This window comes from Plantibacter cousiniae (nom. nud.) (assembly GCF_977070315.1).
The window spans coordinates 230,687-286,838 of the sequence record NZ_CDRVEU010000008.1; the positions used below are offsets into that span (position 1 = coordinate 230,687).

Consider the following 56,152-nt stretch of genomic DNA (forward strand, 5'->3'; position numbering starts at 1 on the left):
GTGAAATCGAGCCTGCTGCGCAGCCCATTGAGCCAGTTATCCTGCCGAAAGCCGTGACTACAGACCCCGTAAAGCCGATAAAGAAAAAAACCGTCGCCAAGGCATTCACACCAAGGTTGCGAGTCACCATGCGTGTAGGTAATGAGTTTGAAGGCAAAATGCACGAGCTGATTTATGAGGCTGATACGATGAGCTCACTCCTTGCTGAGCAAGAAGCTACCAAGGCAGCCAGGAAGAAATTCCGGTATGTGGAAGTGCTGTCTGTAATGTCGATGTAGCGGGCTGTTTCGATACGGTACATGCCGAGCCTGGAGAGCATACGCGGGCGTAAATCACACCTCGTATTGATGAGCCCTTTATACAGACCAGCGACGGTTGAGAGCGTTGGCGCCACGAAAACGCATTTTTAGAGGCAAAAGAGCATTTTGCAAGGATTATCTATGGCATCGGAATTGGAAACAGTCTCTCTTTTTTGTCATAAGCTTGCTTATGAGATTGAAGATGGAAGTCCAATTTTGCGCGATGATCTACTCATGGGTGACTACAATCGCGACGTCTTCAAACTGTTGATAGCCAGGAGTGATGTGGATGCGATTCAGCAGAAGATCAATGAGTGCCTGCTCGTTGCGCTTGAAGCGATGGGCGGCCCTGACAAGCCGCTCGGGCGCGAGCTTCAACATCTTTCCGCCGGTTTCTACGCCGCTCGAACAATGGACTCGATGGACGCCCCCTTGCGAGTGATCAAGGGCTATTTACGAGAGGTGCTGTAGTAATAGATGGCGTGGACGAGCACCTGCCAGTTGGAGTGAAAGTCTTTCAGTTTCCTATTTCATATTTCATAGCCAAGCACCTGCTAATCCTGCTCGTGATGAGACGGATAGAATACAGGCCAATCAAGCGAGCTGATGGACGTCGCCGACTCAAATAAATTGAGGGCCTGGCATCAAGTGTATTGGTACTGTGGGACAAGTAATGCGATCGTTAGGCGCTGCTCAAGTCAATGGTTGAGGGGGCTGCTAGGGTGATCGACGAGCGTGCTGCTGCAATGTCTGCTGATTACAAACCTCCTCATTGGCCACACGAGTGTTGACCGCACAGGGCTGCCGCGTTGAGCGACCAACGAGATAATCTCTGGCAGATGTACTGCAGTGTGAATAGCCTGCATTCGATACCGAAGGAAGCCCAATCTTTTTTTGCACGAGATCGCCAGCGATTCCCTCGTAGCTATTTGCTTTGCTGCCAGTTCTACAGACATACGCGTCAGTGCTTGCCCATATTGCTCGCTGTGATCTGTAAAGCGGAGCCGCTACGAATGAATCGCCGCGCTAACCAAATAAAAGTCTCGACATTATGGTGTCAGCATTTGGATGTCGTCACCGTAAGGAGAGGTATTTTTTTACTGAGTCTATAGCATGCTCCACCTTGTAGTAATCATTGTGATCATCATCTAACAGTTTTAGCATAGGTTGAAGAATCGCTCGCTCATCAAGATTTAATTGAGGATGCCATACGTCAACCAGTAGTATAACCCTTGATTGATCGCTATTATTCCACACTTCATGCTCAAAGCTATCATCGAATACCAACGCTAAGCCAGGCGCCCACGTTCTTATTTCATCGCCCACACGAATCTGACACTCTTGCGGAATGGATAGGCCTAAATGTACAGTTAGCCTGGTATTCCAAGGGCCACAGTGCGGCAGGATTTTTCCGCCTGCTTTAACCACTGAAAACATGGCTGTTTCTGCAGAGTCTGGATCACTTAATAAAGCAGAAGTCTCAGGATAAATTTGACATTGTTCCGGTTTGAACGTCCAGCTCTTTAGCAAAGCGGCGCGCCATTCAGTCCCAGTGATGAAGTTCACTCCGTTCTGAGTATAGGGAGAAGAAGGATCTGAATTGGTAACTCCGAAATACTCTGAAGCAATTTTTTGTGCGTTGTTTTCAAGTTTTTCGCAAAATGGAACTGATTTTGGATCATGCCACGCGCTATCAGGTAACCCTGGGAAATAATGCCGGGGACGCTGATAGGGGTGTGTGGACTTAAGTTGGTTGTCGTGGATTAGCATGTTCAGCCATTCAATAGGACGATCTATATCAAGTTCACTTGCTGAGTGGTCAAGGAGTTTTTTAAATGTGATCAGATTTTGGATTACCGTCTGCTTAACTTGAGTCATTGTAAAACCTCAATTGACGAAGGTATGGCTATGGAAGGTGATGTAAGTATGCTTTTAGTTAGACCGAAACCTTGGTTTAATCGCAATAGTTCGATTTTGAATCTTCTCAAGAATGTCTGATGCGCATACTGCAACTGTCACTCCTGGCGTATAAATTCCTCCTACACCCATGCTAAGTAATTCATTATGATCTGCATCGGGAATTATTCCGCCTAAAAAAACTATAGGTTGTGTTTTAAAAGAGTTTAGATTTTCAAAAAGATCTTTGATCAGATGTTTATGCCCCCCAGCAAGCGACGAGACACCAATGGCATCAACCTTTTCGACTTTTGAAATGCGAGCTACCTCTTCAGGTGTCTTGAATAATGGTGTTACTGTTACGCTGAAACCCAAATCCCTAAAAGCAGCCGAAAGTACTCTCATACCACGATCATGACCATCTTGGCCCAGTTTTGTCATCAGGATATGTGGTGGGCGATTATATTGCGATTTGAAAAATATAATTTTCTTTTTGATGTTCTGCCAATTCTTATCTTGAGCATAAGATAAGTTATAAATTCCTTCTGCTAATGTGGTGCTTGCTTCATGGCGCCCAAATATAGATACAAGCGTCTCGGATACCTCGCCAACAGTAGCACGAGCACGTATTGCATCTATAGTTAATGAAAGAATATTTGCATCTGACGTCTGAGCTGCATATTTCAAGCTTAGTAGTGCCTGTTTAACGGCGGATGTATTTCGACGTAACTTTACGCGCGCAAGAGAGTCGATTTGAGTTGCTAGCACAAGTCCAGAGCTAACTTCTCGATAAGGTATTTGGCTGTCTGATTTCGTTTGGTATTTATTAACGCCTACAATGGTTATCTTGCCGGCATCGATGTCTGCCTGTTTTTGAGCTGCACATTTGTCAATCTCAGCCCTTGCCCAGCCATTAGCAACTGCAGCAGTCATACCTCCTTGACTCTTTACTTCTGAAATAATTATTTTTGCTTTGTTTATTAATTCCTGGGTAAGGGTTTCAATCAAGTAGGAGCCGGCCCAGGGATCGATGACGTCGGATATTCCAGTTTCCTCTTGTATAATGAGCTGTGTGTTACGCGCAATTCTCGAAGATTCATCTGTTGGCAGCCCTATGGCTTCGTCAAATGAGTTGGTGTGTAACGATTGAGTCCCACCAAAGACTGCCGACATCGCTTCTATTGTAGTTCTGACTATGTTGTTTAAAGGATCTTGGACAGTGAGCGATACGCCTGATGTTTGTGTATGCACTCGCATTGCTCTGGCTTTGTCCGTACGCGCTCCAAACTCCCCCATTATTTCATACCACAAAACACGAGCAGCTCTTAATTTCGCTATTTCTAAATAAAAATTCATACCTGCCGCAAAAAAGAATGAAATGCGGCATCCAAGGAGATCTATATCGATATTTTGATTTTTACATAACTCTAAGTACTCAATACCGTCAGCCATTGTCAGTGCTAACTCCATTGCTACCGATGCACCGGCTTCGTGCATATGGTAGCCAGAAATTGAAATGGAGTTAAATTTGGGCATATGAGTTGATGTATAGGATAAAATGTCGCGTACAATTCTCATAGAGTGTTCTGGTGGGTAGATATAGGTATTTCGTACCAAAAACTCTTTTAGGATGTCGTTTTGAATTGTTCCGCTAATCTCAGAAAGGCTTAAGCCTTGCTCTTGAGCCGCCACAATAAATGATGCAAGAATTGGTAGCACAGCACCATTCATGGTCATTGAAACTGAAATACTTTTTAGGTCAATTCCGTTGAAGAGTGCTTTCATATCTTCAACGGTGTCAATTGCTACTCCAGCTTTGCCAACGTCGCCAGCGACTCTAGGATTATCCGAGTCGTAACCTCGATGAGTAGCCAGGTCGAATGCGACAGAAATTCCTTGTTGGCCACCTTTTAATGCCGCCTTGAAAAATTCATTAGATTCACTCGCAGTTGAGAAACCTGCATATTGACGAATAGTCCAGGGCTTTGAGGCATACATTGTTGGAGTTACACCGCGTAAAAAAGGAGCAAATCCAGGAAAACTTTTTAGATGAGGTATTTCCGTAACGTCTAGATAAGTATAGAGCGGCTTTACCTTAAGGCCATCGTACCTTTCCTTAACGCTACCTGCTAATTCCTGCTCCGATATGTATTTTCTGGCTGCGGCTGACCATTGTTCAAAAAAATTCGAATCAGAAGCTTTGGAGTCATTGCTCATGAGATTTACCTTTTTATCTATGAGAAGAACTAGTTCCTTATCTAACGCTTTTGAACACTACGCCCAAGTCATTATCACCGCAGCTGCAATCATGCCAGCTCCAGCAGATACAAAAAGAACCGTGTCACCGGTATTGATTTTTTCTTTCTCTACAGCGTCACAGAGGGCAATGGGTATAGTTCCTGATACAGTATTCGCCACGGAATCCATATTCGTATGGAATTTGCCAAAAGGTATTTCTGCACTTGTTGCTATCGATTGTAAAAGCTTTATTGAAGGCTGATGAGGTATTACAATATCTATGTCTGAAGGATTTAGGCCAGTGGTTTTTAAAACATTACTGATTGCGGACGGAACTAAGGATGAGGCTGATTTAAATACTTCTTTGCCATCCATTTCAAAGAAAGACGAATCCTTAGGTATTTCAAAATTTGCCACACCTGTTATGTCTGATAGGATGCTAGACTCGAATACACAGGAATCATCCCAGCTTGCCTCCAGAAGAACAGCTCCCGCACCATCACCAAAAAAGACACTATCTTTTCGGTTCCAATCTGTAGATTTACTGAAGCAATCCGTACCAACCACCAGCACACGATCATACATCCCTGCTTTAATATATTGGGCCCCTGTTATCAAGGCCAACAGAAAGCCTGAGCATACTGCAGCAATATCAAATGATGGTATTCCATTAGCCTCAAGTTTGTTGAGTGTTATTGTAGCTGTAGACGGTGCTTGTTGATCTGGTGAAGATGTTGCCAGAATCAACATATCTATGTCTGACAGCATTGGCGCAGCGTTTTTCTTGAACATATTCTGGATGCACGCTACAGCCATGTCAGACGCGAGCTCACCAGGCGCACAAACGTGTCTGTTTTTTATCCCAAGGTTATCGAATGCCCATTCCGGAGGCTGTAGATTTTTTTGAGATAATTCGTAATTCGATACTACGCGCGAAGGTAGGTAAGAGCTATATTTCGTTATTTTTACACTTCGGATCGAATTTTTCATCAGTGTCTCACTTGGTTTATTGAGAAAAATTAAAACTAGCGAATCATGGTTGAAAAGTTCTAAAATCGCGCATCATTGGTAAGATGGCTTTCAAATTCGGTTTCAAGCTTTTCTGCAGAAATACGGTCGTTCGAAATGCATAAAAACTCGATAACTCCCGACCGCTCGGTGTCGTCAACGGTAATGATAATGCCTGATTTAGTTGATGTATTGTATGCAAGTCCATGCTTTTTGGATGTTTCCAGAGCATGCCTAAGACTGTCTGACCGGATTTTATTATGTGCCATGATTACGTGGTGGTCACCGTAGCGTATCCCTAACAAATGCTCACAGATTACATGCAAATGAGAGCATCCACCTACACGAGCATTAATTTCATTGAATATAACTTCGCCGTCTTTAGTGACAATACCATCAATGTCTAGCAGACCCTGGAAACCCATATCTAAACACATTCTAGCCAGATCAGTTGCTCCGCTAGCGAACGTTGCAGCCTGATATCCAGGTAGTTCAGGCGGTATAACAAAGCCTCTGAACAACGGCTCCATCCGTTGTTCACCCCAATTTAAAAATACAGGCTTTCTAAGTTTTTGATCTGCATAAAACTCCATGTAAAGTATTTTTTCCACATCATAGTAAACTTCTACGATGAGCGTGGCCGATGCAGCATATGATAGTTGTTCCCAGACTTTTTTAGCACTTTCTTCAATTTCGGATATTTCGATTTTTTCGCATATTGATGATCCTTGCGCCGACTGTAACAATTTAGTGCTGATAATTATATTTCCATCAGCGCTAGAGTTTTTGTCCTGTTTAATTATTACAGCGCCAGTTACTCCAATCAATTGGCTGAACGCTGCTGTTAGCTGAGCTTGGCTACTGCATCGCTGGCCGAGTGCCAGGTTTGTACCCTTGTTTGCTGCCATGGCTCGGAATACTGCCTTGTCATTTAAGATTTCACCCCCGCCCTCGACTAGATATCCTATGTTTGAGTCTCCGTCCACTATAGATAACTCGCGAGCGAGATTTGTAATGGTTTTATCAAACATATATGGCAGCAATGTCCAGTTTGCACTTTTTTTCATTGCTTTTTTGATTTCAACAATCATTGTTTTAGATAGCAAGATGTCTTCGGTTAATGGTGAGAACTCGTTGCCTCCCCACTGCGGCTGTATGAATGTTATCGAATTTGGGGTGCGCCCCTTGATAAAATCCATATATTCCTGCATTTCTATATTTGGAGTAAGAGGAAGGATTATAATATCGCCTTCCTCAGCAATCCATGCCAGGCGTGCTGCCGCCATCGCAGTGCCGCATTTAAATTCGTAAGAAAGAAATGTCCGGTCGCCGAGCATACTTTCGTTATCAACATTTCCAATAATGATTTTTGGCATTATATGAGCTCGTATAGTGATTTAAACTGATGTCTCATATATTGCGGATTCTTTCCGCAAATAACTCTCGCTGTACAATGGCCCTGCTGTGAGAGCCTTTAAATATTACGCTGTCAGTATGAGTGTCTTTAACTTCGACTGTAAAAGTCAGTATTTTTTTATCCAGCTCTGTGAGCTTTGCAGTTATTTCAACGGCACGACCGATTGGTGTAGGTGCGGTGTGCAAAAAATCGAACTTAACACCCACGCTGGTTTGCGATGTTTCAAGCTTATCATTTAATAATTCTGCACACAGCATTTCAACGTTGCCAATTAATGCAGGGCTTGATAGCACAAAAAAGTTTCCGCCCCACGCATTATCGGATTGCTCAATGGTGACTGTAATTTTTTTCTTTTGCTCTATCCCTATTAATAGACTCATCATATGTCCTCAAAGAGCTTTATGAAGAGAGAGCAACTGATTGAATATATTCACTTTCTGTATTTCGCTCGTGCCGCCAGCGATCCTTGTTGCAATGGTGTCTTTAATTACGTTGGTGATCTCCTCAGTTACATAGCCGTAGTGTCCATGAAGCTGAAGAAATTCATGTGCCGAAGTCCATAGACTCTCACAACCTACGTATTTTGCAGCTGAGGCCATAAGGTTGGCTTCTGTATCTTCTTTAAGCATCCTATCAAGAGCTGCATAGGCAAGAAGGCGAGATGTTTCCATCGCCAGCTTGATGTTGACAATTTTTTCTTGGACGTATTGATGTTCTTGCATTGGTTTCTTGAACGATTGGCGTCCAGTTATTCTAGTAATTGCCGAAGATAGAATCGGTTCAAGGTAGCCTGCGCTGACCAATGCATAAAGCAGGCGATCTAGCGTAAGCATGCTATACAGTTGTTGTAGGCCTTCTCCGGCAGGAGTAATAATGTTATTAGAGCTCAGTGCTACATTTTTTATGAAGATGTCACCTGTAGGGCTAGTTTCGTTTCCGAACATGACTTCTGCTGGCGCGGTAGTAAGCCCTAAATTATTTCTGTCCAAAATAAACAAGGTCATATCGCGTTTTTCAGGCAATACGGAAAGTCTGCCTACGATTACAAATATTTCCGCTATAGGAGCATTTGTGATGTGTTTCTTCACGCCTTGAAGCGTAAATCCATCGTTTTCTCCAGTTGCTCTGGTTTGAATTCGTGAGACATCTGATCCTCCGCTCTCCTCTGTGGCAGCTGTAGCTGCAATGACCCCCGATGCTAGACGCGGCAAGTAAAGCTGTTTTTGTTCCTCCGAGCCTTTCTCGGTTATGATTCTTATTGCTCCCATGTGAGCAATAATGCTGAGCAAAAAACCTAAATCTCTTGCTGTAGTAGATAACCCTTCAAACGCAGCGGCAAAATCCCACCATCCGTTGCCAATACCCCCATACTGTTTTGGTACTGCCAGCTTAAAGAAGCTTGACGAGGCTAACTCATCCCATGAAATACGATCAAACTGTCGCTCTTTTCTCGAATTCGAAGCGCGGTCTGCTACACGATGACCGAACTCTGCAAAATCACTGCGAATAGCAGCTTGACTTTCATTCCAAGTAGTATTCATTGCGACGTCCTTTTAAGTGAGTTTTACATCAGCTACCTGTGATAGTGTTTCGTATAGTCGTGATACTAAGCTATCAAGCTCCGCATCAGTACTATTTAGCGGAGGAGCTACTATGATTGCATCACCAAAAGTAGAATTTATTAGACCTCGGCATGGGTAAACGATTAGTCCATTCTTTTGTGCGGTTTTTATAACTAGGTCAGTCATGCTAAATTCTTTGGGATAGGGTGTGAGTTGAGAATCTGGTTGATTAAACTCAATGCCCCACAACATTCCTATGCCACGAACATCGCCGATCATATCGAACTGATTGCCGATTCCCGTTAACGTTTTACCAAGCTCGGCGCCCTTGATTCGTGATCGCTCAACAAGATTGCTTCTCTCAATTTCTTCTACTACCGCCAAAGCGATCGCAGTGGATAGTGGATTTCCACTGTGAGTATGCCCGAAGGAGACCTGCCTTGTTCCGGTTCTAATAGCTTCATCTACTCGCTCATTTAGCAGAATAGCTGAGAGGGGGGTAAATCCTGCGTTCAAACCCTTTCCCAAAATGGTTATGTCAGAGCTCTCCTTCCAGTGATGCATCGCAAACCATTCGCCTGTACGTCCTAAACCTGTAATCACTTCATCAACAATAAGTAATATGTTATATTTGTCACAGATGTTTCTGATTCTTTTCATATACTGCTGGTGAGGGACTATAGCTCCGCCGCTCGCACCTATTATCGGTTCAGTGATAAAAGCCGCTACATTTTCGGGCCCTGTTTGCAATATGGAGTTTTCTAGAAGGTCGGCGCATTCTATGTTGCAAGTGCCAGGTACTAACCCTTTGGGGCAACGATAGCAATAACATGGCGGTACGGTAGGCTCAAACGCGGTGATATCAGAAATAGAGTGCCTGCGCGCATCGGCAGATAGCGATAATGCACCTAGAGTGTTGCCATGATAACTGATCTTTCTGGAAAGTATTTTCCGCTTTGTAGGAAGGCCGATCTCGCGCCAGTATTGGAGAGTCAATCTGACTGCCGCCTCAGTGGCCTCTGAACCCGAACTCAGAAAGAAAACCTTAGACTTGTCTTTTGCCAGTGTAATTAACTTATTTGCTAAAGCTTCTGCTGGAGAATTGGAAAACTGAGTTCGATATGTATAGGCGATTTTTTTGATCTGGTCACTTGCCGCTTCGGCGATAGTGTTATTACCATGTCCTAAATTAGCTACCATAGCTCCAGAGCTGCCATCAATGTAGTTTTTGCCTTGTTCGTCGAATAGCGTTGCACCTTGACCGTGTGAAATTGTAGGTGGCGTGAAATTATAATTTGAGCGCAGCAGTGATCCGTTCATGATTTATCCTCTAAGCTGGAGTTAAGCGAGAGATTCGTAGCCTTGCCAATTGCAGGCTCAAGCTTCTAACAAATCACGCAAATTGAGTATTCGGCTGCAGTGCACGTTTGAAGTAAGTTGAAAATGCGAATCCTAGGCAGGATATCGCGCTTAATATTAACCATGTGAGTAGGGCTGAGCTATTCATCACTAACCAGCTGCCTATGTAGTAACCTCCTGCGCCAACTATAGCGGATGCAGCACTAACTATTCCGAAGTAGGTGCTCTGGCTTTGAATTGGAGCAATTTCAGCAACAAGAGTTTCATTCATAGGCAGCATTAGCGTCTCAATGCCAGTGTAGAGGACTACGAAAACCAGGAACCATATTGGCATTTGGGTCACAGGCACAAGCGCATATATAGCTGCTGCGACCACATACAAAATGGGCAAGGTGGTTGCAGGGCGCAATTTGTGTATGAACGCCATTGATGCAAACATGAATACTATGCCTGCAATACCGTTAGCCAAAAAAATTATAGGCGCAGAATTTGGCCCAGCAATTCCAGTGTAATAAAGGGGGAACGACACATAAAGCTGCGCAAAGAGAAAGTACCAGGGTGAGCAGCAAATTATTAGTTTTATTAACCGAGGGTCACGTAACGCGTTTTTCAAATCCCTTAAGATATTCCCTCCGGTTGCTAACGCTTTGCTCTCGACTTTAATCGCAAATCCGCCTAAGGCGAGAACTGCGAATAAAGCTGCACTGCAAACGAAGGACAATCGTATATCAATGTGAGACACAATAGCGGCTAATAGCGGCCCAACTATTACACCGGCGTTTAACATCTGATTGTTTACCAGGAAAATCTGCGTACGCGACTTTTGATCTTGGCGACCGAAAATTGCGTAAAGCCCCGAGTCGTACAAGGCCACTCCAGTCCCCATGATGGTCGCCGCAAGCATTAGCATTCTCCAATCGGTCACATATGCGAACACAATCAGACCGATACTCCGCATAGCCAGCCCGCCGATGAGAAAACGCTTGGCATTGAAGCGATCGGCGAGCGACCCCGTGATTACAGGTAGCACTTGTGCTGACAGCAGATTTGCCGCCATCACGGTACCGACTTCTAAAGAGGTCAATCCCATAGTGCTCGCCAAGTAGACAGCCAGTAGCGGAACAACCATGAAATGCGACGCATTCATGACGAACTGTATCGCAAGGATGGGCCACATTTTGCTTGGCACCTTCCGGTAGTTCGAGGAGAGGCTTGCTATCATGTCGGTGGAACACTCCGCTTAGACGCCAAATTTGGCGGGTGGGGCGCCTGTCATCGCTGCGTAACCGGCTAAGATGCTTAGGAGGTTAGCTTGATCTCGTTTCTTTGCAAAAATATTTCATTCGCAAGCTATCGGAAAAAAAATGAAAATTGAGCTCGAAACCCTCAGGGCGGTCGCTAATACGTTCTCGATCTCGCATGAGACGCGAGAATTCTATGACGAGCTTCCGGAGCTTCTGCTGTCTGAGAAATCATGGTTTGATCGCTTCGGGCAGTTTCCTAACCTGAAGCGCGACGCTTCAAGGGGGAACGAGCTGGCGCGCGTGCGAGACTCACTGCGTCGCTTTATTTTGCGAGAAGAGGGCGCTGACGCTCGGTTGAGCGAGCTATTTGTCGAGAAAGGGCTTCATATCGGCGTGGTGACTGACGACTCTTCGGTAACGGCAACGGTCATCGCTTCAGCTGATGGTGACGCTTCCAGTTATCTACTCAGTGTCGCAGCGAACCTCATCATTAGAGGTGAAATCGTTAAGCTGAAGATATGCCCGGATTGTCGTTGCGTCTTCATCGACAACACTCGCAACTCAAGCAAGCGCTGGTGTGGGATGACGAAGGGCGGGGTCAATGGTCGAGCTTGCGGAACGATTGCTAAGGTCAAGGCTTTCCGCAGCAGAAAAGCAGCAGCTAAATAGAGGAATGCTCCTGTTGTCCATCCTGGGAAGGCGGTGGATTTGGCCTAACGTGTCTCCTCAACTACTAAGAATGGCTGCCAGGGATGCGGCAGATCCGGTTACAGACGATCACCAGTATTGGCTAGGTCTTTTAAATATTTTCCCCAGATGCGGCGCGCACCATCTCAAACCCAGCCACCCGGCCATCAGCTAGCGGTCGTTGATTTTGCGCTCAAAGCTATAGAGCACGTCGTCTGGCCGGGCACTGAACGTCTTGTCATTTTTCGGCATGAGAAATCCATTCGCAATCAAGGGCGTTCACTTTGTAATGATCATCAAGCAGGTTTGCGGAACTCGTCTATGCTCCAGCTTTCACTCAGGGATGATTCAAGGATGGTCAATGAGACGTAATTTTGAAGTCGCCAGATGCATCCTTTTTTCTGTCCAGGAATCCCCCGACATTACTGGAATTACCTATCTGGACTTGGACAAGTTCGCTGCAGCTGCCGGACTCTCGGGGTACGACTGGTCTTACGGAATGAGGTTGATGGTGGATGGTGGTTTTTTGGGCTGTGACAACGGGAGGTATCAGCTTACCTGGGCAGGGCACGACTTGCTGGATCAACTGAGTAAATAAGCTGATTTTGTTCCCATAGCGATCAACCTCTGCAAAGGCGATATGGGATCAGACCCAGCTCTCAAGGCTGGGTTTTTTTATTGTCGTGTACTCATGCGGCTCGCGTTTTGGCGCAAGCAACAATACCTAAAATTTTCATTGGCAGTACACATTCCGGAAAGACGCCGTCCTACCAGGCATCCAAGTACCTGGCTTAACATGCGCTCAGCGTGCGCTACCAGTGACGGGTTCGTAGCTGATGAAGATGGCCATTTTTAGGTCGATGAGCTGCACTGGGAATCGCGCTGCGCAGCGGATCGTCACCTCACAAAACTGAGTGATTGAGCTGCATCTTTTCAAATCAATGCCGGAACCTCATTTGCAATTTCCTGCCTTCCGATAGCCCGCCGCCGCTGCCTCGGACTCTGATCCAAAAGCAACCTGATTCTTCGCAGACACTTTGTCGTAACTCGGACAGCCTACTGGCAGGTGATAAATGTGGCTGTTTTTGTTGCCAACGATTGTTTTGGTCGAAGCTGAACCGGCGGCTTGCGGCACGCCGGATGAGGACGTGGTAATTCGCGGAGGCAGGGTGCTCACGACACCGTCGCCAACGGGCTTATACCCTGTTATCCAAGCACGTTGGCCGGTTACGAACGGGTTCGAGTGATCCATAATCGCCGCGATGCGCTTGTTTCGTTCTAGCTCCCAGGAAGTGACGGGGAATTGTTTGTCCCACGCCATGAGTAGCTGTTGCTGCTGACGCGACATGTTCAGGTTGTAGCGATCAAACATGTAAAAGGTCGTCCTGGCCACCAGACCTTTGACCTCATCGCGAGGCTCTGCGGCGCGTTGATCGAAGTCAACCTTGGTCTTGCACTGCCCATACTGTGGTGCGACCCCTGAAGCCATTCCGTAATTGAAATTGCTCCGATCGCCATTCACTTCACCCACTGATGGGTAGAGGTTGAAAAGATCGGCCTCCATCGCTTGGAACGCAGGGTCATCCTTCACGCAATGCTCACGACCGCCTTCCTGCCAGCATTGCCGTTGATGCCCGAATGTCCAGGCTGGGACGATGTGTTCCCACTCAGTTCGCTCTGCCCGGTTCGCTTGTTTTCTGGCTTGAAGGCCACAGGAACTTGCGTCGATTCGCCCCCCTGATTTTCCTACCCATGTCCACTTGCAACCGCAATAAAGCTCGCCCATTGAGCTACTGGCTTGATCGAGATAGACCTGTTGCTTCGCGACGACTTTAGCTTCGGTGAAGGTAGCAGGTGGTGCAGCAAAAGCAGAGAGGATCGGTGGCATGGACAACGCGACAGCAAGCAGTATTCTTTTCATGAGAACGGCAGTGGCAAATTCAGCGGGGCAGTATATGAGCAATTCGGACAAAGTCGAAGCGCTGCCGGCAGCCGCAGTATCCTGTCGATACTGACCTGGTGCCGAAGAGTCGGGACAAAGCTTCTTGATGACATCATCCGTTTGGAAGACATCAGTGCAAACGTAATGGTGCTCTAGGAAATCGACGTGCTCCCTAGCGAAAAGCTTGTGCTGGCGCTGGAGTGGCCAGCCGAACTGGTGGGGTTACCGGAGGAGCGCGTTGTGCTCAATACACAGTCCTGCGCTGCCCCTCAGCCTCTTTACATGTTCGAGCTGACCTTCCAGTCGCTAAACAGCGAATCGCTACGCTTTGCACTCGAAGCGGAATATGAAACCATGGACGCCCAGTTTGAGTTGAGGCTCGACGCACAGCTAGGATTCCGTGTGACGCAAACCCTCGGAGCTCCACTAATGATCACAATTGTCCGTCGGACGATACTCTTGGATGCGTACCTCACCGATTGTCCACCGCTCGTTCGCTTCGTTGACCTGAGTGAGCTCGACTGCAATTTACTGATTCAACCCCGAAACCCGAAAGACATCGCTCTTAACTCCGCCCAGTTCCAGACTTGGTGAAGGAGAGCTACTGGAAGGACGGCCAAGGTCGCCTCGACTCAATTCAGTGGAAAGTTGCTCAGAAGTACATCAGCGATAGTTACTACGCCGTGTTCGATGAAGACTCGGCTGGCGAGGCGGCAGATCTTGTGTGCTTAAGGAAGGAAGGCTTGATCATCCGCGTAGCCTTGATCTACTGCAAGTTCTCTGGTGCTTCAACTTCAGGGGAGCGCGTGAAGGATGCTGTCGAGGTGTGTTCGCAGGCCGTGCGTTCGGCCAAATGGAAATGGAGGTTTGGTGATCTCTGCCGCCACCTGCTCGGTCGCGAAGAACGGCTCAAGACGCTAGCGCGCCCGACCCGCTTCTTTCACGGAAACGCAGCAAAACTCGACGAACTGTTGAGGCAGAGCTGATTCAAACCCATCGAAGCAGACGTACTAGTCGCTCAACCCCGGATCTCCGCAACTGCGCGTAGTGCTGACCAGGACATGGTCATTGCTGCAGCCATTGTCTATTTCAAGGAGACAATCGGCTGCAACCTCCAGATCGTCTGTAGCGCTTAGCCCCCAACGTGCCCAGCTAAGGCTCGAACAATCTGGCTGCCCAGTCCACCAGGGCGATGGGATCTCAGGTCGTTTAATTCATTTCCAGGGATTACCATTGCAGGCATCCGCTACCTTGGGGCCACTTCGTAGGTGTTGAACTGGGTAGCTAACAGCGAACAAGTGCAAAGGAAATGGGGCATTAGCGTGGGATCTGCAGAGGAAAGGAGCAAACAGGAGCCGGCGTCAGACATTTCGGTACCCAGCGGAATTGTGGGGCGTGTCCTATCCGCGATCGCGTCTGCGGTGCTTCGTGCTCAAGGTGCGCATGACCGGGACTCTTGGGAGCATGGCTCTCGCCATGGTTATAGCCGCGGTAGCAAAGAAGGTGTCGATGGCGGTTTTCTCCTGGGGCTGGACACTGGCCGAGCCCAAGGGCGCGAGATAGGGGAGGAGGTTGGGTATCAACGCGGCCTAGAGGAGGGGTTTGAGTCCGGGAAACGGGTGATCGAACTTCGACCGGGTCAAGTCGCTAAGGCCAGAGCCCCGCAGATTGATGACAATCTGTTTGAACGGTGGCGCTTCCCCATCACGGAAGAGATCGAGCAGGAGGTTCGAGGTAAAGTCGCCGAGTATTTGAAGGGGCAGGTGCCCACCGCAGACCAATGGAAAATGATATTTTCCAGAGACCCTTCGACGTGCATTGTCGCAGGGGCAGGCAGCGGAAAGTCAACCACAATGGTGCTCCGCTTGCTGGTGCTGCATCGTTATCTGGGCATCCCGAAGGAAAATATTTCCGTCGTAACCTTCACGCGCGAGTCACGCAAAGACTTTAGGCGAAAGCTCGCTGAAGTCTTCGCCCTGTGGGAGATCGACCTGACCGAAAAAATAACCGGGCAGATCGTTAGAACTTTCCACTCAAGAATTCTGGACTTCATGCGCTGGAGCCAGAGCCACACCAAAGTCACGGCCTTTGAGTTTCTCTCTCTCAATCAGGACGACGGCGGTGAGGCGGAGGAGATCGACAATGGGCTCGACATCCGGCTTACCTCCGCACAGCTGGAGTTGATGAACGCTGCGTATCAGCATACGTATGAGTCCAACGCAGTGTTTCGGAAATTGATAGCCCAGCTCGTCCGCGTATCTGTCGTTGCGCCTCCGCTGAAAGCCACCTCCGCTGAAGCCAAGAAGCGTATTGGCCGGATGCGGGAGTGTTCTGAGCGTGATGAAGAACTCACGGGAGCAGTCGATAAGCTATGGCGCGATTCAGGCGCCTGGCCGATTGAGGGGGTCGAGCCCGGCCCGTTTACTCTTACGCTAAATGGTCGAGAGTTCTACGCCAACGGCTACAGTGCCGAGCTGGACGCCTACGTCATTCTCGGCGTCGGCAAAGATGATCGAAAACTCTCGCTACCATCCATGCCGTCAATGAAGTTGACTGGCGCAACGACCATGAAGAAAACTTTTTTTCAGGTCTACTGCAGCAAAGGCATCATTTTTTTGGATGACTACGCGGAGGCCGCCACGACTCTCGATGTGCTTCAGGGCTACGTGACCAGATGCCCCAAACTTGATTATCAGGTAGAGGGAGAACTGGGTGAGGCACCCATCATGCAGGCCTTCCACTCAACAGCTTCTTTCCTGGAAAACCTGGGTCTGGATGTCACTGAAGCCGTCGGGCACATGGCATTTCCACGTGGCAGTAGTGACGCGCTTTTCTTTCACGCATTGGGTATTTTCTGGCCGGCGTTCAACGATTATCTGGCTAGCCATTCACCGCCCATTTTGACCTTCAACAAGATGTTCGAGATGTTTGGTGAGCGAGGGGCCGCCAATCTTGAGCAGCTTCCGGATGACGTGTTCATGCCGATGTTGCACCTGCTGGTCGACGAGTTCCAGGACTGCGGGGCCAACACTATTTCTTGGCTCCGTGCAGTTTTCAGGGAGGCTAGACATCGAGGCCTTAATGTCACGACGAGCACTGCGGTCTACCCAACCTCGCTCATGGCGGTAGGTGATGACTGGCAAAGCATCTACGGGTGGCGTGGCAGTTCACCAAAATTTTTCACGGACTTCGAGGGGTACTTCCCATCTCCAAGCACTACCCGCGTGCTCATGAAGGAGAACTACCGATCCCAGCAGATGGTGATCGATGCTGCCGAGAGCCTCGTCCGCTCGATCTCGAAGGACGACGACAAACATGGAATAGCCGCGCATCCCAAGGTCAAGGATCTTGCGTATCCAGTCCAGGTTCTAGATCGGGACGACAAGCACCTTGCTGAACTCGTCGAGCAGCACTTCGACCAAGAACACACCGTTCTTGTGCTGTACCGGAAGAATGCGACTAAAAGGGAAGTGCGGGAGAAGCTGCGTCCTGTTTTGGATAAGGCAAGGCGGATGAAGCGCGCGGGGAGCATCAAACTCTTGACCTATCATGGCTCTAAAGGGCTGGAGGCTGACGCGGTATTCCTGGTAGGTGATTGCGCCCAGCTTTCGACGTCACCCCATCGGAACATGGCCTACGAGCAAGCCCAGCTGGGGCGTGCCGGGGATCCCGCTCCCTATGACACAGCCCAGGGTGAGGAGACGTTGAGGCTGGCCTATGTCGCAATTACACGCGCCAAAAGGCACTGCTATTGGTTCGTAGAGCCGACAAAGCCGCTCATGGGAGGCCTGGTCAGTGCGCTGGCGAAGGTTTCGTTCAGGAAGCCTTTTTTCGTGGATTTGAGGAATGGTTCGTCTCGCTAGGATCGACCTAATAGCTCATCGTCGCGCCAGAGGGCTAGGGCTGCGGTGAACTCATGCAGCATAGGGAGGTGTTGGCCTATCACCCTGTCACGTGGATCAATCCTCATTATGGGCCGCACGCACCCTGGCAAACCTTTGGATTGGAAACCATGAGTCATTACAGCCCCATCAGTAAAAGCAAATTCGACGCCGTTCGCCCTTCGTAAAGCAGTTCACTGAAGAAACCCATTGGTACCGCTACGAAACGCCCGAACTCACGCTGTTGGCTGTCAGGAACAAAAGTGCAAGGACGGAGATGATATCGCGAACGATGAGCCATTTTGATCGGCATCATAAATACCCTGCTGCATGCATAAATGCGGTGGGGCTTGATGCGTCTTCAATCGGAACACTGCTGCTAAGCTTATCCACAATTGCTGGGGCAAAAATCTGCAATCCGTCCTGGGTCAATTTTCAATCGGCAGGGTGGGTCAGTTTTCAATCAGCGCCAACACACATCTTGGTCTGCGATTAGCTACCGGTAAGTCTTGATGGGCTCGATGAGGAAGGGTTGCAAGTGGCCTTCGCCAATGGCTGCTTTGATTTCAAATCGTGCATGGAGATTCGGGTTCTGGAGTCGATCTTGGCTAAACTTAATTTCTCATCGAGGTTGCAGGTGCTGGAGTGGTCTACCCCGCAAAAACATGTACATGAATCCGGGGGATGCTGGCTATGGTTGAGGATAGCAGCGACCGATACGTACGATCCTTGGTCGCGATTGGGCGGTTCAAGGTGAATACCCTACGGCGTTATTTGGCCCCATTGGTTTAGCTGAGTCCTTACTGCGATCTCCGGCAGCATGAACAAATGGCCAAAGCGGTTTCCAGAAATCTGCAAGAGCGGTTTTTTGTTAGGAGCAGTTATTTTAGCGTGTTGGGCTCCATGTGCCCTGATGACGCACCAAACTGCTAAGTCACGTTTTGGGGAGGGTATTACATTACGGATGCGTTCCATGAACATGGTGAGGATGAGTCAAATACATTCAGGATTAGTGGACGACACTGTGTCAGGGGAAACAGTCGCATGAGGATTCCAGTTAGTAATCATACGAGCGACAAACGCCGAGACTCATAATGGATTAAGCTGCTTGTAGCTATTAGCAATTTTTCAATTTTGATATGGTTAACTCTAGTTCATATATTCCTTTGGCAATATTTGGGTCGCTGTGCACGGCGGGATTCTGGGAAAGTTCAAGGAAGTTGAAGGATAAGAGCTTTTGTTTTCTGCGATGATTTTGTAGCGGAGCTAGCTATCGCGATTGCAAATGCTTCATCAAAATAATGTTTAAGAGACATTGGGTCGAGATGGCCAGTGAGTTTTGCTACCTTAGCCAAGATTCTTCTCTGAACGGCCTCCTGCCATAAGTCTTTTTGTGGCAAATCGCGTTGCAGTTCTCTTGCAATCTCATATGCAATCTGTGTAGTAATGAATCTGTGTCGAAACATAGATAAACACACCTGTACGTCTGCCAGGCCTGAGAGATCACATAGCCTTTTAAAATCTCGCGCTAGTGATCGAGTTTCGATTGGTGTCCCATCTTGCGCAAACAAAAAAGAATTCGTCGCGCTGGACTCCAGATTTAAAGATGCTAAAAAGTCACTCCGAGCTTTGAGGTATACGGAGACCTCAATTGCATCCTCTAAGGAAAGTGGAAATTCGCGTATAGGCCTCGGTAGTCGGCGTGTTTTAAGTGTGGGTATATACAATGTTCGAGTTTCAATAGGGCGCTGATTCAAGTCGAACGGAATATTGTTTAATTCATCGGGGCGAAGACCAGTCATTTTTGAGAGTTTAACCGTCGCTAGTCTGCGACTATATAAGTACTCGTTTTTTGCAATATAGTCATTGTGCCTCGGAGCAGCGCTCACACCGAACGGATATCTAGGCTTTGTTTTTAGCGTCAAAATCGTGTCACATATCTTTCCAATGAAATCGTCTGGCATAGGCTTTTTGTCACCCACAGGGGGACGTTCTGTAGGAATAGCGGGGTGACACAGTATAGGTTGGCCACGCATGCTAACTTTCCATGTGATATTTACTTGTGCCCCGGTGCCTAGTTCGCCTATAATCTTAGGTTGCGATATGAGCCTATAGTGCATCTGGTACCAAATTAAGAAGTCTATTACTCTTCTGATTGTGTAGGCTACATGGTTGGGGCTGCGAGCGTCTGCGAGGGCGGAGTGCTTTAGTTTCTTTTCTTCTAATAAATACTTCGCAAAGTCCGAAAGGAAAATGTCATCAGCGGTGAGTAGGTCTGCGCCCCGGTTAAAGCAGTATCTGATGTAGTGGGTCATGTGGATTGCGAATGTTTCGGCTGAGCTACCAGTGGCCTTAGTACTTATCTGTTGCAGCCAGATGTTGACGAGAGTGCATGGGGAACCGTTTGGCCAAAACATATACACTTGCTCTGAAAGCATTCTCTTTCTTACAGTCGGCGCCTGTTTGTTTCGAGAGTAAATCACGCTGCTTGGCATTTCGAGCTTCATGCCCGTGTGATACAGCTGGAAATCAGGCATTTCCTTTGCCCCCCTGTATTACGCTAAGGGATTTCGAAGGTAATCTTGTGTTCGTTCCAATACCTTCAAATCTAAGGTTCGACTCAAATAGAAAATTAGCGATCTGAAGCTTAGTCGAGCTGTTCAGAGTGGTATCAGACTCTATCAAATTTTTGAAGAATCTGAATAGGTCAAGATAAGCATAGGTGGCTAATTGCGCTTGGTTATACGCTTCGTTTATTTTCATCTCAGCAGTTGGGCCTTTTTCAACGGCTTCTGATTCAGGTAGTTTATATGTGGAGTATATTTTTGATCGGAGGGACAGTAGATGCTCCCATAAATTTTCTGCTTCATAGCTACTGTCTGCGCATGTTTGCGTTAAGCAAAAGCTTTTAATGCTGTTGTAGCTGATTTTTTCAAAGTTATCATGTACCTCTAGGGTGCAAAAAGTTTTCATGTCTACAAGCTTTTCTAGTTGGTACTGAGTTAGGGTGAGGTGTCCGTCCCATATTGACTTTAACCAGCTAAATCTTTTATTGATATTTTCAACGGTTGAATTTCTCATCTGCTGCCTCCCCATACTTTAACGCGATTTCGGTGTCAAAGACTTCTGAGTCGTAAGTCGTCAGTCTGATAGTATAGACAGAGATGAGCAGTCCGTCTGTTGCCAGCAGCGCTTGAAGAATTTGATCAAACTCATATTTGTTTCTTGACTTCAAGGACGTAATCTTCATGGTGGACAAAATTTGCTTATACAGTGCAACCAGTCCTTGGTTTTCGCTTTCGTTTACGTTCCCGATTTCTAGGTTGATGAGCTTGTCTTCAATATTTTCAATGTTGTATCTGATAATTTCTTCTTCAGGTACCTCGCCGCTGAGATAGTCATGAAGGTAGCGAGGGTCGTCGTGACCTGCATGATGTCGAATAGCATCATCGGTGTACACTTTGGCATGGTTGTACATGGTGAAAATAAAAAACTTTCTCATTTCATGGATTTTTATGTACCAGCGACGGCCATAGATATCTACGGGGATTTCAATGATGTCGCAAAAAGACCGCATAGCGTAGTCAATACGAGCATCGATGCCTTTTCCACTCGGCTGATTGAACCCTTTAGAAGAAGGAAAATAAAAGAGGTGGTCGGAATGGGGGGACGTATCTTCATACACCTCCTTAAGCCCATTCCCTAACACGGCCAACAGCTGAGCCGCGACCGCTGCAATGTAGGGAATAGGACGGCGAATCGTGGGAGGAATAGGTACACGTCTCTTCAGTATGGGATGTGCGAGGAAGGCACCTTCATCATTGGTTTGGTAGCTAAGGGCGTCCCGTTGTATGTGAGCCAGTTCGTTAACTCTGATGGGCTTTGTAAAACCTATGACTATAGCGCATGCAGCAACGAAGCACTCCAATGCGACGGCAAACGTCATGTTCGTACTCGTGCTTTCGGCATGTGAATGGCTCGTGAGCTTAGTTATGTGCAGAGCCGCTGCAAGGGGCTGAGCAGGTAAGCCCTCAAAGGATTCGGTGCTGTATTGAGAAATAATGTCTTCAAAAATCTCTTGCCGCTGTCGGTAACGGTGGCTGCGTCCTTTCAGCTCCTCAGGAGGGATGTTTTTAAACGCCATGACAGTTGCGACTGTAGTCCCAACGATTGCTTTCCCATATACCATGATCCATTCTACTGCTTTGCCAAGCGCGTAAATGCCAATGGAGTATGGTATTTTTCTTGTATGCCCATCAATCCGGACGTCCTGCTTGTTTATATGTTCGGCAGGGTCGAATTTAAAACTCGGAATGGTGTCGGGCAGGTATGGGTTACCCTCCGATAGCAACTTCATGAGATTCAGGAACTGAATAAGAGATTTTCGTGTTATTCCACCATTTTGTTCATGATTGATAATAGCAGTTTTATGAGACTTGTATTGCGCCCTGGTCAGTACTCCCTGAACTAAAATCGGCTGTTGCAAAGATTCTTCAAATTGGCGAAGGAAAATTCTGACTGTATCGTGGTTAAAAGCTGACGCATGGGTATTGATCGCTTTTGCCAAATAGTCTCTAGATACCAATCCAGTTGTACCATTTCGGATATTGCCTTTTTTAACATAAAGGCAGTTTTCCTTGAGATGCTTGATTGTTTTTGAAATCTGTTGTTCTGTCAGTTTGTCTCCGTCATATTCCTCGTCAATTAATGTGCAGAAGTACTCGCTTAAGCGCGGGATGATCTGAAGAACCCCTGCCCAGCCACATTTTTTGTAGTTTTCAATAATGACTTCGCAGGCGTTTTCGTTTATAAGTTTAAATCCTTTTGATTGGGGCTGATAGCGCTCTTTGAAAAGGAACTGCCAGCTTGTAATATTAATAAAAAATCGCACGTATTTCGCCCAGGCTCGATGATCGACTTGCGGAGAAAGATAACCAGCACGAATGCAAAAGACATGTTTTTGAATTGTTGTCAAAATTAGTTTGTTAACGGCATCCGTAAGTAAAGTTCCATCGGGAAGAGGTTCTGCAAAACTAACAATGACAGTTGATCGGTTATGGCCGACGACTTCCCACTCCGACGACCCGATGCCACCTTTTTTCAACCAGGAGGCACGGTATTCGATAGTGGGTTCAAGATTTTGGCGAGCGCGCTCTATAAGCAATGATAATGTTGCTCTGTCGCTCATGGGGTTGGGGTTAAGTTTGGGCATTGTTATCCCTCAGCTCACCATAGTATTGATTTTTTCGACCTGATTATCCAAGGTCGCTTTCACTTCAAGTGCTTCTACATACACTGCTTGAAACTGCGGTATAGATAGTCCAGCAATGCTGGTCAAGACTGCTCCGGTCGCTTTCGGATCTCTGCTTATATCGTATGTGCAATGTAATAAGTGAGACAATGTGATAATCGAGTTTTCGTCGATTCCACTTGCATCGTCTACATAATATTTGATAGGAAAGTTCGCGCGCCTTTCAGCAAAAAGAAAGATAGCAGCCAGAGATGTAACATCAAGCTTGAGTATTACATTGTGCTTGATTAGTCGATTGACTAAGTATTCGGCAGCGTCTTCGGTTAGCTCGCTGGCATAACGTTTCAGATCAACCGAGACTGGATCTGAGGCTAAATCGATTTCTGTCGCCTGTCTAATGATGAAGTCAAATAAGTCTTTGTCTGTCAGGAAGTCGGTAGCCGCCACATGCCAAGGGGTACCTTTAGTCGCCAAAACAATCAGTTTGGTCTGAAATGTCCGGAGAATACGGACGTTCCATCTTTGTTTTAACCACTTTGGTATGTATCTTACTATTATAACCGCGATCGAGTTGCCTAAGGTGTTAGCCGCTGCCTGATAAGTACCCTCTTTGAGAAAGCTAATCAAGGCTTGAGTACCTCGAATTCGCTTTAGCGTAAACACCTTCCGAGATACACCACCGGCGATAAGTTCATTCTCAATCACTTCATATAGGCAAATGCCGACCTTAGTAGTCAGGATTTGATCAAGGCTACTGCTCAATCCAACCCACTTGTAGGAAGTCGTAAGAAACAATTTTCTGTAATTATTATCTCCTGACATAATAAGTCTTATTCGGGCTTTCATTGTAGCCTTAACAAGCTCAGTGTAAATTTTAAAACTCCGCGGCGATAATGCGGAAACTTTCCGGGCCTTTGCCCGGGGCTTGCTAACGCCCCACTTCAAGCAACCGAGGTTACTGTCCCAGTGATGTAAGGGCTTATCGTCGTCGGACAGATAGGCCGCTGATCTTAGTGCGTGTGGATTAAATTTTGGGTTCTCAGCGGTTAAGATAGCCGCCGCTGCTCCGCAGTCCCGAGCAGAGACGTATCCTAAGAGGCGGATTAGCGTTTCGGTTATATCTTCGCCAGGAGCAGCATAGCTGCCCGCAATTCTCCTGAGTTCCTGATCCATTCTAGCTCGCATATAGCTGTTGCCGCAGAATGGCTTGAAAAATGGAATAGCCTTCATGGCAGTATATGAGATGGCTCTTAGCTCTCCTGTTCGGAGAAAAAAGTGCTCGATCATTCCCAAAAACCAAGCGGCGCCGTCTGGGCGGTAAGCATCAGCGATATACCGATGATTGACGTAAAAATTACCAGACGATAACACACGCTCAATCTCTTCTACGGGAATGGATTTTATTAGATCTTCACCAATACGCTGGCAGATAACCACCCTATCCCAATAGCTCTCGCACGCCGCCAGTATGGATTGAGTACGGTGCTCGACATCGCTTTGAAGCTTTGCAAGGAACTTATCTGTACTGACCGATAGGCTCTTGTCAATTAAGTATGTTTTAGGCCAGAGGTGATTTGCGTCTTCAAGTGGCCACAACCGTTCTTCTACAGAGTCCAGAATTTCGGCACTTCTGTCATCGTCCGGAATTTGCGGCTGTTTAATGGTTGGAATTGTAGTGTCAAGTGGTATCACTTTCTGCTGTTTAAAGCTTTTGTATAGATATACTATTTGTCGCCACTCTGAACGGATAGTCTCCAAATCTTTATCACCCTCTTGAGTTGTCTTTTCAGGGTGTGATAGGTGATAAATGTAGTGCTCTTGTACAAATACTTTCCAATCCGGACTGCCCGAAGCCGGTATGGCCTTTCCCTCAGCTTTCGCGAAAATGAACATCCTCTTGAGTGCGTTTGCTCGTGAGGTACCAGTTAGTCGCGCATAACTTTGGCAGGCTCGAACCGTTTCCGCACATACAACCTGAAGGCTTTCTATTGAAGCTAGTGGTGGCCTTGGCAATTCCATGTCCCGATACTTTTGCATGTTCTGCCAATCGAAGCGAAACAGGATGTGGTCAGGGAGTATCTTGAAGGAGATCATGGACTGAACCTCTATTTAGCTCATCTGATCATAGGCCGGCAAAATCTGGTGTCAAATTGTCGGTGTCAAAAAATTACGAAAAATTACATAAGTGTATGATTTATTTATATTTAATATTTTATATTCAAATTGGTGTCCACAAAAACATTCGAGTTCATATTCCATTCCATAACAAGCAGTGAAGAAAGCGCGCACCTTAGCTCAGATGTTCGGGCAGGCACATAAAGAGACTTGCTCGGCAGGCATATATAGGAAAAGTCCTACAAAAATTAGCGTATCGGAGTACGTAAAAGCCTACGTAGAACACAAGTGTGTTTAAACGTTAACGCTTATTTCATTGTGTGTTTGGCGAGCGATGCACCCAATGTTTATTACTTTCTGGAATCATCATTCATGTTGACTGATGATTTCCTACGCGTCTGAACGTCGAATGTAATCGGTACGGTTTGCCGGTTTAAGGTATGTACCGGTTTTTACCCGGGATATCCAAAAGCGCATAAAGCCGGGTTGCCGATGTCAGTCAACGAGGTGCCCCAGCAGGCGGCTGAGGTCGGGGCCGTGCAGGGGTTTGCTCAAGCAACCGAGCAGAGGGAGATCGCGCTGCAGGGCGAGTTGCTGCAGGTTTTCAAGCTGTGTATCCGGCAAGCCGCTGAGCAGAATGGCCTGGCGCAGCCAGCCGTGTCGGGATGCCTCGTCGATCAGGTCGAGGCCCGACATGTCCGGCAGGCACTGATCGCACAACACAAGCCCGTAGGGTTCGGCACTGCGTTGCATGGCGGCCATCGCCTCGGCAGCCGTAAGCACGGGAGTCAGCAGGAAGTAGCCATGATTGTTGAGCAGCACTTGGGTGGCAATCAGTTGAAACGGGTGATCTTCCACCAGAAGGATGCGCAGGATATGTGTGGACATGAGCGTTCCGGAAAGGCCCTGGCGAAGCGTTCAGGCATCGGCAGGCGGCGTGCGGACCCGTGAGTATCGCAGGCGGATGGATGACGTGCCGGATGGCAGTTGAAGTGGCTGGAATTATTGAGGGATGCAAGAAAACCTGCGATAGGACCCGTCCGACATGCTTGTAGGGCCTGTCTGAGTTTTGCGAGGCAATCAGTCTGACCAGCCTTTTGCCTGCATCCGTTCAGGCAGCGGGCGGGTCGAGGGAGGCTATATCTGTCCGGAACGGCCGGTCATTTCCCGGGCCATTTCGCTGGCGTAGCTGTCGGTCATGCCCGCGATGAAGTCGATCATGCGCAGGAACGAGGTATGCAGCGGTGCCTTGGGATCGGGCGCACTGTTACCCAGCAAGTCGAGGATGCGCCGATGCTTGAACGATGGCGTCCTGCCGCCGAACTGTTCGACGGCCGCGCCGCAGAACGCATTGAGGAGGATCTCCAGCGTGGTGTAGGCACCGATTTCATGCAGGGTCTTGCGCTTGTCCTGGAAGATTTTCTTGCGCGCCATGTCCTTGGCATTCAGCACACAGCGTTTGGCCGGACCGTGCATGTGCTCGACCAGGTCGCCAGGCAGGGTGCCGGCCAGCAAGGCATCCTGCTGCTCGACGAAGGCTCTGGCGGCCGCGTTGGTCAAGTGTTCGATGGCCTTGCCGCGCAGGATTGCCAGTTTGCGCCGCCGTGAGTCGCCCGGACCCAGTTGCCGGTAGGTTTCCGGAAGATCATCACCGACCAGCCCGAGCAAAAGTGATTCCACTTCTGCGTAGTTGAGCAGGTCCATCTCCAGACCGTCTTCCAGGTCGATCAGGGCGTAACAGATGTCGTCGGCAGCCTCCATCAGATACACCAGCGGATGGCGCGCCCAACGTTGATCTTCGAGCTGCGGCAAACCCAGCTTGCCGGCAATCTGCTCAAGAATCGGCAGTTCGCTCTGATAGCAGCCGAACTTGTGCTTTTTGTAGCCCAGCGAATCTGCGTGGCGCGCGGTCCACGGGTATTTGAGGTAAGTGCCCAGCGTGGCGTAGGTCAGGCGGGTGCCGCCGTCGAACTGGTGGTATTCCAGTTGCGTCAGCACCCGAAAGCCCTGGGCATTGCCTTCGAAATTGAGAAAATCATTGCGCTCGGTGTCGCTCATCGCATCAAGCCAGCCGCGCCCGGCCGCCTGATTGAACCAGTTGCGAATCGCATCTTCGCCCGAGTGACCGAACGGCGGATTGCCGATGTCGTGCGCCAGGCAGGCCGATTGCACGACCATGCCCAGGTCGCTCGGATCGCACCAGTCGGGCAGGGCAGAGCGCAGCGTTTCGCCGACGCGCATCCCCAACGAACGGCCGACACAACTGACTTCCAACGAGTGGGTCAGGCGCGTATGAATATGATCGTTGCTGGACACCGGATGCACCTGGGTCTTGCGCCCCAGGCGGCGAAAGGCCCCGGAAAAGATGATCCGGTCATGGTCCTTGTGAAACGGACTGCGCCCCAGTTCCTCGGGGCTGTGCAGGGTCTTGCCCAGTCGTTCGCGGTTAAGCAGCGTTTGCCAATCCAATGCGTTCACTCCGTCAGTAATAGGGGCGTAGCTTCCCGGTTCGACACGCCTGCCGCAAGGGCTGCATTGATGAAAACAGGCCCGTAGAAAAAACAAATGCCCGCTCCGGAATACCGGAGCGGGCATTTATATTCAGGCCGATACAGTCAGGCCTGGGTCACGATGGACGCATGGCGCAATCAGACTTTGCGATTGCGATTCTGCAAGGCGCGCGTTTGCATGGCGACCTTGACCACTGGCGTCAACGTGATGCCCAGCTTCAACAGGCGACCCAGCAGGCTGGTACGTCCGGTCTTGGCACGTTTGCCGCTCAGAAAACCCAGCAGGGCAACCGAGCCCACGCCCCAGAGCGGCGCGTGGCGAAAGCCCAGCGCGCTTTTCCAGTCGTGACGGATGCCGCGAAAGCGTTGCAACGGTTGCATCAGTTGCGCAGATTCGTGGCGAATTTCCTGGCGGTGCATTTCCATGCGCAAGCGAATCAATGCCTTGCGCAGTTCTCGACGGGTATTGCTCTGGTGCGACTTGGGTTCACTCATGGCATCAATCGCTCGCGGTCATTGGCCAGTTCTTCGAGGGTCGCATGGAAGGGCGAAGACTCGTCGAAGATCGCTGCCTTGAGGCGCAATCCACAGAAAATCGCGGCCAGCAGGTAAAACGTACACAGGCCGACGATGCCGGCCAGGCGATAGCTGTCCCACAGAACGATCAGCAGCAAGGCCGAGAGCCCAGTGAGCAGCAGCAGGCCGAAAACCAGTGCCAGACCGGCGAACAGCAGCAGGCTGACGGTTCGCGCTTTCTGTTCCTGCAATTCGATGCCGAACAGCTCGACGTGAGTGTGCAACAGGCCAAGGAAGGCAGCGCCCAGGCGCCGCGGTGAAGAGCCCGGAGTTCCCTCGGGCGGTGCTGATTCCGTTCCCAGAGTCATGATGTTAGCGCCTTGTAGCCAGCAGACCGATCAGAAAGCCGACACCTGCGGCGATACCGACGGACTGCCAGGGGTTGTTCTGAACGTAATCTTCGGTGGCGATCACTGCAGCTTCGCCGCGCTCGCGCAACGAATCTTCGGTGGTCTTCAGGGTTTCCTTGGCACGCAGCAGGCTTTCGCGGATCTGGGCGCGCAGTTCATCGGCCTGATCACCAGCGAGAGAGGCGGTATGCGCCAGCAATTTCTCAGTGTCGGCAACCAGTACCTGGAAGTCGGCTCTCAGAATTTCCTGAGCATTCTGTGCAGTTTGGCGGGCCATGATGTTCTCCGTTTGGTGGGCGTATGAATGTTTCGAGTACAGGTGATTCCTGAAGGTTCACTTCGATTGGCGTATCGTGTTCGATCAGGCTTTACGCAGCCGCTGCACCTTACTCCAAAACTATCTGCCAGGAAAAACCGCAAGCACTGGAAGATTGGGGTTCCGTATTTCTGGCCATTGGCTATGCTCCACACGCGTGACCACGGGATGGCCTGGCGCGCGCGACATCCGTTGAATGGAGAGAGGCATGGAGCGGCTGTATTCCCTGCAGGGGCTCAGGGGCGTAGCGGTCCTTGGCGTTGTGTTGTTTCACATGATGTCGGTGGAGAGCAAGTTTTCCGGTGGCGATATCCTTTTGCCGCCCTGGCTCGATTTTTTTCAGTTGGGCGTCGATCTGTTTTTCGTCATCAGCGGATTCGTCATGGTGATTGTCAGCCGTGGCCGTTTTCAGAGCGGAGTCGAGGCTCAGCGCTTTCTGTTCAATCGGGTCTCGCGGATCTATCCCACCTACTGGTTGTACTTTTTCATCACCCTGGCGGTTTATCTGGTGCAGCCGGGCATGGTCAACAGCGGGCATGGCTCGTCCAATCTGATCATGTCGTTCCTGCTGTTGCCCAACGACAAGGTGCTGCTGGTGATGGTGGCCTGGTCGCTGCTGTTCGAGCTGTGGTTCTACGTGGTGTTCTCGGGCTTCCTGCTGTTTCGCGAGCGCAGTCTGCCGTTTCTGCTCGGTGTTTGGGGCATGATCATCGTGGTGTTCAATACGCTGGCAGACTGGCAGGACTATTCCTCGGCAGTGAAGATCGTCCTGCATCCCTATGCCCTCGAATTCATGCTGGGTGCCGCGCTGGCCTTGTTCTTTTACGGTCGCCACAGTGCCCGCGTGCCGACGGCTGCGGTCTGGTTGCTGCTCGGTGTCGCGTTGTTGGCGGCGGTGCCCCTGATCGGCTATTACCGGTTGTACGAAAGTCAGGGGCTGCTGCGCATGCTCATGGTCGGCGGCACGTTCGGCGTACTGGTAGTGACGCTGGCCTTGCTCGAACGGCGCCGACAGCTGGTGGTGCCGGTGTTTCTGGTTGCCGTGGGCGATATGTCCTACACGATCTATCTGTCTCATCTGCTGGTGCTGGGGGTGATCGGCAGGGTCTGGAGTCTGGTGGGGGCCTGGCCCGAAAGCTACCTGGACAACCTGTTTTTCGCGCTGCTGATGATGGCTGCCGCGGTTTGCTATGGCTGGGTCGGTTATCGTTGTTTCGAGAAACCGGTACTGGACCGCGCCAATGCGTTCAGCAAGGCGCATTTCCGGGTGTCGACGTGATCCCGGTGCGCGCCTAGAATAATTTCCGCTTACCGAGGATTCGCCGAGGATCGACTCATGACCCCCGAATGCCAGCTGTTCAGCACCCTGGGATGCCCGCTGTGCGAGGTTGCCGAAGCAGTTTTACTGCCGTTTGCCATTGAGCACGGCCTGCTGGTTGAGCTGGTCGACATCTGCGAGGATGAGCAACTGCATGAATGCTATGAGTTGCGCGTTCCTGTGTTGCGTCGGATCGACACCGGTGACGAGCTGGACTGGCCATTTGACGCGCCTCAGGTGGCGTCGTTTCTGAGTCGCTGAGCTGCCTTGTCGTTGAGCTGCATTCCCTTTCATTTACCGGACACGACGCGCAGTGAATATCGATACACGCATCAAATTTCGCCATCTGGTCTGCTTTCTCGAAGTGGCCCGGCAGGGCAGTCTGGCGCGTGCTTCCGACGTTCTGGCGATCAGTCAGCCTGCGCTGTCGAAAAGTCTCAAAGAGCTGGAAACCCTGCTCGACACCACGTTATTCGTGCGCAGCAAGAGCGGCGCGGCACTCACCGAAGCCGGCGTGGCGTTCATGCGGTTTGCCGGGCCCAGCGTGCAGGCCCTGCGCGAGGGCGTCAGCAGCCTGCGCTCGGGTGAGCATGACACCGTCACTGCACGACTGGGTGTACTGTCGACGGCCGAAAGCCTGCTGGTGCCTGAGGTCGTTCATCGCCTGCACCAGCGGCACCCGGCGCTGATCGTCAGCGTGATGACCGGGCCCAGCGCGTATCTGCTGTCGCAATTGAGGGTAGGGGAGCTGGATCTGGTGGTCGGGCGCATGACAGACAGCCCGCAGATTCAGGGCCTGACGTTCGAGCACCTGTACAACGAGTCGATGACGCTGGTGGTGCGCAGCGATCACCCGTTGCTGGCTGCGCCGCTCAAGCCCGAAAGTCTGGAGCAATTCCCGCTGGTATTGCCGCTGGCAGGCACCACCATCCGCAAGTTTGCCGACAGCCTGTTCGTGCAGTGCGGTATCCGCATGCCGCGTCAACGCCTTGAAACCCTCTCGCTCACCCTCAGCCGCCGCTATGTGCAATGCAGCGATGCGGTGTGGATCGCGCCACTGGATGCCGTGTCGCTGGAGTTGAAAGGCGGCACGCTGGTGGAGCTGGACATGGGTATTCGTGAACCGGGCGGCTCGGTCGGTTTGTGCAGCAACCCGGCCTTGCCTCTCACGCGCGCAGCGCAGTGGTGCGTGGACGAACTGCGGAGCCTTGGAGAGGCCTATCGCAACGTTTAGCATCCATAACCAATTGGTTATGGATCATGGGGTTTATTTCAGTTCTCTATAAGCATGGATCGCGCGACACTTCGCCGCAGCCTGTAGCGCATGTGACCCACGCCTGCGCGCCCCATAAGAAAAACGAGGAGAACGCCATGTCTGCCGCGGACAACAGCCGCTTCGTCATTCGTGACCGAAACTGGCATCCAAAAGCTCTCACCCCTGATTACAAGACCTCGATCCTGCGCTCGCCGCGTCAGGCGCTGGTCAGTATCCCGCAGTCCATTTCCGAAACCACCGGCCCGGATTTCTCGCATTTGAAATTCGGTCAGCACGATAATGATCTGCTGCTCAATTTCAACAACGGCGGTCTGCCCATCGGCGAGCGTATCCTGCTGGCCGGGCGGGTCTGCGATCAGTACGGAAAGCCGATTCCGCACACGTTGGTGGAGATCTGGCAGGCCAACGCCGGTGGGCGTTATCGCCACAAGCGCGATGCCTATCTGGCGCCCATCGATCCCAATTTCGGCGGCGTCGGACGTGCACTGACCGACAGCGAAGGCAATTACAGCTTCCGTACCGTAAAGCCAGGGCCTTACCCGTGGCGCAACGGTCCCAACGACTGGCGCCCGGCGCACATTCACGTGTCGATCAGCGGGCCGTCGATTGCCACACGCCTGATTACCCAGTTGTATTTCGAAGGCGATCCGCTGATTCCGATCTGCCCGATCGTCAAGGCCATCGTCAATCCGGACGCCGTGCAGAGCCTGATTGCCAGACTCGACCTGGGCATGGGCAATCCGATGGATTGCCTGGCGTACCGCTTTGATATCGTGTTGCGCGGCCAGCGCAAGACTCACTTCGAAAATTGCTGAGGAGGCCCGACATGCCCGTTCAATTGCTGCAGGAAACCCCTTCGCAAACCGCTGGCCCTTACGTCCACATCGGTCTTGCACCACAGGTGGCCGGCAACCCGACCCGCGAACTGGAAATCTGGAACGAGATGGCCAGGCCCGAGGCGCCCGGCGAGCATATCGTGTTGCTGGGCAACGTCTTCGACGGCAACGGTCATCTGATCCGTGATGCCTACCTGGAATTCTGGCAGGCGGATCATCAGGGTGCGTATCACAGCGAATTCGACCCGGACAGGCCGTTCAACGGCTTTGGTCGCACGGCTACCGCGGACGATGGTCAATGGATCCTCAAGACCATCAAGCCAGGCTCGGCGCGCAATGCGGCGGGTGTGCCGATGGCGGCGCACATCAATGTCTCGCTGTTTGCCCGTGGCATCAATATTCATCTGCAGACGCGGCTGTATTTCGACGACGAAGCCCAGGCGAATGCGCAGGACCCGGTGCTCAATCTGATCGAGCAGCCCCCGCGTCGCGAAACCCTGGTGGCGCGCCGTTGCACGCACGAGGGGCAGACGGCCTATCGTTTTGATATCCGTGTGCAGGGTGAAGGCGAGACAGTGTTTTTCGATTTCTGAATCGCTTGTCGATTCAGAAATCAATGTGCGTGCGTTTCAAGGCGCCTGCATCAGCAGGCGACCCTATAAAAATAAAAGGACACCTTCATGACGCTTTCCGCCAGCAGCCCTGCGTCGAGTACGCTCGACGTTCAGGCCTTCATCAATGCGCAACCGCTGTCCGGCTATCAGTGGCGAGTGGTTGCGCTGTGTTTTCTGATCGTGTTTCTCGACGGCCTCGATACTGCCGCAATGGGCTTCATTGCACCCGCGCTCAGCCAGGATTGGGGGATCGATCGGGCCAGTCTGGGGCCGGTGATGAGTGCCGCGCTGATCGGCATGGTGTTCGGCGCGCTGGGTTCCGGCCCGCTGGCCGACCGTTTCGGGCGCAAGGTGGTGCTGGTGGTCGCGGTGCTGCTGTTCGGTCTTTTCAGCCTGGCCTCAGCCTATAGCAGCAACATCGATCAATTGCTGGTGCTGCGCCTGTTGACCGGGCTGGGGCTTGGCGCAGCGATGCCCAATGCCACTACGTTGCTGTCGGAATACACCCCGGAGCGGCTCAAGTCGTTGTTGGTGACGAGCATGTTCTGCGGTTTCAATCTGGGCATGGCCTGCGGCGGTTTTGTCTCAGCCAAGCTGATCCCCAGCATGGGCTGGCACAGCCTGTTGATGCTGGGCGGTATCCTGCCCATCCTGCTGGCGGCGGTGCTGATGGTCTGGCTGCCGGAGTCGGCGCGGTTTCTGGTGGTACGCAATCGCGGTGCGGAGCGGATTCGCAAAGTGCTGGCACCGATTGCGCCGAAGGCGCTGGCTGGCATCACTGACTTCAGCGTTCCCGAGCAGAAAACGGTGAGCAGCCGCAATGTGCTGAAAGTGATTTTTTCCGGCACGTACAGCGCAGGCACCCTGTTGCTGTGGCTGACCTATTTCATGGGCCTGGTCATCGTTTACCTGCTGACCAGCTGGCTGCCGACGCTGATGCGCGACAGCGGCGCGAGCATGGAACAGTCGGCCTTCATCGGCGCGCTGTTTCAGTTCGGCGGGGTGTTGAGCGCTGTAGGCGTGGGCTGGGCGATGGATCGTTACAACCCGCACAAGGTCATTGGTTGTGCCTACGCGCTGGCCGGGGTATTTGCCTGGCTGGTCGGGCAGAGTCTGGGTAACGTCGCACTGTTGGCGACATTGGTGCTGCTGGCCGGTATGTGCATCAACGGCGCACAGTCGGCAATGCCGTCACTGGCAGCGCGTTTCTATCCCACCCAGGGGCGTGCCACGGGCGTGTCGTGGATGCTCGGGATCGGCCGCTTCGGCGCGATTCTCGGCGCCTGGGCCGGTGCCACGCTGCTGGGCCTGGGCTGGACGTTCGAGCAGGTGCTGACCGCGCTGGTGGTTCCGGCGGCGCTTGCCGCGATAGCGGTGCTGATCAAGGGCTGGGTCAGTCATTCGGACGCTACCTGAAACCTTTCAATCTGGAGTGGTGATGTGAACAGAGCGAGCAATCAACTTTTCGATGCCTACTTCATGCAACCCGAAATGCGCGAGATCTTTTCGGATGAAGGCCGGGTGCAGGGCATGCTCGATTTCGAGGCTGCACTGGCTCGGGCACAGGCACGAGTAGGCCTGATCCCGCCCGAGGTGGTCGCCGACATCGAGCTGAGCTGCGACGCACGGCTGTTCGATTTCGACGCGCTGGCAATCGCCATCGGCAGCGCCGGCAATTCGGCGATTCCGCTGGTCAAGGCGCTGGGCAAACAGATTGCCGCACGCAGCGCTGAAGCCGAGCGCTACGTGCACATGGGCGCGACCAGTCAGGATGTGATGGACAGCGGTCTGATCCTGCAACTGCGTCGAGCCATCGTACTGCTTGAGCATGATCTTGCTCGACTGGCCGATGCGATGGCTGAGCAGGCACAGCGTCATGCTGGCACGCCGCTGGCTGGACGCACCTGGCTGCAACAGGCCACGCCGGTCACCCTGGGGATGAAAATCGCCGGCTGGCTGGGCGCGGTCACTCGTCATCGACAGCGCTTGAACGAGATCAAACCACGCCTGCTGTGCCTGCAGTTCGGCGGTGCTTCCGGCAGCCTCGCGGCGCTGGGCGATCAGGCGTTTTCGGTGGCCGAAGCGCTGGCCGGTGAATTGCAACTGGCGTTGCCCGAGCAGCCCTGGCACACCCAGCGTGACCGTCTGGTAGAGTTTGCCGGTCTGCTGGGCCTGATCGCCGGCAGCCTCGGCAAACTGGGGCGCGACGTGAGCCTGCTGATGCAGACCGAAGTGGGCGAGGTCTTCGAGCCTTCGGCACCGGGCAAGGGCGGATCTTCGACCATGCCGCACAAACGCAACCCGGTCGGTGCTGCGGTCATGATCAGCACCGCCACCCGCGCACCGGGGCTGGTCGCCACGATGCTGGCCGCCATGCCGCAGGAGCACGAGCGCAGTCTGGGCCTGTGGCATGCCGAGTGGGAGACCTTGCCGGAGCTGTGCTGCCTGGTTTCCGGTTCGCTGCAGCAGGCGTTGCAGGTGATACCCGGCCTGCAGGTCGATGCCGAGCGTATGGCGATCAATCTGCAATCCACCAAAGGCTTGGTTCTCGCCGAGGCAGTGAGCATTGCCCTGGCTCAGCGTATCGGCCGCGATGCTGCCCACCATCTGGTTGAACAGTGCTGCCGGCGTGCGGTGGAGCAGGGCGACCATTTGCGTCAGGTGCTCGGCGAAACCCCGCAGATCAGCGAGCAGTTTTCTTCCGACGAGCTGGATCGACTGCTCGATCCGGCCCATTACCTTGGCCAGGCTCGCCATTGGGTAGAGCGCGCCGTGGCTGAACACACAAGGATTTCCCGATGACCGAAGACGAACGTTACCAAGCCGGCATGCACGTACGCCGCGCTGTGCTGGGCGATGCGCATGTCGATAACAGCCTGAGCAAACTGACGCCGTTCAATGAAGAATTCCAGGAGATGATTACCCGTCACGCCTGGGGTGATATCTGGACGCGTCCGGGGTTGCCGCGCCACACGCGCAGCCTGATCACCATTGCGATGCTGATCGGCATGAATCGAGAAGGCGAATTGCGCCTGCACCTGAAGGCCGCAAAAAACAACGGCGTGACCCGTGAAGAGATCAAGGAAGTGCTGATGCAGAGCGCTATCTACTGCGGCATTCCGGCGGCCAATGCAACGTTCCACCTCGCTGAAGCGGTGTGGGATGAAATGGGCGTGGAGTCGTTGCAGGACAATTGAGGGTGGTGATCGAGAACGCCGCCGCGCCATCGGCCACGGCGGCGTTCTGTCTGGATCAGAGCAGCGACAACGGGTAGCTGACGATCAGGCGGTTTTCGTCAAACTGGTTGGTGTTGTAGTCGCGGCGCATGGTGGAGTTGCGCCATTTGACTGACAGGCTTTTGAACGCGCCGCTCTGGAACACGTAGGCCAGCTCGGTTTCCCGTGCCCACTCTTCGCCGTCGGTGATGGCGCCGGTATGCACGTTGTCGCCGCTGATGTAGCGGTTCATGAGGGTCAGGCCGGGCACGCCCAAGGCTGCGAAGTCATAGTCGTGGCGCAACTGCCAGGATTTCTCCCTGGCGTTGTCGAAGCTGGAGTTGTAACTGTCGTTGGCCAACGTCCCGCCACTGGTACCGTTGACGCGCATCCAGGCGCTGTCGCCGCTGACTTTCTGCAGGCCCACATAAAAGGTGTTGCCACCGTGCCGCGCCGAAAGCAGCGCTGACCAGGTCTTGTTGTCCAGCTCGCCGGCCAGCGACTGACCGTCGTCCTTGCCCTGGAAGTAGCCAAGGTTGGCCCCCAGCGTCCAGCTGCCCAACGGCTGACTGTGCAGCAGGTTGAAATATTGCTGATGGTAGATGTCTTCAAGCTCGGCGTACCACACGCCGACTTGGGTGCGCTTTTCGTTGAACACGTACTCGCCGCCGCCAAAGTTGAAGCGGTCGGAAGTGAACGCGGTACGGCCATTCAGGGACATGTCTTCCATGCTCGCGTCGTTGCGCGGGCTGTTGCCACGGAACTGACCACCGTAGAGGGTCAGGCCGTCGATCTCCTTGGAGGTGATCTGCCCGCCCTGAAAGGTTTGTGGCAGCGAGCGGCCGTCATCCGAGCGCAGGATCGGCAGCACCGGCATCCACTCGCCGACCTTCAATTCGGTCTTCGAGAAGCGCGCCTTGCCGGCCACGGCCAGTCGCCCGAAGTCGTCGGCCGGGCGCCCATCGCTATGGATGGGCAGCAATTGCGTGCCGCCGGTACCCTTGCCGCCGTCGAGCTTGAGCGAGTAGAGGCCCAGCGCGTCGACACCGAAGCCGACGGTGCCCTGGGTGAAGCCGGAGCGTGCGTCGAGGATGAAGTTCTGCGTCCACTCCTCGGCGTAGTTCTGTGCATTGGCCGGGTCGACGAAGTTGCGGTTGATGTAGAAGTTGCGTAGGTTCAGATTGACCTTGGCGTCTTCGACGAATCCGGCGCTGTTGCCGCTGATGGGCGTCAGGCTTGCAGCGACGGCCGCTGACAGGCCGCAAAGGATTTTGCAGGGGGAATTCACGCGCATGGAGCAGACCTTTTTTGTAGTTATTGAGTCGTGTAGCTGGCTGCGATAGTGAAATGCCGGAAAGCGCTGTGCAATTGTGAAACAGCTGTTCTGGGCGATTATCGAACGTTAATGAACCGGTTCGAACATTTTCTGCGAAGCGCTGCAAACGGGTGTGCGATGCTCACGGGTCTGTCGATATGAGCAGCGGGCGCTGGCGCTTTCGGCCACGCTGTCAGGCTGCTGAAACTTGAACAAGGAAGCGCAATGAGCACTGCCAGCACGCCGTTGTCCGGCGTCAATCAACCTCTCAAAGGTATTGGCTTCATTCTTCTGGCGACCTTTCTGTTTGCCAGTCATGACACGCTGTCCAAATATCTGTCCGGCTTCTATCCGATCATTCTGGTGGTCTGGGCACGCTATCTGGTGCATACGCTGTTGATGGCCTGCATCTTCATGCCGTCAGCGGGGTTGCGGGTGTTGCGCACCAAGCGTCCTGGCCTGCAGGTCTTGCGCGCCCTGGCCTTGCTGGGCACCAGTCTGCTGTTTACCAGCAGCCTGATGTTCATCCCGCAGGCAGAGGCGACGGCGGTCAACTTTCTTGCGCCGTTGCTGGTCACAGCACTGTCGGTGCCGTTGTTGCATGAGCGTGTGACGCGCGGGCAGTGGGTTGCGGTTGTTGTCGGGTTTATCGGGGTGATGATCATCATTCATCCGGGGGGCGAGCTGTTTACCCCGGCGATTCTGCTGCCGCTGTCGTCAGCCTTGTGCTTTGCGCTGTATCAACTCCTGACGCGGCTGGTCAGTCCGTTTGACAGTCCGACCACCAGCAACTTTTTCGCGGGGTTGTTCAATACCCTGTTGATGAGTGCACTGGTGCCGTTCTTCTGGGAAGTGCCGGCGCTCAAGCACTTGCCGTTTCTGCTGGCGCTCGGCGCGTGCGGGATGTCGGCGCATTTGCTGCTGACCCAGGCCTTCCGCTTCGCCGCCCCGGCCATGCTCGCACCGTTCAGCTATTGCCAGATCGTGTTTGCCGGGCTGCTGGGTTTCGTGGTGTTCGACCACATGCCATCACCGACCGCACAGGCAGGCATCGCCATCATCTGCCTCAGCGGCCTGGCGGCGGCTTGGCAACAGCGGCGCAAGGGTGGGTGATGAGCTGTTCCCTCGCACGAATACACAAATCTAACTGACTATCGTGCCAATGCTCTGCGTTGGCATGCAGTTCGTGACGCTCTGCGTCACATCTGTACCGCAGCACAACGTAGTGTCTTGCGCGCAATCACTTTACATAGATAAAGCGCTTTTTTATCTCGGAGGCACTGACGACGCAGAGTGCGACCTTAGTGACAGGGCGAAGGAACCCGACGAAGTCGGGCCGGAAACAGGAGCGGGGGGATTTGCCTACTTTGGCCCCATCAAATAGGTCGCCGAGGGGCGAAAAGGTGACCTGAGTCGAACCCTAATCTACCTGAAACCACAGAACCGCTTTGTGACGCGGAGCGTCAAGAACTGCATTCCCACGCGGAGCGTGAGGAACGAGCGGCGTCCGGGAGAGCACTTTTCGTCACTCTGTGCAAAGCGTGGGCACAATAGCAAAAAGGCCCGGTCACTGAGTGAGCCGGGCCTTTTTGATGGTGTCAGACGATCACTCGCTGAGCGTCGGAACCTTGCGCGGGGCCATGAAGTACAGCCAGATCAACGCGATGAAGTACATCGCCGGGATCATGGTGAACAACACGTTGTAGTTGTTATTGGTGGCGGTCAGCACCGCACCCACGATCTGGGTCATGAACATACCGCCAATGGCCGCACACATGCCGCCGAAGCCGAACACGGTACTCATCATGTGCTTGGGCGTGTAGTCCATCACCAGGCTCCAGATATTCGCGGTCCAGGCCTGATGCGCACCCACGGCAAGCGAGATGGCCAGTACCGCCACCCATAGCCCGCTGGCATTGGCAGCGAACACCACGCTGCAGATCGTGATGGCAAAGATCAGCATCGACAACAGGCGCGCAGTCGTCGCACGCATGCCACGACCAATCAGCCAGGACGACAGAATGCCGCCACCCACACTGCCGAAGTCAGCCGTCAGCCAGATCAGAATCAGCGGGATGCCCATCTGCGTCACGCTGATCCCTAGGTTGTATTGCTGATTGAGGAACGGCGGCAGCCAGTACAGGTAGAACCAGAAAACCGGAGCAGTAATCGCATATGCCAGCGCGAACGCCCATGTGCCACGCATCTTCAGAATGCCGGTGAACGGCACCTTGACCGGCGCCGGTTCTACTTCCTGGTTGATGTAATCCAGTTCGGTCTTGCTGACGGTCGGGTGATCTTCAGGGTTGTAGTATTTCAAGCGCCAGGTGATGACCCAGAGCAGCCCCAGCGAACCCATTGCCACGAAGGCGGCCTGCCAGCCCCAGACAGTCAGGATCACCGGCAACAGGGCAGGGGTCAGCATGGCGCCGACGTTGGTGCCGGCGTTGAAGATACCGGTGGCCACCGCACGTTCACCGGCAGGGAACCACAGCCGCGTGGTCTTCACACAGGCCGGGTAGTTGGCGGCTTCGGTCAGGCCCAGAATGAAGCGGCAGACCATGAAGCCGACGGCGGAAGTGGCAAGGCCGTGTGCGCCGGTCGCCAGGCTCCACAGCAGCACCGCGAGGAAGAACGCGCGCTTGACGCCGACCTTGTCGATGAAGCGACCCTGCAGCACGAAGCCGACCGCGTAGCCGACCTGAAACCAGAAGTTGATGTTGGCGTAGTCCATCGCCGTCCAGCTCATTTCCTTGGCGAGGATGGGCTGCATGACGCCGAGCGCGGCCCGGTCGATGTAGTTCAGCGTAGTGGCGAAGAACACCAGGGCGAGCATGCCCCAGCGAGTCTTGCCCACGGCGAGTGCGCCGCGGATCTTTTCGCCCATCCCGGCACGGGCGGCCTGGGCGACAGGGTTGGTCTGGGTGTTAAGCATGATGTTCTAACCATCCGTTCCAGGACTGTGCTGCTGGCAACAGTCGGACTGAGAAGTCCACTCGATGCAGGCGTTGTGCAGGTAAAGTGAAGTCGTAGAACCGTGATTCGACTGGCCTGTAGACTCAGGCTGTCCTCGAAACGATCCGTCGGGCCGACAATTTACAGGTTGGGCCGCGTAAGTGTGTTGGAATGTTTCAGGCGACGTGTACCCAGGCCGGGCTTTTGGCCGGGCGGGTTCGTCGAACAGGACGTCTGGTAAGACGGATGGGCGAGCGGGCGAGCAAAGCGAGAAGGGTGCACATGAGCAATGTTCCTGTTTTTTGAATTGTTATGGGTTGCTGCTGATGAAGCGACGATCAAAAATGTTGGACTGCGGGTCTATCCTGCAATGTGATGCTGATGTTGAGCATTGCGAGATACAGCGTCAATTGAGTAAAACGGCTTTTGTTCGATAATCGAACGTAAAACTAACCGGTTCGTACACTTTATGTTGCTGTAGTATTTTCACAGGCAAATACTTTACTCGCACCTCTGAATAAGGCCGGGAAAGGCCAGGAATGCGGTGCTGTCCAGTCGCGACCCAAGCAGGTCGCGTTCATCCAGGAGCTGAAAAGCATGCAGCGTTCAATTGCTACCGTATCCTTGAGCGGTACTCTGCCCGAAAAGCTCGAAGCCATCGCCGCAGCCGGCTTTGACGGCGTCGAGATTTTCGAAAACGACTTGTTGTACTACGACGGCAGCCCACGCAATATCAGGCAGATGTGTGCCGACCTGGGCATCGCCATCACCCTGTTCCAGCCGTTCCGCGATTTCGAAGGCTGCCGCCGTGACCGTCTGCAGCGCAATATCGACCGTGCCGAACGCAAATTCGATCTGATGCAGGAACTGGGCACCGATCTGGTGCTGGTCTGCAGCAATGCGTCTGCCGATTCGGTGGGCGACGAAAACATTCTGCTCGATGATCTGGGCCTGCTCGCCGAGCGCGCCGGCGCCCGTAACCTGCGCGTCGGTTATGAAGCGCTGGCCTGGGGCAAGCACGTGAACACCTGGCAACAGGTCTGGAACTTGGTGCGTCAGGTTGACCACCCGGCGCTTGGCGTGCTGCTCGACAGTTTCCATACCCTGTCGCTGAAGGGCGATCCGAGCGCCATCGCGCAGATCCCGGGCGACAAGATCTTCTTCGTGCAGATGGCCGACGCGCCGCTTCTGGCGATGGATGTACTGGAGTGGAGCCGTCATTTCCGCTGCTTCCCGGGCCAGGGGGAATTCGATCTGGCCGGCTTCCTCGCGCCGATCCTGCGCAGTGGCTACACCGGGCCGTTGTCGCTGGAAGTGTTCAACGACGGCTTCCGTGCAGCGCCGACACGCGCCAATGCCGCGGACGGTCTGCGTTCGCTACTCTATCTGGAAGAGAAAACCCGCCAGTTGATGGCGCGTGACGAGCCGGCCTCGGCTCCCGAAATCCTTTTCAATCCACCCGCTGCCAGTACCTACAATGGCGTCGAGTTTCTCGAGTTTGCCGTTGACGAGAGCCATGGCGCTCGCCTGTCGGGCTGGCTGCAACGACTGGGCTTTGCCAAGCTGGGTCAGCATCGCTCCAAGGCGGTCAGTCTGCTGGGGCAGGGCGATATCAGGATTGTGCTCAATGCCGAACCCTATTCCTTCGCCCACAGCTTCTTCGAGGCGCACGGCCCTTCGTTGTGCGCGACCGCCTTGCGTGTCGACGACGGTCATCAGTCGCTGGAGCGTGCGCGTGCCTTCAAGGGCCAGCCCTATCGTGGCCTGGTCGGCCCCAACGAACGGGAGATTCCTTCGGTCCGTGCGCCCGACGGCAGCCTGATTTATCTGGTGGATAACGCCGCACCGGGAGAATCGATTTACGACAGCGATTTTGTCGTCGATCCGCAAGCAGTCGCCAAGGGCGGGTTGCAGCGTATCGACCACATGGCCATGGCGCTGCCGGCCGACAGCCTGGACAGCTGGGTGCTGTTCTACAAAAGCATTCTGGACTTCGAGGCTGACGACGAAGTGGTCTTGCCCGACCCCTACGGCCTGGTCAAGAGCCGTGCACTGCGCAGCCGTTGCAGCACCGTGCGCCTGCCGCTGAATATTTCCGAGAATCGCAATACGGCCATTTCCCATGCGCTGTCGAGCTATCGTGGCTCGGGTGTGCACCACATCGCATTTTCCTGCGAAGACATCTTCGCCGAGGTAAGCCGTGCCAAGGAAGCGGGCGTACCCTTGTTGGACATCCCGCTCAATTACTACGATGACCTGGCGGCGCGTTTCGATTTCGACGAGGAGTTTCTCAGCGAACTGGCTTACTACAACGTGCTCTATGACCGCGATGCGCAGGGTGGCGAGTTGTTCCACGTCTACACCGATGCGTTCGACGGGCGCTTCTTTTTCGAAATCCTGCAGCGCAAGAACGGCTACGTAGGGTACGGCGCTGCCAACGTCCCGGTGCGTCTGGCTGCGATGGCCAAGGCGCGCAATGTGGCAGCACGTCAGGCGCGTCTGTAAGGCGAATCCGATTGCAGGGCTGCTGCGAGGGTTCGATGCCCTCGCAGCTTCCCTCGGTTGCCGGTCGGCTTCATACTCCGCGCATCACTCGTGGTCATGAGCCAACAATGAAAACAACTGACGACTCCGTTGCCGTTGCGTCGAAAGGGCGCAAGAACAATCCGGAAAAGACCCGCGAAGACATTCTGCAGGCCGCCGTTGCCGAGTTTGTCGCCCATGGCCTGTCGGGGGCGCGCGTCGATGCCATTGCCGAACGCACCAAAACCTCGAAACGGATGATCTATTACTACTTCGGCAGCAAAGAGCAACTGTACGTCGAAGTGCTGGAAAAACTCTACGGCGCGATTCGCAACACCGAGAGCCAGCTCAATCTGTCCGAACTCGAGCCGGTGGAAGCGATTCATCGTGTGGTCGAGTTCACCTTCGATCACCACGACAGCAATGTCGATTTCGTCCGTATCGTGTGCATCGAAAACATCCATAACGGCGAGAACGTCAAACAGTCCGAATCGATTCAGGCCAAGAGCCAGAACATCATCAGGGCGCTCGACGGCATCCTGCGTCGTGGCGAAGCCAGCGGCCTGTTTCGTGACGGTGTTCATCCGGTGGACCTGCACCTGATGATCAGCTCGTTCTGCTTCTACCGGATCTCCAATCGCCATACCTTCAGCGAGATCTTTCAGATCGAGTTGTGGAGCGAGGAGGTCAAACAGCGTCACAAGGCAATGATCTGCGACGCTGTGTTGCGTTATCTCAAACGCTGATGTTTACAACGTGTGGAAGTGCGCCATCATCCGCTCTGCATCGGCGGACTGGCCACTGAACAGTTCAAAGGCCTTGACTGCCTGAAACACCGCCATGGTGCTGCCATCCAATGTTCGGCAGCCCAATGCGCGGGCATGCTTGAGCAGCTCGGTTTCCAGCGGAAAGTAAATGATTTCCGCCACCCACAGTTCAGGCCGCAACAACTCGACCGGCAACGGCGTGCCTGGCAGTTTGGTCATGCCGACCGGTGTGGTATTGACCAGTCCGTCGGCTTCGGCCATCGCCGCAGGCAGGTCGATGCCCACCTGAGCGCGCCCGGCACCGAAGTGCTGGTTGAGGTTGTCCACCAGCCCTTGGGCGCGTTGCGGCTCGACTTCGAACACGCTGAGGCGCTCGACGCCCGCGCTCAGCAGCGCATGAGCCACGGCAGCGCCCGCGCCGCCTGCACCCATCTGCACCACCTGTTGACGTGGTGGCTTGTCCAGGCCGCGCTGGAAACCTTCGGCGAATCCCAGGCAGTCGGTATTGTGACCGATGCGCTTGCCGTCCTTGAACACCACCGTATTCACCGCGCCGATACCGCGCGCTTCATCGGACAGCTCATCCAGTAACGGGATGACCGCCTGCTTGCAGGGGAAGGTGATATTCAGGCCAGTGAAGCCGCACTGTTGGGCGCCTTCCAGAAGCTGGGGCAGGGCGTGGATGTCCACTTGCAGGGCATCGATGTCGATCAGCCGATACAGATAGCGCATGCCTTGCGCATCGCCTTCATGCTCATGCATGGCGGGCGTTCGCGAGGCCTGGATGCCCGAGCCGATGAGGCCGGCGAGGATGGAGGGTTTTTCAGCATGAGTCATAAAATACGTCTCTTGTTTTTGTGTCACTGCCCGATTGGCGGCAGGTGTTAAACGGAATGTACCAGATGGTTAATAGTGCCGCAGGCAGGAGTCGATTACCACGCAGCGATGTTGTGCGGTGATCGCACTAATCAGTGATAATCCACCGCCAGCTGCTTCAGGCTTACACGAGTCCGAGTTCCCGCATGTCCGAGTCCGTCTTCAACGCCGCACAGCAGCAAGCCAGTACGTTGTATCTGCCACCGGGCTCGTGGGCCACGGTGCTCGATTGCCTGTGCGCGAAATTTCCGGCCATCAGCCGCGAACAATGGCTGGATCGGTTTGCCCGCGGCCGGGTGCTGGACGAAAACGGCATGGCCATCGCGCCTGATCTGGCGTATCGGGAAGGGCTGCGGGTTCACTACTTTCGTGAGGTTGCCAACGAAACGCCGATCCCTGTGGTTGAAACGATCCTCTACGCCGACGAGCATCTGGTGGTGGCTGACAAGCCGCACTTCCTACCGGTGACACCCGCAGGCGAGTATGTCGAGCAAACCTTGCTGCGGCGCTTGATCCATCGCCTGGACAACCCTGATCTGGTGCCGCTGCACCGCATCGACCGGCACACCGCAGGGCTGGTGCTGTTTTCCGCCAACCGGCAGACGCGCTCGGCTTATCAGGCATTGTTTCCCACCCGGCGCATCGACAAGTTTTACCAGGCCATTGCACCAGCGCTGCCGGAACTGATATTTCCGCGTCTGCACGAGAGTCGTCTGGTCGAGGGTGAACCGTTCTTTCGCATGCAGGAAGGCGTCGGCGCGAGCAACACCCGTACGCAGATCGAGGTGCTCGAACGGCAGGATAAATTGTGGCGTTACGGGCTTTATCCGGTGACCGGCAAAAAGCATCAGTTGCGCGTGCACATGGCTGCGCTGGGCGCTGCCATCTGCAACGACCCTTTTTACCCGGACGTGGTTAAAGACCCGGTGGACGACTATCGGCATCCCTTGAAGCTGCTGGCCAGCAGCTTGCGCTTCGTCGATCCCATCAATGGCGAGCCGCGCCACTTCGAGAGCCTGTTGCAGCTCGACTGGTAGTACAGGGGCAGTGAAATGACAGGCAAAAAAAACCCGCACTCGGCGGGTTTTTTCAAATCAGTAACGCGACATCCGGATCACAGATCCTTGACGGTACGTACCTGATCCTTGTTGATGCGGGTCTGCTTGCCGTCGAGTTGCTTGAACTCGTAGAAGCCGGATTCTTCATCGTACTTCGGCGTGTCGACAGCCTGAATTTCACGACCATCGTTCAAGGTGATCACAGTGGGCGATGCGCAGCCGGCGAGGGAGGCAATGCTCAGTGCAAGCAGGAAGGCAGCGGGGAGGGTCCGTTGTTTCATTACTGTGTCTCCAGATGGATTCTTGATTTGCTGAACTCTCAGACGGATACACCGTCAGCAAGTTCCGTATACACCCGCAGCAACTTCAATGACCAGTCACTTGTTGCGGTTTTCACTGATCCCGGTCAACAGACAGGGAGTGTTCAGGTTGGCCAGGCGTGGATCACCGGCTTCCAGTTGCAGAGCGACTGGCTGCAGCGGTTCCAGAGCCCGTCTCGGACTGCGTTCGCCGGCCTGCCATGCGGCTTCCAGCGTTGCGGCGTGAGCGACAGGGATCATACCTAAAAGCGGCTGCCAGTGCTGACCTTCACGCACCATTATCGGTCGCTCCGGGTATTCAGAGGCTTTTTCGCGCAATGCGTGCAGCAACGCTTCATCGACCAAAGGTGCGTCGCAGGGCAGGATCAGCAACCATCGATGCCGCGCCAGGGGCAGTGCGGCGCGAATCCCGGCCAGAGGGCCGTTGAAATCGGTATCGTCGTCCTGCACCAGTCTATCGGCGTAACGCGCATAGCGATCGATATTGCGATTGCAGGAAATGATCAGATCGTCGGTCAGCGGCCGGGTCAGACGATGCAGATGTTCGATAAGCGGGGTGCCCTGCCATTCGATCAGGCCCTTGTCGCGCCCGCCCATGCGCTGTCCCCGGCCTCCGGCCAGCAGCAGAATAGAGCAGGGCGGCAGTGGGGCAGGAACATTCATCGAACACTCGTCGGGCAGTCAAAAGGAGGGCTGTGATATAACACCCGCCTGTTTTCTTAACAACTGGATGAGGCCATGAAAGCCAAGGCTGACACACCTTTCGTACCCCTTAATATCGCCGTACTGACCGTCAGCGATACCCGCACCCGTGAAACCGATACCTCGGGGCAGATGTTTGTCGACCGCCTGACCGACGCAGGCCATGGTTTGATCGAGCGCGTGCTGCTCAAGGATGACCTGTACAAGATCCGCGCTCAGGTAGCGACCTGGATTGCCGACGATCAGGTGCAGGTCGTGCTGATCACCGGTGGCACCGGCTTTACCGGCCGCGACAGCACACCTGAAGCCGTAGCCTGCCTGCTGGACAAGCAAGTCGATGGTTTTGGCGAGCTGTTCCGGCAGATCTCGGTGCCGGATATCGGCACGTCCACCATTCAGTCCCGCGCGCTGGCCGGCCTGTCCAATGGCACGCTGGTCTGCTGCCTGCCAGGGTCCACCAATGCGGTGCGCACGGCATGGGACGGCATTCTTGCCCAGCAGCTGGACTCGCGTTTCCGTCCCTGCAACTTTGTGCCTCACCTCAAGCAGGCCGAGCCCTGTGCGACTCGTGGTTGAGTGCTCATGAGCAACGAGCCGAAAACACTGCTGCCTGTTGAAGACGCCATTGCGCGTCTGTTGAAAATGGCCGAAGCCACGCCGATCACCGAGCGCCAATGCGTCTCGCTGGCCGATGCCGAAGGCCGCGTACTGGCAGTGGATCTGGTCTCCACGCTGGATCTGCCGCCTTGGCCGAACAGCGCCATGGACGGTTATGCCTTGCGCGCGGCGGACTGGCACGGCGAGCCGTTGACGGTCAGTCAGCGTATCTTCGCTGGTCAGGCCCCCGAGCCTCTGGCCCCTGGCACCTGCGCGCGTATCTTCACTGGCGCGCCGATGCCCGAAGGCGCTGACTGCGTCGAGATGCAGGAAAACGCTGAGGTGCTGACGGATCAGCGTGTGCGGTTCAACGAACCGCTGGGCGCCGGGCAGAATATTCGTCCGCAAGGCCAGGAAACCCGGGTCGGCGATACTGTGCTGGCCGCCGGCACGCGGCTGGGTCCGATCGAACTGGGTCTGGCGGCCTCGCTGGGCCTCGCCGAGCTGGAGGTCATTCGCCGCGTGCGGGTCGCGGTGCTGTCCACGGGCGATGAGTTGATTGAGCCCGGTCAGCCGTTGGGGCCGGGACAGATCTATAACAGCAACCGGGTGTTGCTGTGCAGCTGGCTGAAGCGGCTTCAATGCGAGGTCGTGGATGCCGGCATCCTGCCGGACGATCTGGAAAAGACGCGTGCTGCGCTGGCGAATCTGCAGGGTGTCGATCTGATTCTCTCCACGGGCGGAGTGTCCGTGGGCGAAGCTGATTTCCTCGGCCACGCATTGCGTGAGGAGGGCGAGCTGACGCTCTGGAAGCTGGCTATCAAGCCTGGCAAGCCGCTGACCTTCGGGCATTTTCGGGGTGTGCCGGTGATCGGTCTGCCTGGCAATCCAGCCTCTACGCTGGTTACCTTCGCTTTGCTGGCCAGGGCTTACCTGCTGCGTCGCCAGGGCGTGATCGACGTCGCCCCCTTGCAGTTTCCGGTGCCGGCCGGGTTTGTCTGGACGCGTCCTGGCAATCGTCGCGAGTACCTGCGCGGCCGTCTGGAGCAGGGCCGGGCGGTGGCGTATCGCAATCAGAGTTCGGGAGTCCTGCGCAGCGCTGCGTGGGCCGATGGTCTGATTGAAGTGCGCGAAGGCTCGACCGTTGCCGAAGGTGACTGGGTCAATTTCATTCCGTTGAGTGAGGTGCTGGGCTGAGTGCATTCGAATGGTAGGGCGGGTACGCATGAGCTACGCTCAACAACGCTGACACAGTGGGCAACCGGACTTCGCCCTGGAGTATTGTTATGGCGCCATTGAGAGTGGCTTGTGTGATCCCGACCTACAACGGACGCAAGGATCTGGAACGTCTGCTGGATTCACTGGCTGCGCAGACTGCCAGTTTCGATACGCTGATCGTGGACTCCAGTTCCTCGGATGGCACGCTGGAGCTGGCGCAAGCCCGATGTGCCAATGTGCTGCGCATCGACAGCAAGGATTTCAACCACGGTGGTACCCGACAGATGATGGTCGATCTGCATCCTGACTATGATGTGTATGTCTTCATGACCCAGGATGCGTACGTTGAAGACATCAATGCCATCGCCAACATTCTGCTGCCGTTCGCCGACCCGAAGGTCGGTGCTGTGTGCGGGCGACAGTTGCCGCACAAGGACGCCAACCTGCTGGCCCAGCATGCGCGGCTGTTCAATTACCCGCCGACCTCGCAGATCAAGACGCTCGCCGACGCCGGTACGCTGGGTATCAAGACGCCATTCATGTCCAACTCGTTTGCGGCCTATCGAGGCGAAGCGTTGCGGGCCATTGGCGGTTTTCCGCGGCATGTGATCCTTTCGGAGGACATGTACGTCACCGCAAAAATGCTTATCGATGGCTGGAAAGCGGCTTACGAAGGCTCGGCTGTATGCCGTCATTCCCATAATTACAGCCTGCGCGAAGAGTTTCGCCGTTACTTTGATATCGGCGTGTTCCAGGCCCGTGAGGCGTGGATCTACGAAACCTTTGGCGGCATTGGCGGCGAGGGCATACGTTACGTCAAGTCCGAGCTGAAATTCCTCGGTCCCCGGCGAATCCTCTGGTGGCCTGTGTCGTTCGTGCGCAATGCGCTGAAGCTGCTGGCCTACAAGCTGAGCCGACAGGAAAAGCGCTTGCCGCGCGGCGTGAAGAAGAAGCTCGGCATGTACGCGCGCTACTGGGACAGCCCTTACGCCTGAGTTGCGCCGCAAACCAGGCCTGCGGCGTATGAGCAGGTCAGCTTTTTGCGGCTTCTTCGTCCAGACGGTCTGCCTCGAACAGTTGCGCGAGGTCGGCCCTGGCTTCGCGGGCGGTCTGCAGCACCTTGGCGTCGTCGTCATACACCTCATGCTGAGCGGCCAGCACCTGTTCGTCGTGACGCTTGAAGCGACTGATGCGTGCGTCGGCCTGTGTTTCGCTGAGGCCCAGGCCCATGAGGGTCTGGCGACTCATTTCCAGGCTTGAGTAGAACGTTTCGCGAACTGCGTGAGCCCCCAGGTCCATCAACCGATGAACATGCTGGCGGTTACGTGCGCGAGCAATGATCTTCATGTGCGGATACAGTTTGCGAATCAGCTCGGCAGTCTTGATGTTGGTGTCCGGATCATCGGTCGCGATGACAAAGAATTCGGCCTCATCGACCTTGGCGGCACGCAATATTTCCGGGCGCAGCGGGTCGCCATAGAAGACCGGGACATTGCCGAAGCTGCGTGAGAACTCGATGGACTCTACGGCGGTGTCCAAAGCGATGAAAGGAATCTTCTGCGCGCGCAGGATACGCGCGACGATTTGCCCCATACGGCCCATGCCGGCAATGACCACCCGTGGTTTGTCGGTCTGGATATCGCGGTACTCGTCCGGCACCTCGACGGGCTTGATTCTGGGTTTGATCCAGCGCGCCAGGGCAATGAACAGCAACGGTGTGATCGCCATCGACAAGGTGATGGTCAACACCAGCATGTCGTACAGCCCGGCCTCGAACAGCCCCTGAGCGCTGCCGATCTTGAACACCACGAAGGCAAACTCGCCGCCTGCGGCCAGTACCAGGCCCAACTGCAACGCGCTGCGGTTGTTGAGTTCGCCAAGGGTGCGACCGATCAGGAACAGCATCGGCAGCTTGATTGCGATCAGCAGCAGCGTCAGGCCCAGCACGATCAGCGGCGAGCTGAGCAACAGGCCGACGTTGGCGCCCATGCCGACGCTGATAAAGAACAGCCCCAGCAGCAATCCCTTGAACGGTTCGATCTGTGCTTCCAGTTCGTGACGGTACTCGGAGTCGGCCAGCAGCAGGCCAGCGAGAAACGCGCCCAGCGCCATGGACACCCCCACCAGTTCCATCAGCCACGCCGTGCCTATCACCACCAGCAAGGCCGTGGCGGTCGAGACTTCCTGGATTTTGGTCTTGGCGACGATACGAAACACCGGACGCAGCAAATAGCGTCCGCCAATCACCACAATGGCAATGCTGCCCAGCACGCGCAGGCCGTGGTTGATGCTTTCGCCGGTGTCCATCGCGTGATCGGCCCCGGCCAGGAATGGCACCATCGCAATCAGCGGGATCGCCGCGATGTCCTGAAACAGCAGAATGGCGAACGCCATCCTGCCGTGCGGGCTGTTCAGTTGTTTGCGCTCCGCCAGGCTCTGCAGGCCAAAGGCCGTGGACGACAGGGCAAGGCCGAGGCCCAGAATGACCGCAGTGTTCAGCGACTGGCCGAAGGCAGCGAAGGCGACCCCGCCGATGATCAGGCCGGTGAGTAGCACCTGCGCCATGCCGACGCCAAACACGGATTTGCGCATCACCCATAAACGTTTGGGCGAAAGCTCCAGGCCAATGATGAACAGCAGCAGTACTACGCCAAGTTCGGAAATATGGCTGACGCTCTCGGTATCGCCGATCAGACCCAATACCGAAGGGCCGATGATCACGCCGGCGAACAGATAGCCGATCACCGCGCCCAGCTTCAGCCGCTTGGCCAACGGCACAGTCAGCACGGCGGCGAGTAGAAACACTACTGCGACCTGCAGCAGGCTGCCTTCATGGGGCATGTGAAACTCCTTGGTAATGATTGAACACACTGTTGAAGCAGGGGCGGTATTAAAGCATGGGAGTTTTACACGGCAACGCGCATCGCGGCATGACGATAATCAACGTCGTTAATAAAACGTGCAGGAGAGGGCGCGCAGGAGAGTGAGGCGAGACAGAGGGTGACGATGCCATCCGTCGCGCATCGGCGTAAGATATGCGCGCAAACAGGCAGCGTCAGTTGCCAGCTCATGAGCATTCAGGAAGCCGTTATGACCAACAAGCAGCGTTTGATTTACTCGATTCTGATCGCCCTCGGCGTTCTGGCGATCATGCTGGGCTTGTCGCATCTGCAAAACACCGGTGCCATCACCGAAAAGACCTTTCAGTACATCGCTATCAGCGTGGCGGTGCTGGTAGTGATCCTCAACGGCATCATGCGTCGCAAGGTCAAGCGCTAAGCGCTGATGGTCGATGCGGCAAGGGGGCTGTGCTTACTGGGCGCTGTCCTTGCCGACGTCTCCCAGCCATTCCCGGGCGCGAGGGTGCAGACTGTAGGTCTTGTCGTCGTTGAGGTGGATCACGCCCTCGTCGCACAGACGCTTGAGCACCTCGCGCACGCTCAGAAACGATAGCGGCACATCGAGCCTGAGCAACTGGCTGTGTACGCCGCGCACTCCCAGGGGATGGCCTTCCTCGCTCGAGACCAGCAGCGCATCGAGCACCTTGAGCCTGACCAGGCTGGTGCGCAGGCCAAAGCTTTTCAGGAGCATCCGGATGTGCTCGTTTCCGGGGCGCTCGGCCTCCAGAGCGGGCGACTGTGCCTGCGCAGCCAGTGCGGTTTGCCGCAGCAGGGTGCGAGTCGTGATTCCTTGGCGATTGAACATCCGTAAACTCCTTTTCAGGCTTTTTTTTAAACACTCTCGATTACTAAGACGAACGAGCTCGGCAAAACCTCAGTTATCAGCGGAAAAAAATGTGCGGCTCAACGTGTACAGGCTCGCTGCAGCGTTGTGCGCTTGAGGTTAGATGAACAATCGTCGGTCGCGAGGAGATTATTCCGACGGTGGGCGCAGTCGAAGTCGCTGCGCATCGGCAAGACTGCGAGTGCGATCAGCCTTTCGGTGTGTCGGAGGTACGGCGATTGAGCACCGGATTGCCGTTCTGATTCTGCGTCACGTAAACCGGCAGCACCTTGGGCAGAGAAGTCAGCAGGCTCGACAGGTCATGGGTGTTGTAACTGCCGCCCAGGCGCATGGCACCGGTTGCGCTGTCCGCCAGCAGGATAGGTGTTTGCAGGTAGCGATTGATCAGCGGCAGTGCCTGGCTGAGCGGCAGATCATTGAAGATCAGCTTGCCATTGCGCCACGCCAGGCTGGTATCGCGTGCTTCGGTCTGGCTGATCAGTGGAGCATCGTCGCCCGCCTTGTAGCTGGCCTGCATGCCAGGGGCGAGAGGGTGGTTCGAAGAAGGATGTGCACGATCACTGGTGACCTGAACCGATCCCTCGACCAGCGTCACGCGTACCTGATCCTGGTACATCCATACATTGAAACGTGTGCCGGTGACCCTGATGCTGCCTGAGCCGGCGTCGACAACAAAGGGGTGGGTGTTGTCGTGGCTGACCTCAAAGAACGCCTCGCCCTTTTTCAGCGTGACGCTGCGTCGATCCCGGTAATTGGCATAAGTCAATTCGGTACCCAGGTTCAGCTCGGCGCGGCTGCCGTCTTCCAGCATGACCAGGCGTGTGGTGGTATCGGCGTTGTAAGTTTCGTAGGTATCAGGCAGCCAGCCTTGATGCCAGCCGACGTACCCGGCAATCGGTAGCGCCAGGGCAACGACCGCTGCGGCTGCGGCCAGTTTTGCCCAGCGGCGACCGCGACGAGGCCGAACCTGACCGGGCCGGTCAGCCTGGGCTTGGCGCACAGGTGCCGGGTTAAGCGGTTCGATTTGCCCGGTGATATCCCAGACTTCCAGCATGGCGTTGTATTCGACCGCATGCAGGGGGTGGGCCTTCAGCCATTGCTCGAATGCTTTTCGTTCGGCAGCGGTACAGTCTTCTGCATGCAGGCGCATGCACCAATGCGCAGCGGCATCGGTGATCGCGTCGTGTTCTGCGTTGCTGAAAAGAGGGTCGCTCATGGGCGCTCCGGCCTATACCTTCGGCGCATTCTACCCTTTGATTTCAGGTAGAGAGAACATTTGCCGGCTATTGCCTATCAAGGTGCTGCGTATTTTCTGGTGAATGCAAGCTGCTCTCATTGAAAACTATCCGTCGCAGTCTGCCCGCCGCAATGAAGTTAGTGCCCGGGGAGTGTCTTTGCAGAGTCCTCGGCGCTACTCTCGGAACCTGTCTTCGCCTTGTCGTTCTCGCTAGCGTTCTCGATCTACCGCCATGAACAGGAGTTTCAGATGCGCGCCAACCCTGCCGATCAGTCGACCCGGACCGTTTCCTTTGAGCAACTGACAGATCTGTTGCGCCGGATCTTCCTTGCCCACGGCACCTGCACGGAGGTTGCCGACGTGCTGGCCGAGAACTGCGCCAGCGCTCAGCGCGACGGCTCGCATAGCCATGGCATCTTTCGTATTCCCGGCTATCTCTCATCGCTGGCCAGCGGTTGGGTGAACGGCAAGGCTGTGCCGGTGGTCGAGGATGTCGGCGCTGCGTTTGTCCGGGTCGACGCCGGGGGCGGCTTTGCCCAGCCTGCACTGGCGGCGGCCAGAGCCTTGTTGATCGACAAGGCACGCAGTGCCGGAATTGCGGTTCTGGCCATCCGCAACTCTCATCACTTCGCTGCGTTATGGCCGGATGTCGAGCCTTTCGCCGAACAGGGGCTGGTTGCCCTGAGCATGGTCAACAGCATGACCTGCGTTGTGCCGCATGGTGCGCGTCAGCCTCTGTTCGGCACCAACCCGATTGCTTTCGCCGCGCCCCGTGCAGGCGGCGAGCCTATTGTTTTCGACCTGGCGACCAGCGCCATCGCCCACGGTGATGTACAGATCGCCGCACGTGAAGGTCGGCTGTTACCAGCGGGCATGGGTGTCGATCGCGACGGCCAGCCCACTGAAGAGCCGCGCGCCATTCTCGAGGGTGGCGCGTTGTTGCCGTTCGGCGGGCACAAGGGTTCGGCATTGTCGATGATGGTCGAGCTGCTGGCCGCAGGGCTGACAGAGGGCAATTTCTCGTTCGAATTCGACTGGTCGAAGCATCCCGGTGCGCAGACGCCCTGGACCGGCCAGTTGCTGATCGTCATCGATCCTGACAAGGGCAGCGGTCAGTCGTTTGCACAGCGCAGTGAGGAACTGGTGCGGCAACTGCATGGGGCCGGGCAGGAGCGTCTGCCGGGGGATCGACGCTACAGCGAGCGCGCGCGATCAATGGCGCACGGTATCAGCATCGCCCAGGCTGATCTGGAACGCCTGCAGACCCTGGCGGGGCATTGAGCCATTTACACATTCACCGACCATTCGTCGCGACCGGTCTTGTATCGGCGCGCAGTTCAAAATACTGTATGCATGAACAGTAAAGAGCGAATGAGGTCTGTCATGTCCCTTAAGTCAGCGCAAAGCCCGGTTGCTCAACAACATCGCATGCTCTCTGCAGCCAATGAAATGCAGCGTGAGGATTTTCTCCAGTTGGCGGCCGCACTGCGCCAGTTCAATGCCTACGAGCCAGAGGTGTCGATAGTCATCGCGGCTGCCCGCGCGGGCGGCGAATACCGCCAGGCTGGCTCGATGGAATAAGGTGGCTGATCACAGCCACGGCACGTCTCGGGTTGATTGTGAGTATACGCAGCGTATATGCTTCATATATTCAACTTGAGGTGAATCATGGGTCTGGTAAAAATTTCCGAAAACATGCACGCCAATCTGCGCTCTGCCAGCGTTGCGCTCAGCCGCTCGATCAATGCGCAGGCCGAGCACTGGATGCGTGTCGGTATGCTCGCTGAACTGCACCCGACGCTGGATTACAGCGAGATCTGCCAGATGCTGATCCGTCTCGAAAATGCCGGTGAGACCGTGCTGACCGCTTCGAACTTCAACGTCTCGGAGCTTTCAGCTTCCAGCCTTTCCAAGGCGGTCTCATGAGCAGCGCTATCGGTCTCAAGACCGAACAGGACCTCGTGCAACTGCGCATAGCCGGCAGACTGGCTGCCGATGTACTTGCGATGATCACGCCTTACGTCAAGGAGGGCGTCAGCACCGAAGCGCTTGACGACATCTGCAACGAATACATTGTCAAAGAGCTGAAAGTGATTCCTGCGAATGTGGGCTATCACGGTTTTACCAAGACCACCTGCATCTCTCCGAACGCCGTGGTGTGCCATGGCATACCTTCTGCCACCGATATCCTCAAGGAAGGCGATATCGTCAATATCGATGTCGCGGTCATCAAGGACGGCTGGTATGGCGATACCAGCCGTATGTACCTGGTGGGTGAGGTCAGCCCCCTGGCCAGGCGTCTGGTCGAGACGACCTATGAGGCAACCCGCGCCGGTATTCATGCTGTGCGTCCGGGGGCAACCCTGGGTGATATCGGCTACGCCATCCAGAGCGTCGCTCATCGCGAAGGCTTCAGCGTAGTGCGTGAATATTGCGGACACGGCATTGGGCGCAAGTACCATGAAGAGCCGCAGGTTTTGCACTACGGTGCGCAGGGCAAAGGCCTCAGGCTCAAGCCGGGCATGGTGTTCACCATTGAACCGATGATCAATGCGGGCAGGGCGGGCACCCGGACGTTGCCGGATGGCTGGACGGTTTTGACCAGCGACCTTTCACTGTCTGCGCAGTGGGAGCATATGGTTGCCGTCACCTCGACCGGTTTCGAGCTGCTGACGCCATGGCCTGATGGCACAGGCGCTTACCCTGCCATTTGATCCGCAAGGGGCTGGCAATGCATGGGAACGATGGCCTTTTCGAAGGCCATTGTTGTGTTGAACAGGACGATGTTTCAGGCTTGCAGCGAAGCCCTTCTCCAATGTACCTGCGTCACGCCAAAACGCTTTGCCTGCAAGGTTGCGACGCCTATCGGGCCTGCGGATATATTGCCGCTCACGGTCCCGACACCTGCATGCAGGGTCGCACAATGCAAG

General features: G+C 54.2%; 55 protein-coding genes (2 of these 55 cut by a window edge). 29 read left to right on the top strand and 26 right to left on the bottom strand.

The genetic code is table 11. From position 1 onward, the window contains the following. Window positions 1-278: the 3' portion of a hypothetical protein gene (locus ACW55A_RS16890; RefSeq protein WP_498811070.1), read on the top strand. 46 nt of this gene lie to the left of the window's left edge; 278 of the gene's 324 nt are visible here — the last part of the coding sequence; its start codon lies beyond the left edge, outside the window; its stop codon occupies window positions 276-278. A gap of 162 nt (window positions 279-440) precedes the next feature. Then, complete coding sequence (locus tag ACW55A_RS16895) at window positions 441-770, top strand: hypothetical protein (protein ID WP_498811071.1); 330 nt, start codon at window positions 441-443, stop codon at window positions 768-770. 603 nt (window positions 771-1,373) lie between these two features. On the opposite strand, the gene ACW55A_RS16900 is transcribed toward ACW55A_RS16895, so the two are convergent. The 8 genes from ACW55A_RS16900 to ACW55A_RS16935 form a co-directional block, all read right to left on the bottom strand. Beyond that, window positions 1,374-2,177, bottom strand: coding sequence for an aspartyl/asparaginyl beta-hydroxylase domain-containing protein (locus ACW55A_RS16900; protein ID WP_498811072.1), 804 nt, complete (start codon window positions 2,175-2,177; stop codon window positions 1,374-1,376). A gap of 54 nt (window positions 2,178-2,231) precedes the next feature. Continuing rightward, complete coding sequence (gene scpA, locus ACW55A_RS16905; RefSeq protein WP_498811073.1) at window positions 2,232-4,412, bottom strand: methylmalonyl-CoA mutase; 2,181 nt, start codon at window positions 4,410-4,412, stop codon at window positions 2,232-2,234. A gap of 57 nt (window positions 4,413-4,469) precedes the next feature. After that, window positions 4,470-5,423: a 3-oxoacyl-ACP synthase III family protein gene (locus ACW55A_RS16910; RefSeq protein WP_439858328.1), complete on the bottom strand. Its 954-nt coding sequence runs from the start codon at window positions 5,421-5,423 to the stop codon at window positions 4,470-4,472. Between the two features lie 59 nt (window positions 5,424-5,482). Next, complete coding sequence (locus ACW55A_RS16915; protein ID WP_498811074.1) at window positions 5,483-6,817, bottom strand: preATP grasp domain-containing protein; 1,335 nt, start codon at window positions 6,815-6,817, stop codon at window positions 5,483-5,485. Between the two features lie 34 nt (window positions 6,818-6,851). Beyond that, complete coding sequence (locus ACW55A_RS16920) at window positions 6,852-7,238, bottom strand: thioesterase family protein (RefSeq protein WP_498811075.1); 387 nt, start codon at window positions 7,236-7,238, stop codon at window positions 6,852-6,854. Between the two features lie 9 nt (window positions 7,239-7,247). Beyond that, window positions 7,248-8,399, bottom strand: a complete 1,152-nt coding sequence (locus tag ACW55A_RS16925) for an acyl-CoA dehydrogenase family protein (protein WP_498811076.1) — start codon at window positions 8,397-8,399, stop codon at window positions 7,248-7,250. Window positions 8,400-8,411: 12 nt separating this feature from the next. Beyond that, complete coding sequence (locus ACW55A_RS16930) at window positions 8,412-9,740, bottom strand: aminotransferase class III-fold pyridoxal phosphate-dependent enzyme (protein WP_498811077.1); 1,329 nt, start codon at window positions 9,738-9,740, stop codon at window positions 8,412-8,414. 73 nt (window positions 9,741-9,813) lie between these two features. Next, the gene (locus ACW55A_RS16935; protein WP_498811078.1) at window positions 9,814-11,001 is read right to left on the bottom strand and encodes an MFS transporter; all 1,188 of its coding nucleotides are present in this window, start codon (window positions 10,999-11,001) and stop codon (window positions 9,814-9,816) included. Between the two features lie 142 nt (window positions 11,002-11,143). Between ACW55A_RS16935 and ACW55A_RS16940 the strand changes: the two genes are divergently transcribed. After that, on the top strand, window positions 11,144-11,692 hold the full coding sequence (locus ACW55A_RS16940; protein ID WP_498811079.1) for a CGNR zinc finger domain-containing protein: 549 nt from the start codon (window positions 11,144-11,146) through the stop codon (window positions 11,690-11,692). 379 nt (window positions 11,693-12,071) lie between these two features. Further along, the gene (locus ACW55A_RS16945; RefSeq protein WP_004665131.1) at window positions 12,072-12,308 is read left to right on the top strand and encodes a hypothetical protein; all 237 of its coding nucleotides are present in this window, start codon (window positions 12,072-12,074) and stop codon (window positions 12,306-12,308) included. Between the two features lie 354 nt (window positions 12,309-12,662). Here ACW55A_RS16945 and ACW55A_RS16950 read toward each other — a convergent pair whose 3' ends face one another. After that, complete coding sequence (locus tag ACW55A_RS16950; protein ID WP_498811080.1) at window positions 12,663-13,631, bottom strand: endonuclease; 969 nt, start codon at window positions 13,629-13,631, stop codon at window positions 12,663-12,665. A gap of 186 nt (window positions 13,632-13,817) precedes the next feature. Here ACW55A_RS16950 and ACW55A_RS16955 point away from each other — a divergent pair, with 186 nt between their 5' ends. The 4 genes from ACW55A_RS16955 (at window position 13,818) to ACW55A_RS16970 (ending at window position 18,466) form a co-directional block, all read left to right on the top strand. Further along, window positions 13,818-14,246 carry a hypothetical protein gene (locus ACW55A_RS16955; protein ID WP_498811081.1) on the top strand — a complete coding sequence of 143 codons (429 nt, stop codon included), beginning with the start codon at window positions 13,818-13,820 and terminating at the stop codon, window positions 14,244-14,246. Then, window positions 14,243-14,638 carry a hypothetical protein gene (locus tag ACW55A_RS16960; protein WP_498811082.1) on the top strand — a complete coding sequence of 132 codons (396 nt, stop codon included), beginning with the start codon at window positions 14,243-14,245 and terminating at the stop codon, window positions 14,636-14,638. The genes ACW55A_RS16955 and ACW55A_RS16960 overlap by 4 nt, the downstream gene beginning before the upstream one ends. Window positions 14,639-15,271: 633 nt before the next feature. Beyond that, complete coding sequence (locus ACW55A_RS16965; protein ID WP_498811083.1) at window positions 15,272-17,515, top strand: UvrD-helicase domain-containing protein; 2,244 nt, start codon at window positions 15,272-15,274, stop codon at window positions 17,513-17,515. Window positions 17,516-18,325: 810 nt separating this feature from the next. Next, window positions 18,326-18,466, top strand: a complete 141-nt coding sequence (locus ACW55A_RS16970) for a DUF4427 domain-containing protein (protein WP_498811106.1) — start codon at window positions 18,326-18,328, stop codon at window positions 18,464-18,466. Window positions 18,467-18,744: 278 nt separating this feature from the next. Here the strand turns inward: ACW55A_RS16970 and ACW55A_RS16975 are convergent, their stop codons facing one another. The 9 genes from ACW55A_RS16975 to ACW55A_RS17015 all read right to left on the bottom strand — a co-directional run bounded on the left by ACW55A_RS16975 (window position 18,745) and on the right by ACW55A_RS17015 (window position 28,612). After that, on the bottom strand, window positions 18,745-20,070 hold the full coding sequence (locus tag ACW55A_RS16975; RefSeq protein WP_498811084.1) for a site-specific integrase: 1,326 nt from the start codon (window positions 20,068-20,070) through the stop codon (window positions 18,745-18,747). Beyond that, window positions 20,063-20,614: a hypothetical protein gene (locus ACW55A_RS16980; RefSeq protein WP_498811085.1), complete on the bottom strand. Its 552-nt coding sequence runs from the start codon at window positions 20,612-20,614 to the stop codon at window positions 20,063-20,065. The genes ACW55A_RS16975 and ACW55A_RS16980 overlap by 8 nt, the downstream gene beginning before the upstream one ends. Further along, the gene (locus ACW55A_RS16985; protein WP_498811086.1) at window positions 20,595-22,745 is read right to left on the bottom strand and encodes a hypothetical protein; all 2,151 of its coding nucleotides are present in this window, start codon (window positions 22,743-22,745) and stop codon (window positions 20,595-20,597) included. Before ACW55A_RS16985 ends, ACW55A_RS16980 begins: the two co-directional genes overlap by 20 nt. A gap of 9 nt (window positions 22,746-22,754) precedes the next feature. Next, window positions 22,755-24,878 carry a hypothetical protein gene (locus ACW55A_RS16990; RefSeq protein ID WP_498811087.1) on the bottom strand — a complete coding sequence of 708 codons (2,124 nt, stop codon included), beginning with the start codon at window positions 24,876-24,878 and terminating at the stop codon, window positions 22,755-22,757. A 516-nt stretch (window positions 24,879-25,394) separates the two neighbouring features. Next, window positions 25,395-25,787: a response regulator gene (locus tag ACW55A_RS16995; protein ID WP_498811088.1), complete on the bottom strand. Its 393-nt coding sequence runs from the start codon at window positions 25,785-25,787 to the stop codon at window positions 25,395-25,397. A gap of 249 nt (window positions 25,788-26,036) precedes the next feature. Then, entirely contained in the window at window positions 26,037-27,368 is a 1,332-nt protein-coding gene (locus ACW55A_RS17000; protein ID WP_003433027.1) for a deoxyguanosinetriphosphate triphosphohydrolase, read from the bottom strand. Window positions 27,369-27,547: 179 nt separating this feature from the next. Further along, complete coding sequence (locus ACW55A_RS17005; protein WP_003366928.1) at window positions 27,548-27,904, bottom strand: hypothetical protein; 357 nt, start codon at window positions 27,902-27,904, stop codon at window positions 27,548-27,550. After that, complete coding sequence (locus ACW55A_RS17010) at window positions 27,901-28,293, bottom strand: phage holin family protein (protein ID WP_002553117.1); 393 nt, start codon at window positions 28,291-28,293, stop codon at window positions 27,901-27,903. Before ACW55A_RS17010 ends, ACW55A_RS17005 begins: the two co-directional genes overlap by 4 nt. 4 nt (window positions 28,294-28,297) lie before the next feature. Beyond that, on the bottom strand, window positions 28,298-28,612 hold the full coding sequence (locus tag ACW55A_RS17015) for an ElaB/YgaM/YqjD family protein (protein ID WP_002553118.1): 315 nt from the start codon (window positions 28,610-28,612) through the stop codon (window positions 28,298-28,300). Window positions 28,613-28,859: 247 nt separating this feature from the next. Here ACW55A_RS17015 and ACW55A_RS17020 point away from each other — a divergent pair, with 247 nt between their 5' ends. The 8 genes from ACW55A_RS17020 to pcaC all read left to right on the top strand — a co-directional run bounded on the left by ACW55A_RS17020 (window position 28,860) and on the right by pcaC (window position 35,892). Further along, a complete protein-coding gene (locus tag ACW55A_RS17020; protein ID WP_268950694.1) occupies window positions 28,860-29,930 on the top strand; it encodes an acyltransferase family protein in 1,071 nt (356 codons plus the stop codon). Window positions 29,931-29,987: 57 nt separating this feature from the next. Beyond that, window positions 29,988-30,230 (top strand): glutaredoxin family protein, encoded by a 243-nt coding sequence (locus ACW55A_RS17025; protein WP_455807760.1) that lies wholly within the window; start codon window positions 29,988-29,990, stop codon window positions 30,228-30,230. A 52-nt stretch (window positions 30,231-30,282) separates the two neighbouring features. After that, a complete protein-coding gene (pcaQ, locus tag ACW55A_RS17030; protein ID WP_003366937.1) occupies window positions 30,283-31,203 on the top strand; it encodes a pca operon transcription factor PcaQ in 921 nt (306 codons plus the stop codon). Window positions 31,204-31,340: 137 nt separating this feature from the next. Continuing rightward, window positions 31,341-32,060 carry a protocatechuate 3,4-dioxygenase subunit beta gene (gene pcaH, locus ACW55A_RS17035; RefSeq protein WP_122240851.1) on the top strand — a complete coding sequence of 240 codons (720 nt, stop codon included), beginning with the start codon at window positions 31,341-31,343 and terminating at the stop codon, window positions 32,058-32,060. 11 nt (window positions 32,061-32,071) lie between these two features. Beyond that, window positions 32,072-32,674, top strand: a complete 603-nt coding sequence (gene pcaG / locus ACW55A_RS17040; RefSeq protein ID WP_003366941.1) for a protocatechuate 3,4-dioxygenase subunit alpha — start codon at window positions 32,072-32,074, stop codon at window positions 32,672-32,674. A gap of 87 nt (window positions 32,675-32,761) precedes the next feature. Next, window positions 32,762-34,111: a 4-hydroxybenzoate transporter PcaK gene (pcaK, locus tag ACW55A_RS17045; RefSeq protein WP_044308284.1), complete on the top strand. Its 1,350-nt coding sequence runs from the start codon at window positions 32,762-32,764 to the stop codon at window positions 34,109-34,111. A gap of 24 nt (window positions 34,112-34,135) precedes the next feature. Then, complete coding sequence (locus ACW55A_RS17050; RefSeq protein WP_054081864.1) at window positions 34,136-35,497, top strand: 3-carboxy-cis,cis-muconate cycloisomerase; 1,362 nt, start codon at window positions 34,136-34,138, stop codon at window positions 35,495-35,497. Then, window positions 35,494-35,892, top strand: a complete 399-nt coding sequence (gene pcaC / locus ACW55A_RS17055) for a 4-carboxymuconolactone decarboxylase (RefSeq protein ID WP_003366946.1) — start codon at window positions 35,494-35,496, stop codon at window positions 35,890-35,892. The genes ACW55A_RS17050 and pcaC overlap by 4 nt, the downstream gene beginning before the upstream one ends. A gap of 55 nt (window positions 35,893-35,947) precedes the next feature. Here the strand turns inward: pcaC and ACW55A_RS17060 are convergent, their stop codons facing one another. Beyond that, window positions 35,948-37,204 carry an OprD family porin gene (locus ACW55A_RS17060; RefSeq protein WP_024663140.1) on the bottom strand — a complete coding sequence of 419 codons (1,257 nt, stop codon included), beginning with the start codon at window positions 37,202-37,204 and terminating at the stop codon, window positions 35,948-35,950. Window positions 37,205-37,450: 246 nt separating this feature from the next. Here ACW55A_RS17060 and ACW55A_RS17065 point away from each other — a divergent pair, with 246 nt between their 5' ends. After that, window positions 37,451-38,338: a DMT family transporter gene (locus ACW55A_RS17065; RefSeq protein ID WP_455807758.1), complete on the top strand. Its 888-nt coding sequence runs from the start codon at window positions 37,451-37,453 to the stop codon at window positions 38,336-38,338. A gap of 493 nt (window positions 38,339-38,831) precedes the next feature. Here the strand turns inward: ACW55A_RS17065 and ACW55A_RS17070 are convergent, their stop codons facing one another. Then, entirely contained in the window at window positions 38,832-40,160 is a 1,329-nt protein-coding gene (locus ACW55A_RS17070) for an MFS transporter (protein ID WP_003433019.1), read from the bottom strand. A 617-nt stretch (window positions 40,161-40,777) separates the two neighbouring features. Here ACW55A_RS17070 and quiC point away from each other — a divergent pair. Together quiC and ACW55A_RS17080 are read left to right on the top strand one after the other, a co-directional pair. Then, window positions 40,778-42,685, top strand: coding sequence for a 3-dehydroshikimate dehydratase QuiC (gene quiC / locus ACW55A_RS17075; RefSeq protein WP_044308288.1), 1,908 nt, complete (start codon window positions 40,778-40,780; stop codon window positions 42,683-42,685). A 107-nt stretch (window positions 42,686-42,792) separates the two neighbouring features. Further along, window positions 42,793-43,449, top strand: a complete 657-nt coding sequence (locus ACW55A_RS17080) for a TetR/AcrR family transcriptional regulator (RefSeq protein ID WP_003416207.1) — start codon at window positions 42,793-42,795, stop codon at window positions 43,447-43,449. 3 nt (window positions 43,450-43,452) lie between these two features. On the opposite strand, the gene ACW55A_RS17085 is transcribed toward ACW55A_RS17080, so the two are convergent. Then, window positions 43,453-44,307, bottom strand: coding sequence for a shikimate dehydrogenase (locus ACW55A_RS17085; protein WP_455807757.1), 855 nt, complete (start codon window positions 44,305-44,307; stop codon window positions 43,453-43,455). A 185-nt stretch (window positions 44,308-44,492) separates the two neighbouring features. Here ACW55A_RS17085 and ACW55A_RS17090 point away from each other — a divergent pair, with 185 nt between their 5' ends. Beyond that, a complete protein-coding gene (locus ACW55A_RS17090; protein ID WP_455807756.1) occupies window positions 44,493-45,383 on the top strand; it encodes a pseudouridine synthase in 891 nt (296 codons plus the stop codon). Between the two features lie 77 nt (window positions 45,384-45,460). Here ACW55A_RS17090 and ACW55A_RS17095 read toward each other — a convergent pair whose 3' ends face one another. Then, complete coding sequence (locus ACW55A_RS17095; RefSeq protein ID WP_002553129.1) at window positions 45,461-45,685, bottom strand: YgdI/YgdR family lipoprotein; 225 nt, start codon at window positions 45,683-45,685, stop codon at window positions 45,461-45,463. 96 nt (window positions 45,686-45,781) lie between these two features. Next, window positions 45,782-46,387 (bottom strand): molybdenum cofactor guanylyltransferase MobA, encoded by a 606-nt coding sequence (gene mobA / locus ACW55A_RS17100; protein WP_024663339.1) that lies wholly within the window; start codon window positions 46,385-46,387, stop codon window positions 45,782-45,784. Between the two features lie 75 nt (window positions 46,388-46,462). Here mobA and moaB point away from each other — a divergent pair, with 75 nt between their 5' ends. From moaB to ACW55A_RS17115, 3 genes are all read left to right on the top strand, one after another. Beyond that, complete coding sequence (gene moaB, locus ACW55A_RS17105) at window positions 46,463-47,002, top strand: molybdenum cofactor biosynthesis protein B (RefSeq protein ID WP_002553131.1); 540 nt, start codon at window positions 46,463-46,465, stop codon at window positions 47,000-47,002. A 6-nt stretch (window positions 47,003-47,008) separates the two neighbouring features. Next, window positions 47,009-48,220, top strand: a complete 1,212-nt coding sequence (locus ACW55A_RS17110) for a molybdopterin molybdotransferase MoeA (RefSeq protein ID WP_003433014.1) — start codon at window positions 47,009-47,011, stop codon at window positions 48,218-48,220. 89 nt (window positions 48,221-48,309) lie between these two features. Then, window positions 48,310-49,236: a glycosyltransferase family 2 protein gene (locus ACW55A_RS17115; protein WP_498811089.1), complete on the top strand. Its 927-nt coding sequence runs from the start codon at window positions 48,310-48,312 to the stop codon at window positions 49,234-49,236. 37 nt (window positions 49,237-49,273) lie between these two features. Here ACW55A_RS17115 and ACW55A_RS17120 read toward each other — a convergent pair whose 3' ends face one another. Continuing rightward, window positions 49,274-51,082 (bottom strand): monovalent cation:proton antiporter-2 (CPA2) family protein, encoded by a 1,809-nt coding sequence (locus tag ACW55A_RS17120; protein ID WP_058397558.1) that lies wholly within the window; start codon window positions 51,080-51,082, stop codon window positions 49,274-49,276. 249 nt (window positions 51,083-51,331) lie between these two features. Between ACW55A_RS17120 and ACW55A_RS17125 the strand changes: the two genes are divergently transcribed. Further along, window positions 51,332-51,520 carry a hypothetical protein gene (locus ACW55A_RS17125; protein WP_003366968.1) on the top strand — a complete coding sequence of 63 codons (189 nt, stop codon included), beginning with the start codon at window positions 51,332-51,334 and terminating at the stop codon, window positions 51,518-51,520. A 33-nt stretch (window positions 51,521-51,553) separates the two neighbouring features. Here ACW55A_RS17125 and ACW55A_RS17130 read toward each other — a convergent pair whose 3' ends face one another. After that, window positions 51,554-51,946 (bottom strand): Fe2+/Zn2+ uptake regulation protein, encoded by a 393-nt coding sequence (locus ACW55A_RS17130; RefSeq protein ID WP_024663342.1) that lies wholly within the window; start codon window positions 51,944-51,946, stop codon window positions 51,554-51,556. Window positions 51,947-52,172: 226 nt separating this feature from the next. Further along, the gene (locus ACW55A_RS17135) at window positions 52,173-53,201 is read right to left on the bottom strand and encodes a FecR family protein (RefSeq protein WP_060707591.1); all 1,029 of its coding nucleotides are present in this window, start codon (window positions 53,199-53,201) and stop codon (window positions 52,173-52,175) included. 270 nt (window positions 53,202-53,471) lie between these two features. On the opposite strand from ACW55A_RS17135, the gene ACW55A_RS17140 reads away from it, so the two are divergent. From ACW55A_RS17140 to ACW55A_RS17160, 5 genes are all read left to right on the top strand, one after another. Then, window positions 53,472-54,503, top strand: coding sequence for an Ldh family oxidoreductase (locus ACW55A_RS17140; RefSeq protein ID WP_455807754.1), 1,032 nt, complete (start codon window positions 53,472-53,474; stop codon window positions 54,501-54,503). Between the two features lie 102 nt (window positions 54,504-54,605). Continuing rightward, window positions 54,606-54,803: a hypothetical protein gene (locus ACW55A_RS17145; protein WP_003366979.1), complete on the top strand. Its 198-nt coding sequence runs from the start codon at window positions 54,606-54,608 to the stop codon at window positions 54,801-54,803. Window positions 54,804-54,890: 87 nt separating this feature from the next. Then, window positions 54,891-55,148 carry a ParD-like family protein gene (locus ACW55A_RS17150; RefSeq protein WP_003366981.1) on the top strand — a complete coding sequence of 86 codons (258 nt, stop codon included), beginning with the start codon at window positions 54,891-54,893 and terminating at the stop codon, window positions 55,146-55,148. After that, window positions 55,145-55,936 (top strand): type I methionyl aminopeptidase, encoded by a 792-nt coding sequence (gene map, locus ACW55A_RS17155; RefSeq protein ID WP_498811091.1) that lies wholly within the window; start codon window positions 55,145-55,147, stop codon window positions 55,934-55,936. The genes ACW55A_RS17150 and map overlap by 4 nt, the downstream gene beginning before the upstream one ends. Window positions 55,937-55,953: 17 nt before the next feature. Further along, on the top strand, window positions 55,954-56,152 hold the 5' portion of the coding sequence (locus ACW55A_RS17160; protein WP_498811092.1) for a hypothetical protein. 116 nt of this gene lie beyond the right edge of the window; 199 of the gene's 315 nt are visible here — the first part of the coding sequence; the start codon lies at window positions 55,954-55,956; the stop codon falls past the right edge of the window.

What these genes read in the sequence shown, in the direction of transcription:
- ACW55A_RS16895 (WP_498811071.1), top strand. Translation starts at nt 441, where the DNA reads ATGGCATCGGAATTGGAAACAGTCTCTCTTTTTTGTCATAAGCTTGCT.
- ACW55A_RS16900 (WP_498811072.1), bottom strand. Translation starts at nt 2,177, where the DNA reads ATGACTCAAGTTAAGCAGACGGTAATCCAAAATCTGATCACATTTAAA.
- scpA (WP_498811073.1), bottom strand. Translation starts at nt 4,412, where the DNA reads ATGAGCAATGACTCCAAAGCTTCTGATTCGAATTTTTTTGAACAATGG.
- ACW55A_RS16910 (WP_439858328.1), bottom strand. Translation starts at nt 5,423, where the DNA reads ATGAAAAATTCGATCCGAAGTGTAAAAATAACGAAATATAGCTCTTAC.
- ACW55A_RS16915 (WP_498811074.1), bottom strand. Translation starts at nt 6,817, where the DNA reads ATGCCAAAAATCATTATTGGAAATGTTGATAACGAAAGTATGCTCGGC.
- ACW55A_RS16920 (WP_498811075.1), bottom strand. Translation starts at nt 7,238, where the DNA reads ATGAGTCTATTAATAGGGATAGAGCAAAAGAAAAAAATTACAGTCACC.
- ACW55A_RS16925 (WP_498811076.1), bottom strand. Translation starts at nt 8,399, where the DNA reads ATGAATACTACTTGGAATGAAAGTCAAGCTGCTATTCGCAGTGATTTT.
- ACW55A_RS16930 (WP_498811077.1), bottom strand. Translation starts at nt 9,740, where the DNA reads ATGAACGGATCACTGCTGCGCTCAAATTATAATTTCACGCCACCTACA.
- ACW55A_RS16935 (WP_498811078.1), bottom strand. Translation starts at nt 11,001, where the DNA reads ATGATAGCAAGCCTCTCCTCGAACTACCGGAAGGTGCCAAGCAAAATG.
- ACW55A_RS16940 (WP_498811079.1), top strand. Translation starts at nt 11,144, where the DNA reads ATGAAAATTGAGCTCGAAACCCTCAGGGCGGTCGCTAATACGTTCTCG.
- ACW55A_RS16945 (WP_004665131.1), top strand. Translation starts at nt 12,072, where the DNA reads ATGAGACGTAATTTTGAAGTCGCCAGATGCATCCTTTTTTCTGTCCAG.
- ACW55A_RS16950 (WP_498811080.1), bottom strand. Translation starts at nt 13,631, where the DNA reads ATGAAAAGAATACTGCTTGCTGTCGCGTTGTCCATGCCACCGATCCTC.
- ACW55A_RS16975 (WP_498811084.1), bottom strand. Translation starts at nt 20,070, where the DNA reads ATGCCTGATTTCCAGCTGTATCACACGGGCATGAAGCTCGAAATGCCA.
- ACW55A_RS16980 (WP_498811085.1), bottom strand. Translation starts at nt 20,614, where the DNA reads ATGAGAAATTCAACCGTTGAAAATATCAATAAAAGATTTAGCTGGTTA.
- ACW55A_RS16985 (WP_498811086.1), bottom strand. Translation starts at nt 22,745, where the DNA reads ATGCCCAAACTTAACCCCAACCCCATGAGCGACAGAGCAACATTATCA.
- ACW55A_RS16990 (WP_498811087.1), bottom strand. Translation starts at nt 24,878, where the DNA reads ATGATCTCCTTCAAGATACTCCCTGACCACATCCTGTTTCGCTTCGAT.
- ACW55A_RS16995 (WP_498811088.1), bottom strand. Translation starts at nt 25,787, where the DNA reads ATGTCCACACATATCCTGCGCATCCTTCTGGTGGAAGATCACCCGTTT.
- ACW55A_RS17005 (WP_003366928.1), bottom strand. Translation starts at nt 27,904, where the DNA reads ATGAGTGAACCCAAGTCGCACCAGAGCAATACCCGTCGAGAACTGCGC.
- ACW55A_RS17010 (WP_002553117.1), bottom strand. Translation starts at nt 28,293, where the DNA reads ATGACTCTGGGAACGGAATCAGCACCGCCCGAGGGAACTCCGGGCTCT.
- ACW55A_RS17015 (WP_002553118.1), bottom strand. Translation starts at nt 28,612, where the DNA reads ATGGCCCGCCAAACTGCACAGAATGCTCAGGAAATTCTGAGAGCCGAC.
- ACW55A_RS17020 (WP_268950694.1), top strand. Translation starts at nt 28,860, where the DNA reads ATGGAGCGGCTGTATTCCCTGCAGGGGCTCAGGGGCGTAGCGGTCCTT.
- ACW55A_RS17025 (WP_455807760.1), top strand. Translation starts at nt 29,988, where the DNA reads ATGACCCCCGAATGCCAGCTGTTCAGCACCCTGGGATGCCCGCTGTGC.
- pcaH (WP_122240851.1), top strand. Translation starts at nt 31,341, where the DNA reads ATGTCTGCCGCGGACAACAGCCGCTTCGTCATTCGTGACCGAAACTGG.
- pcaG (WP_003366941.1), top strand. Translation starts at nt 32,072, where the DNA reads ATGCCCGTTCAATTGCTGCAGGAAACCCCTTCGCAAACCGCTGGCCCT.
- pcaK (WP_044308284.1), top strand. Translation starts at nt 32,762, where the DNA reads ATGACGCTTTCCGCCAGCAGCCCTGCGTCGAGTACGCTCGACGTTCAG.
- pcaC (WP_003366946.1), top strand. Translation starts at nt 35,494, where the DNA reads ATGACCGAAGACGAACGTTACCAAGCCGGCATGCACGTACGCCGCGCT.
- ACW55A_RS17060 (WP_024663140.1), bottom strand. Translation starts at nt 37,204, where the DNA reads ATGCGCGTGAATTCCCCCTGCAAAATCCTTTGCGGCCTGTCAGCGGCC.
- ACW55A_RS17065 (WP_455807758.1), top strand. Translation starts at nt 37,451, where the DNA reads ATGAGCACTGCCAGCACGCCGTTGTCCGGCGTCAATCAACCTCTCAAA.
- ACW55A_RS17070 (WP_003433019.1), bottom strand. Translation starts at nt 40,160, where the DNA reads ATGCTTAACACCCAGACCAACCCTGTCGCCCAGGCCGCCCGTGCCGGG.
- quiC (WP_044308288.1), top strand. Translation starts at nt 40,778, where the DNA reads ATGCAGCGTTCAATTGCTACCGTATCCTTGAGCGGTACTCTGCCCGAA.
- ACW55A_RS17080 (WP_003416207.1), top strand. Translation starts at nt 42,793, where the DNA reads ATGAAAACAACTGACGACTCCGTTGCCGTTGCGTCGAAAGGGCGCAAG.
- ACW55A_RS17085 (WP_455807757.1), bottom strand. Translation starts at nt 44,307, where the DNA reads ATGACTCATGCTGAAAAACCCTCCATCCTCGCCGGCCTCATCGGCTCG.
- ACW55A_RS17090 (WP_455807756.1), top strand. Translation starts at nt 44,493, where the DNA reads ATGTCCGAGTCCGTCTTCAACGCCGCACAGCAGCAAGCCAGTACGTTG.
- ACW55A_RS17095 (WP_002553129.1), bottom strand. Translation starts at nt 45,685, where the DNA reads ATGAAACAACGGACCCTCCCCGCTGCCTTCCTGCTTGCACTGAGCATT.
- mobA (WP_024663339.1), bottom strand. Translation starts at nt 46,387, where the DNA reads ATGAATGTTCCTGCCCCACTGCCGCCCTGCTCTATTCTGCTGCTGGCC.
- moaB (WP_002553131.1), top strand. Translation starts at nt 46,463, where the DNA reads ATGAAAGCCAAGGCTGACACACCTTTCGTACCCCTTAATATCGCCGTA.
- ACW55A_RS17110 (WP_003433014.1), top strand. Translation starts at nt 47,009, where the DNA reads ATGAGCAACGAGCCGAAAACACTGCTGCCTGTTGAAGACGCCATTGCG.
- ACW55A_RS17115 (WP_498811089.1), top strand. Translation starts at nt 48,310, where the DNA reads ATGGCGCCATTGAGAGTGGCTTGTGTGATCCCGACCTACAACGGACGC.
- ACW55A_RS17120 (WP_058397558.1), bottom strand. Translation starts at nt 51,082, where the DNA reads ATGCCCCATGAAGGCAGCCTGCTGCAGGTCGCAGTAGTGTTTCTACTC.
- ACW55A_RS17125 (WP_003366968.1), top strand. Translation starts at nt 51,332, where the DNA reads ATGACCAACAAGCAGCGTTTGATTTACTCGATTCTGATCGCCCTCGGC.
- ACW55A_RS17130 (WP_024663342.1), bottom strand. Translation starts at nt 51,946, where the DNA reads ATGTTCAATCGCCAAGGAATCACGACTCGCACCCTGCTGCGGCAAACC.
- ACW55A_RS17135 (WP_060707591.1), bottom strand. Translation starts at nt 53,201, where the DNA reads ATGAGCGACCCTCTTTTCAGCAACGCAGAACACGACGCGATCACCGAT.
- ACW55A_RS17140 (WP_455807754.1), top strand. Translation starts at nt 53,472, where the DNA reads ATGCGCGCCAACCCTGCCGATCAGTCGACCCGGACCGTTTCCTTTGAG.
- ACW55A_RS17145 (WP_003366979.1), top strand. Translation starts at nt 54,606, where the DNA reads ATGTCCCTTAAGTCAGCGCAAAGCCCGGTTGCTCAACAACATCGCATG.
- ACW55A_RS17150 (WP_003366981.1), top strand. Translation starts at nt 54,891, where the DNA reads ATGGGTCTGGTAAAAATTTCCGAAAACATGCACGCCAATCTGCGCTCT.
- map (WP_498811091.1), top strand. Translation starts at nt 55,145, where the DNA reads ATGAGCAGCGCTATCGGTCTCAAGACCGAACAGGACCTCGTGCAACTG.